General features: G+C 54.6%; 57 protein-coding genes, 4 tRNA genes and 1 pseudogene. 22 read left to right on the forward strand and 40 right to left on the reverse strand.

Going from position 1 to position 55,480, the window contains the following annotated elements:
• Positions 1–193 precede the first annotated feature (193 nt).
• Positions 194–703: pseudogene (locus HMPREF1986_RS13535) on the reverse strand (IS3 family transposase); the annotation flags it as partial.
• A 24-nt stretch (positions 704–727) separates the two neighbouring features.
• Positions 728–1,348, reverse strand: coding sequence for an IS3 family transposase (locus HMPREF1986_RS13540; protein ID WP_021774058.1), 621 nt, complete (start codon positions 1,346–1,348; stop codon positions 728–730).
• A 93-nt stretch (positions 1,349–1,441) separates the two neighbouring features.
• Here HMPREF1986_RS13540 and HMPREF1986_RS06700 point away from each other — a divergent pair, with 93 nt between their 5' ends.
• The 17 genes from HMPREF1986_RS06700 to HMPREF1986_RS06775 all read left to right on the forward strand — a co-directional run bounded on the left by HMPREF1986_RS06700 (position 1,442) and on the right by HMPREF1986_RS06775 (position 12,792).
• Entirely contained in the window at positions 1,442–1,831 is a 390-nt protein-coding gene (locus tag HMPREF1986_RS06700) for a hypothetical protein (RefSeq protein ID WP_021774060.1), read from the forward strand.
• Positions 1,832–1,952: 121 nt separating this feature from the next.
• Positions 1,953–2,420, forward strand: a complete 468-nt coding sequence (locus tag HMPREF1986_RS06705) for a flavodoxin (protein ID WP_021774061.1) — start codon at positions 1,953–1,955, stop codon at positions 2,418–2,420.
• Between the two features lie 34 nt (positions 2,421–2,454).
• Positions 2,455–3,222: an MmcQ/YjbR family DNA-binding protein gene (locus HMPREF1986_RS06710; protein WP_021774062.1), complete on the forward strand. Its 768-nt coding sequence runs from the start codon at positions 2,455–2,457 to the stop codon at positions 3,220–3,222.
• 66 nt (positions 3,223–3,288) lie between these two features.
• Entirely contained in the window at positions 3,289–3,891 is a 603-nt protein-coding gene (locus HMPREF1986_RS06715; RefSeq protein ID WP_021774063.1) for a histidine phosphatase family protein, read from the forward strand.
• Positions 3,892–4,084: 193 nt separating this feature from the next.
• Complete coding sequence (locus tag HMPREF1986_RS06720; RefSeq protein WP_021774064.1) at positions 4,085–4,675, forward strand: LexA family protein; 591 nt, start codon at positions 4,085–4,087, stop codon at positions 4,673–4,675.
• 31 nt (positions 4,676–4,706) lie between these two features.
• Complete coding sequence (locus HMPREF1986_RS06725) at positions 4,707–5,279, forward strand: hypothetical protein (protein WP_021774065.1); 573 nt, start codon at positions 4,707–4,709, stop codon at positions 5,277–5,279.
• A gap of 14 nt (positions 5,280–5,293) precedes the next feature.
• On the forward strand, positions 5,294–5,521 hold the full coding sequence (locus HMPREF1986_RS13155; RefSeq protein WP_155978785.1) for a hypothetical protein: 228 nt from the start codon (positions 5,294–5,296) through the stop codon (positions 5,519–5,521).
• A 1-nt stretch (position 5,522) separates the two neighbouring features.
• Positions 5,523–5,771, forward strand: coding sequence for a hypothetical protein (locus HMPREF1986_RS06730; RefSeq protein WP_021774067.1), 249 nt, complete (start codon positions 5,523–5,525; stop codon positions 5,769–5,771).
• Entirely contained in the window at positions 5,768–6,475 is a 708-nt protein-coding gene (locus HMPREF1986_RS06735) for an ImmA/IrrE family metallo-endopeptidase (RefSeq protein ID WP_021774068.1), read from the forward strand. Before HMPREF1986_RS06730 ends, HMPREF1986_RS06735 begins: the two co-directional genes overlap by 4 nt.
• Positions 6,472–6,771 (forward strand): hypothetical protein, encoded by a 300-nt coding sequence (locus HMPREF1986_RS13545; RefSeq protein ID WP_021774069.1) that lies wholly within the window; start codon positions 6,472–6,474, stop codon positions 6,769–6,771. Before HMPREF1986_RS06735 ends, HMPREF1986_RS13545 begins: the two co-directional genes overlap by 4 nt.
• 241 nt (positions 6,772–7,012) lie before the next feature.
• Entirely contained in the window at positions 7,013–7,321 is a 309-nt protein-coding gene (locus HMPREF1986_RS06745) for a helix-turn-helix domain-containing protein (RefSeq protein ID WP_021774070.1), read from the forward strand.
• Positions 7,322–7,858: 537 nt separating this feature from the next.
• On the forward strand, positions 7,859–8,818 hold the full coding sequence (locus HMPREF1986_RS06750; protein ID WP_021774071.1) for a hypothetical protein: 960 nt from the start codon (positions 7,859–7,861) through the stop codon (positions 8,816–8,818).
• Between the two features lie 3 nt (positions 8,819–8,821).
• Complete coding sequence (locus tag HMPREF1986_RS06755; RefSeq protein ID WP_021774072.1) at positions 8,822–9,631, forward strand: DUF6551 family protein; 810 nt, start codon at positions 8,822–8,824, stop codon at positions 9,629–9,631.
• Between the two features lie 15 nt (positions 9,632–9,646).
• Positions 9,647–10,072 (forward strand): type II toxin-antitoxin system PemK/MazF family toxin, encoded by a 426-nt coding sequence (locus HMPREF1986_RS06760; protein ID WP_021774073.1) that lies wholly within the window; start codon positions 9,647–9,649, stop codon positions 10,070–10,072.
• Between the two features lie 21 nt (positions 10,073–10,093).
• Positions 10,094–10,339: a helix-turn-helix domain-containing protein gene (locus tag HMPREF1986_RS13550; RefSeq protein ID WP_021774074.1), complete on the forward strand. Its 246-nt coding sequence runs from the start codon at positions 10,094–10,096 to the stop codon at positions 10,337–10,339.
• 143 nt (positions 10,340–10,482) lie between these two features.
• Positions 10,483–11,376 carry a helix-turn-helix domain-containing protein gene (locus tag HMPREF1986_RS06770; RefSeq protein WP_051273892.1) on the forward strand — a complete coding sequence of 298 codons (894 nt, stop codon included), beginning with the start codon at positions 10,483–10,485 and terminating at the stop codon, positions 11,374–11,376.
• 3 nt (positions 11,377–11,379) lie between these two features.
• Complete coding sequence (locus HMPREF1986_RS06775) at positions 11,380–12,792, forward strand: site-specific integrase (RefSeq protein ID WP_021774076.1); 1,413 nt, start codon at positions 11,380–11,382, stop codon at positions 12,790–12,792.
• Between the two features lie 380 nt (positions 12,793–13,172).
• Here the strand turns inward: HMPREF1986_RS06775 and HMPREF1986_RS06780 are convergent.
• The 4 genes from HMPREF1986_RS06780 to HMPREF1986_RS06795 all read right to left on the reverse strand — a co-directional run bounded on the left by HMPREF1986_RS06780 (position 13,173) and on the right by HMPREF1986_RS06795 (position 16,657).
• A tRNA-Arg gene (locus tag HMPREF1986_RS06780) sits at positions 13,173–13,246 on the reverse strand.
• Positions 13,247–13,640: 394 nt separating this feature from the next.
• Positions 13,641–14,840: an ATP-binding protein gene (locus HMPREF1986_RS06785; RefSeq protein WP_021774077.1), complete on the reverse strand. Its 1,200-nt coding sequence runs from the start codon at positions 14,838–14,840 to the stop codon at positions 13,641–13,643.
• Between the two features lie 465 nt (positions 14,841–15,305).
• Positions 15,306–16,100, reverse strand: coding sequence for a hypothetical protein (locus tag HMPREF1986_RS12610; protein WP_021774078.1), 795 nt, complete (start codon positions 16,098–16,100; stop codon positions 15,306–15,308).
• Positions 16,097–16,657, reverse strand: coding sequence for an RNA polymerase sigma factor (locus tag HMPREF1986_RS06795; RefSeq protein ID WP_021774079.1), 561 nt, complete (start codon positions 16,655–16,657; stop codon positions 16,097–16,099). Before HMPREF1986_RS06795 ends, HMPREF1986_RS12610 begins: the two co-directional genes overlap by 4 nt.
• 349 nt (positions 16,658–17,006) lie before the next feature.
• Between HMPREF1986_RS06795 and HMPREF1986_RS06805 the strand changes: the two genes are divergently transcribed.
• Complete coding sequence (locus HMPREF1986_RS06805; RefSeq protein ID WP_021774082.1) at positions 17,007–18,119, forward strand: YdcF family protein; 1,113 nt, start codon at positions 17,007–17,009, stop codon at positions 18,117–18,119.
• Between the two features lie 93 nt (positions 18,120–18,212).
• Here HMPREF1986_RS06805 and HMPREF1986_RS06810 read toward each other — a convergent pair whose 3' ends face one another.
• The 13 genes from HMPREF1986_RS06810 to HMPREF1986_RS06870 all read right to left on the reverse strand — a co-directional run bounded on the left by HMPREF1986_RS06810 (position 18,213) and on the right by HMPREF1986_RS06870 (position 36,094).
• The gene (locus HMPREF1986_RS06810) at positions 18,213–19,583 is read right to left on the reverse strand and encodes an MATE family efflux transporter (protein WP_021774083.1); all 1,371 of its coding nucleotides are present in this window, start codon (positions 19,581–19,583) and stop codon (positions 18,213–18,215) included.
• 87 nt (positions 19,584–19,670) lie between these two features.
• On the reverse strand, positions 19,671–21,158 hold the full coding sequence (locus HMPREF1986_RS06815) for a C69 family dipeptidase (RefSeq protein ID WP_021774084.1): 1,488 nt from the start codon (positions 21,156–21,158) through the stop codon (positions 19,671–19,673).
• A gap of 186 nt (positions 21,159–21,344) precedes the next feature.
• Positions 21,345–22,475, reverse strand: a complete 1,131-nt coding sequence (locus HMPREF1986_RS06820) for a cysteine desulfurase family protein (RefSeq protein ID WP_036599688.1) — start codon at positions 22,473–22,475, stop codon at positions 21,345–21,347.
• Positions 22,476–22,578: 103 nt separating this feature from the next.
• The gene (moaC, locus tag HMPREF1986_RS06825; protein WP_021774086.1) at positions 22,579–23,100 is read right to left on the reverse strand and encodes a cyclic pyranopterin monophosphate synthase MoaC; all 522 of its coding nucleotides are present in this window, start codon (positions 23,098–23,100) and stop codon (positions 22,579–22,581) included.
• 127 nt (positions 23,101–23,227) lie between these two features.
• Positions 23,228–24,313, reverse strand: coding sequence for a sulfate/molybdate ABC transporter ATP-binding protein (locus HMPREF1986_RS06830; protein WP_021774087.1), 1,086 nt, complete (start codon positions 24,311–24,313; stop codon positions 23,228–23,230).
• Positions 24,298–25,086 carry a molybdate ABC transporter permease subunit gene (gene modB / locus HMPREF1986_RS06835; RefSeq protein WP_021774088.1) on the reverse strand — a complete coding sequence of 263 codons (789 nt, stop codon included), beginning with the start codon at positions 25,084–25,086 and terminating at the stop codon, positions 24,298–24,300. Before modB ends, HMPREF1986_RS06830 begins: the two co-directional genes overlap by 16 nt.
• Before the next feature lie 45 nt (positions 25,087–25,131).
• Positions 25,132–26,136, reverse strand: coding sequence for a molybdate ABC transporter substrate-binding protein (modA, locus tag HMPREF1986_RS06840; RefSeq protein WP_021774089.1), 1,005 nt, complete (start codon positions 26,134–26,136; stop codon positions 25,132–25,134).
• Positions 26,137–26,485: 349 nt separating this feature from the next.
• Positions 26,486–27,409 (reverse strand): MOSC domain-containing protein, encoded by a 924-nt coding sequence (locus HMPREF1986_RS06845; RefSeq protein ID WP_021774091.1) that lies wholly within the window; start codon positions 27,407–27,409, stop codon positions 26,486–26,488.
• Between the two features lie 62 nt (positions 27,410–27,471).
• Entirely contained in the window at positions 27,472–28,470 is a 999-nt protein-coding gene (gene moaA, locus HMPREF1986_RS06850) for a GTP 3',8-cyclase MoaA (RefSeq protein ID WP_036599726.1), read from the reverse strand.
• Between the two features lie 10 nt (positions 28,471–28,480).
• Positions 28,481–29,512 carry an XdhC family protein gene (locus HMPREF1986_RS06855; protein WP_036599692.1) on the reverse strand — a complete coding sequence of 344 codons (1,032 nt, stop codon included), beginning with the start codon at positions 29,510–29,512 and terminating at the stop codon, positions 28,481–28,483.
• A gap of 49 nt (positions 29,513–29,561) precedes the next feature.
• Complete coding sequence (locus HMPREF1986_RS06860) at positions 29,562–30,581, reverse strand: molybdopterin-binding protein (RefSeq protein WP_021774094.1); 1,020 nt, start codon at positions 30,579–30,581, stop codon at positions 29,562–29,564.
• A 225-nt stretch (positions 30,582–30,806) separates the two neighbouring features.
• Positions 30,807–31,724, reverse strand: coding sequence for an NTP transferase domain-containing protein (locus tag HMPREF1986_RS06865; RefSeq protein ID WP_196806118.1), 918 nt, complete (start codon positions 31,722–31,724; stop codon positions 30,807–30,809).
• A gap of 236 nt (positions 31,725–31,960) precedes the next feature.
• Entirely contained in the window at positions 31,961–36,094 is a 4,134-nt protein-coding gene (locus HMPREF1986_RS06870; RefSeq protein WP_021774097.1) for a hemoblobin-interacting domain-containing protein, read from the reverse strand.
• Between the two features lie 490 nt (positions 36,095–36,584).
• Between HMPREF1986_RS06870 and HMPREF1986_RS06875 the strand changes: the two genes are divergently transcribed.
• A complete protein-coding gene (locus HMPREF1986_RS06875; RefSeq protein ID WP_021774099.1) occupies positions 36,585–37,016 on the forward strand; it encodes a Dps family protein in 432 nt (143 codons plus the stop codon).
• 104 nt (positions 37,017–37,120) lie between these two features.
• Here HMPREF1986_RS06875 and HMPREF1986_RS06880 read toward each other — a convergent pair whose 3' ends face one another.
• Entirely contained in the window at positions 37,121–38,389 is a 1,269-nt protein-coding gene (locus HMPREF1986_RS06880; protein ID WP_330365133.1) for an SLC13 family permease, read from the reverse strand.
• A 140-nt stretch (positions 38,390–38,529) separates the two neighbouring features.
• Here HMPREF1986_RS06880 and HMPREF1986_RS06885 point away from each other — a divergent pair, with 140 nt between their 5' ends.
• Complete coding sequence (locus tag HMPREF1986_RS06885) at positions 38,530–38,811, forward strand: thioredoxin family protein (protein ID WP_036599695.1); 282 nt, start codon at positions 38,530–38,532, stop codon at positions 38,809–38,811.
• Between the two features lie 2 nt (positions 38,812–38,813).
• The gene (locus HMPREF1986_RS06890; protein ID WP_021774102.1) at positions 38,814–39,245 is read left to right on the forward strand and encodes a hypothetical protein; all 432 of its coding nucleotides are present in this window, start codon (positions 38,814–38,816) and stop codon (positions 39,243–39,245) included.
• Between the two features lie 98 nt (positions 39,246–39,343).
• Here HMPREF1986_RS06890 and ybaK read toward each other — a convergent pair whose 3' ends face one another.
• Positions 39,344–39,850 (reverse strand): Cys-tRNA(Pro) deacylase, encoded by a 507-nt coding sequence (gene ybaK, locus HMPREF1986_RS06895; RefSeq protein WP_021774103.1) that lies wholly within the window; start codon positions 39,848–39,850, stop codon positions 39,344–39,346.
• A gap of 163 nt (positions 39,851–40,013) precedes the next feature.
• On the reverse strand, positions 40,014–40,457 hold the full coding sequence (locus tag HMPREF1986_RS06900) for a hypothetical protein (protein WP_051273893.1): 444 nt from the start codon (positions 40,455–40,457) through the stop codon (positions 40,014–40,016).
• A gap of 324 nt (positions 40,458–40,781) precedes the next feature.
• On the opposite strand from HMPREF1986_RS06900, the gene HMPREF1986_RS06905 reads away from it, so the two are divergent.
• Positions 40,782–41,510: a TIGR01906 family membrane protein gene (locus HMPREF1986_RS06905; RefSeq protein WP_036599731.1), complete on the forward strand. Its 729-nt coding sequence runs from the start codon at positions 40,782–40,784 to the stop codon at positions 41,508–41,510.
• 45 nt (positions 41,511–41,555) lie between these two features.
• On the opposite strand, the gene HMPREF1986_RS06910 is transcribed toward HMPREF1986_RS06905, so the two are convergent.
• From HMPREF1986_RS06910 to HMPREF1986_RS07000, 18 genes are all read right to left on the reverse strand, one after another.
• A complete protein-coding gene (locus HMPREF1986_RS06910; protein WP_021774106.1) occupies positions 41,556–42,446 on the reverse strand; it encodes a DUF3881 family protein in 891 nt (296 codons plus the stop codon).
• A gap of 185 nt (positions 42,447–42,631) precedes the next feature.
• The gene (gene metE / locus HMPREF1986_RS06915; protein ID WP_021774107.1) at positions 42,632–44,944 is read right to left on the reverse strand and encodes a 5-methyltetrahydropteroyltriglutamate--homocysteine S-methyltransferase; all 2,313 of its coding nucleotides are present in this window, start codon (positions 44,942–44,944) and stop codon (positions 42,632–42,634) included.
• A gap of 50 nt (positions 44,945–44,994) precedes the next feature.
• A complete protein-coding gene (gene gdhA / locus HMPREF1986_RS06920) occupies positions 44,995–46,329 on the reverse strand; it encodes an NADP-specific glutamate dehydrogenase (protein WP_036599698.1) in 1,335 nt (444 codons plus the stop codon).
• Positions 46,330–46,643: 314 nt separating this feature from the next.
• Positions 46,644–46,913 carry a 30S ribosomal protein S18 gene (gene rpsR, locus HMPREF1986_RS06925; RefSeq protein ID WP_036599733.1) on the reverse strand — a complete coding sequence of 90 codons (270 nt, stop codon included), beginning with the start codon at positions 46,911–46,913 and terminating at the stop codon, positions 46,644–46,646.
• Positions 46,914–46,977: 64 nt separating this feature from the next.
• Positions 46,978–47,445, reverse strand: coding sequence for a single-stranded DNA-binding protein (locus HMPREF1986_RS06930; protein WP_009214327.1), 468 nt, complete (start codon positions 47,443–47,445; stop codon positions 46,978–46,980).
• Between the two features lie 24 nt (positions 47,446–47,469).
• Complete coding sequence (rpsF, locus tag HMPREF1986_RS06935) at positions 47,470–47,817, reverse strand: 30S ribosomal protein S6 (RefSeq protein ID WP_036599702.1); 348 nt, start codon at positions 47,815–47,817, stop codon at positions 47,470–47,472.
• Between the two features lie 101 nt (positions 47,818–47,918).
• Positions 47,919–48,182, reverse strand: coding sequence for a DUF951 domain-containing protein (locus HMPREF1986_RS06940; protein WP_021774109.1), 264 nt, complete (start codon positions 48,180–48,182; stop codon positions 47,919–47,921).
• Positions 48,182–48,847: a GNAT family N-acetyltransferase gene (locus HMPREF1986_RS06945; RefSeq protein ID WP_021774110.1), complete on the reverse strand. Its 666-nt coding sequence runs from the start codon at positions 48,845–48,847 to the stop codon at positions 48,182–48,184. The genes HMPREF1986_RS06940 and HMPREF1986_RS06945 overlap by 1 nt, the downstream gene beginning before the upstream one ends.
• A complete protein-coding gene (locus tag HMPREF1986_RS06950) occupies positions 48,822–49,820 on the reverse strand; it encodes a DUF2156 domain-containing protein (RefSeq protein ID WP_021774111.1) in 999 nt (332 codons plus the stop codon). Before HMPREF1986_RS06950 ends, HMPREF1986_RS06945 begins: the two co-directional genes overlap by 26 nt.
• Positions 49,821–50,114: 294 nt before the next feature.
• On the reverse strand, positions 50,115–50,846 hold the full coding sequence (locus HMPREF1986_RS06960; protein WP_021774113.1) for a tRNA1(Val) (adenine(37)-N6)-methyltransferase: 732 nt from the start codon (positions 50,844–50,846) through the stop codon (positions 50,115–50,117).
• Positions 50,830–51,732, reverse strand: coding sequence for a PSP1 domain-containing protein (locus HMPREF1986_RS06965; RefSeq protein WP_021774114.1), 903 nt, complete (start codon positions 51,730–51,732; stop codon positions 50,830–50,832). Before HMPREF1986_RS06965 ends, HMPREF1986_RS06960 begins: the two co-directional genes overlap by 17 nt.
• Positions 51,726–52,661, reverse strand: a complete 936-nt coding sequence (locus tag HMPREF1986_RS06970) for a DNA polymerase III subunit delta' C-terminal domain-containing protein (RefSeq protein ID WP_021774115.1) — start codon at positions 52,659–52,661, stop codon at positions 51,726–51,728. The genes HMPREF1986_RS06965 and HMPREF1986_RS06970 overlap by 7 nt, the downstream gene beginning before the upstream one ends.
• Positions 52,633–53,208: a hypothetical protein gene (locus HMPREF1986_RS06975; RefSeq protein ID WP_021774116.1), complete on the reverse strand. Its 576-nt coding sequence runs from the start codon at positions 53,206–53,208 to the stop codon at positions 52,633–52,635. Before HMPREF1986_RS06975 ends, HMPREF1986_RS06970 begins: the two co-directional genes overlap by 29 nt.
• Positions 53,209–53,218: 10 nt before the next feature.
• On the reverse strand, positions 53,219–53,875 hold the full coding sequence (locus HMPREF1986_RS06980; RefSeq protein WP_021774117.1) for a hypothetical protein: 657 nt from the start codon (positions 53,873–53,875) through the stop codon (positions 53,219–53,221).
• Positions 53,865–54,857 (reverse strand): biotin--[acetyl-CoA-carboxylase] ligase, encoded by a 993-nt coding sequence (locus tag HMPREF1986_RS06985; RefSeq protein WP_021774118.1) that lies wholly within the window; start codon positions 54,855–54,857, stop codon positions 53,865–53,867. The genes HMPREF1986_RS06980 and HMPREF1986_RS06985 overlap by 11 nt, the downstream gene beginning before the upstream one ends.
• Before the next feature lie 208 nt (positions 54,858–55,065).
• Positions 55,066–55,137: transfer RNA gene (locus HMPREF1986_RS06990), tRNA-Glu, on the reverse strand.
• Positions 55,138–55,234: 97 nt separating this feature from the next.
• A tRNA-Cys gene (locus HMPREF1986_RS06995) sits at positions 55,235–55,305 on the reverse strand.
• 9 nt (positions 55,306–55,314) lie between these two features.
• A tRNA-Asn gene (locus HMPREF1986_RS07000) sits at positions 55,315–55,387 on the reverse strand.
• Between the last annotated feature and the right edge of the window lie 93 nt (positions 55,388–55,480).

The following is a 55,480-nucleotide window of genomic DNA, read 5'->3' on the forward strand; positions in this document are numbered from 1 at the left end:
CTGCCGCACTAATCACTTAGTGCGACAGCCCCTTTTTCTTTCACTTTTACTATTATTAGCTTAAAAAGAGTATAGTTTATAGTGGCTCAGTTGTCAAGACAAAAATCTAAGATTTTTATAATGAACTAATATTGTGGATAAGTTACAAGGGAACACGGGGAGGATAGTGTAACTCTCCCCTGAACCATTTATGCTAAGCTACATATGTCAGCAGCATTGCTGGATAGTAGCATTCAGCCGGTGTCTGATAGTCAAGTGCGGAATGACGCCGCTCAAAGTTGTAAGTATGAATATACTGTCCGATGGCAACTCTGGCTTCCTTGATATTATTATATTGTGTCAGATAGGCTTCCTCATACTTGAAGCTTCGAAACCAGCGCTCAATCATGATATTGTCCGCCCAGCGGCTTTTTCCATCCATGCTTTGGCGGATGCCGTTTTCTTTTACGAAATCAATGTATTGCTGACTGGTAAACTGACATCCCTGGTCAGAATTCAGTATCTGTGGTTTGGCTACCTTAAATGCTTTTTTCAAAGCATTGATGACCATTCTGGTATCAAGTGTATCATCAACTCCCCAGCCGACAATACAGCGGCTGTGCCAGTCGATAACAGCTGTCAGATATAAAAAGCCGCGTTTGATCGGAATATATGTAATATCAATAGACCATGCCTGATTTGGCTTGTCTATGACGGCATTTCTAAGGAGATAAGGACATACCTTAGCCTATTGCATCCGTTTGGAAAGATTCATCTTCGGATAGATTGGATAAATATCCATTTCATTCATGTAACGTCTGGTCTTACGTCGACCGACATGATAACCATGTGCTTTCAATTGTGCGGACATCTGTCTTGCACCCCATGCCGGGTTATCGGTATGAAGATGATCAATAATCTCTTTGCAGGCAAGTTCGACTTCTGATACAGGCGTCCCCTTGTAGTAAATGCTTGTACGGTTGATATCAAGCAGCTTTGCTCCGACAGAAACGGGTAATTCCTTAGTCGTCAAAAGGTTTTGGACTAAATTTACTCTCGTAGTCAGGTCCGCAAATTTCTTCAGATTTTTTTTGAGCCAGTCAACCTGCATGGTTAACTGACCAACCTTTTTGGCATACTCCGATTTTTCCTTGCGCTCTTCGGCAAGCTTTTCTTTAAGGTTTTCCTCACGCTTGTCATCAAACACAACGGACGCATTATCGAGGAACTCTTTCTTCCAATTTCGGAGCAGATTTGGCTGAATATTATTTTCAACTGCCAGGGTATTGAGTTCCTTCTCACCCTTTAACAGTTCGATAACAAGGTCTGATTTGAATTTTGCACTAAAATTTCTTCTTTGTCTGGACATTATTTTGAATCCTCTCTTTCATACTGATTGTAGTATATCAGATTCATTAAAATCTGTCCGAAAAAGTGTCTTAATTTATGAGACCATTATACTGTGATCGGCAGTGAGTTTTGTAATTTCCTTTCAACGCTCCTGACCTTTCGCCTGATCGATGCCTTTGACAAGGCAGGTCTTCTTGAGGATTACACCTACAGAAAGATCTTCTCCGTGCTAATCCGGGCGAAGAAAGCGCGTGTCGGAAGCGAAAACTGGCAGCTTGTACGGAGGAATCCTTCTCACCTGGAGATCCTCCAAAAGCTGGATCTCATTCCGAAGCCGGAAGAACCGCCGAAGAAGAAACCGGGCAGGCCCAGAGGAAGCAAGAATCGTCCGAAGACTGAAGCACCATCCGATCAGGTGGAGCAGCCGGTAAAGTGTAAACGCGGCAGACCGCCGGGCAGCAAAAACAAGCCGAAGTCAGCTCCGCCAGAGCCATCAATGTAACAATAGGTCACGGAAGAGAACATCCACCTGAGACTATGTCATTGTCGATATAGTCTCACCGGTTGGGAAACTACTACTTAATAGATCTTATAGAAGGTCAAATTGTAGGAGGAAATTACAGATGAAATCATTAGTAGCATACTTTTCGGCAAGCGGAGTGACAAAGAAACTGGCACAGAAGCTTGCTGCGGCAACAGGCGGCGATCTGTTTGAGATCAAACCGGTCGTTCCGTATACGAATGCGGATCTGGACTGGATGGATAAAAAGAGCCGCAGTACGATCGAGATGGAGGATAAATCCAGCCGCGTAGAGATCGCGGAGAAGGTCGAGGACATGGATCAGTACGACACGCTCTATGTCGGTTTCCCGATCTGGTGGTATGTGGCGCCGCACATTATTAACAGCTTTCTGGAGCAGTATGATCTGTCCGGCAAGACCATCCACCTCTTTGCAACGTCCGGTTCCAGCGGTATGGGTAATACCGTAAATGAGCTGAAGGCTTCAGCACCGGGTGCCATCTGGGGCAAGGCAGACAGATTGAAGGCTGCTGCCTCTCAGGATGAAGTGGACCGGTGGGTGAATCAGTAAAAAGCGCAGGGGCGGAAAGCACGAGAAATATATCATGGATCCTATAACGGGTGATTCTCTGCGGGAGCAGGTCTTCCGGTATGTCCGGGAGAAATATAAAAGCGAAATCGAATATCTCTGGGCAAGGTACCCGGACTATGCTGTCTTCCGGCATGAGGATAACCGGAAGTGGTATGGCATTATCATGAGCATTCCGCGTGACAGGCTTGGCCTTTCCGGTGACGGCCTCATCGACATTCTGGATGTTAAGCTGGATGATCCGTTGCTGAAGGATATTTTGCTGCAGCAGCCGGGGTATTACCCGGGATATCATATGAACAAGGGGAACTGGATTACGATCCTACTGGATGGAACCGTCCCTTTTGAAGAGATCTGCGGCTGGATCGATGTATGTTATCAGGTGACGGCGTCGAAAGAAAAGAAGCAGAAGCTGCGAAGTCCGAAGGAATGGATCATCCCGGTAAATCCAAAGTATTACGACATTGAGCATGCTTTTGACGATACCGACACAATAGACTGGAAGCAGGGCGCCGGCATCAGAAAGGGCGATACCGTTTACATGTATGTGGCAGCGCCGGTGTCCACGATCCTCTACAAATGCAAGGTCACGGAGACGGACATCCCGTACCGGTATGAAGACGGGAAACTGACGATCAAGGCACTCATGAAGATCAGACTCCAAAAGCGCTATCCGGGGGACAGGTTTACTTTTGAGAATCTGAAGAACGAGTATGGCATCTATGCAGTCAGAGGTCCGAGAGGCATACCGCACCGTTTAAGTGAAGCACTAAAGAACAGATGACATCGGAGGCAACACAATGAAGATTTTGATCACGCATTTCAACGCAGATCTCGCGAAGGATTTGGCATGAAAGTCTGGTTTGTGAGGCACGGGGAAACCGCTAAAAACCGGGAGAAGCTTCTGCAGGGACGGAGCAATGCCCCGTTAAATAAAGCTGGGGAGGCACAGGCGGAAAAAGTCAGGGAATACTTCGTCTCTCAGGGCATCTATTTCGACATAGTGTTTTCCAGTCCTCTGATAAGGGCGGTACAGACGGCGCAGATCATTACAGGAGAGAACAAAGAGATTCAGACGGATGCGCGCTTACTGGAGATGGATTACGGACCGTATGAAGGCATAAGCCTTGAAAATCCGCCGCCAGAGATCATCCGTTTCTTCAGCGATTTCGTCCATAACCCGGCACCGGATGGGATGGAGAGCCTTGCGCAGGTGACGCGGCGGCTGGGAGATTTCCTGGAAGACATCAAAGAGGAGCCGGCAGAGAATATTCTGATCACGACCCATGCCATTGCTATGAAAGGTGCTCTGGAATATCTGACGCCGGGATCGAGTGGATCATACTGGTCGAAATACATCGGTACCTGCGCAGTGTACAGCGCGGATTATGACGGTCAGACATGGAGTGTTCCGGATGAAAAATTCACTCTCGTCCATGAACCCGGAGTCTGAACTGCTCAAAATTTATATGACTTGCCGCATATTTGTGGCAAGTCTTTTAATTTGCGAAAAATTTTTGTGAAAACGCTTGCAAACCGAACGAACGTTTGTTATGATTGCTTCACAGATTGAAAGCAAACTGCTCACGATAGAAATATTACACAGGAAGAGGTGACCTTCTATAAGACATAAAGACCCCGAACTGATGAGGCAGATCAATACATATATCGGCGAGTTCTACGTAGCAAACGACCGCACTCCGTCCACTACGGAGATTGCGAACCGCTTCGGAATCGCCCGAAGTACGGCACAGAACTACCTGGTTGCCATGAACAAGAAAGGCATCCTCTCCTATGAGGGTGGAAAGCTTTCCGTTGATCAGATGAGTAAGATCCGTCTGCAGCGCACGGAAGCGCCTCTGGTCGGCAGTGTTCCCTGCGGAGAACTCACCTATGAAGAAGAAAATGTCGAATGCGTCATGACGCTCCCGACAGAGATTTTCGGCACTGGCCCCTTCTATCTACTGCACGCCTCTGGCGATTCCATGGAGGATGAAGGCATTGAGGACGGTGATCTCGTTGTCGTAAAGTCTAACGCGGATCCGAAGTGCGGAGATCTGGTGATTGCTCTGGACAATGAGAACCGCAATACGCTGAAGAAATACGGCGGTATCAACAGCCGGAACCACAAGGTCATGCTGCTCTACTGCAATAAGGACACGTATGGCGACAAGGTGATTTACGTGGACAGCCTGACCTGCCAGGGCGTTGTCAGCCACGTGATCAAAAAGAAGTGACCGGCTGGAGTCCGGGGATACAGGGGGTGGAATGATGGAGAGAAATATAGTGTCAGCGCTGCACCGCTTTGAGCATCGGATGCTGCGATCTGCCTACATGGATGATCCGAACCGGTTCAATGAAAGGATGCTCACAAACGAAAAAGAGCTGTTCCTGACATACGATGAATTCTGTAATCACAACGGTGAATCCAATCCTTATCAGCCGAAGGACTTTTCTGTTTCGAGGATGTACGGCGAAAATGGAGCGGAAGCTTTAATGTTCACGTTCCCCAAACCGGAAGCGCCTACAGACTGCTACAGGATCTATACGTTCTTTGTTAAAAGTGAGAAAGTACCGGGTTTCTTTACAATTGAACATGTCAGAGGAAAAGGCCCGGATGAACCTTTTATCTGCAGATGGATGATGGGGCAAAACGGCTGGACACATATTGGCGGTATCGAGCCGGAGGGCGATGAATTCACAACCTGTGCCAGATTTTATCAGTCCTTTGATTTCGAAGAGTTCATGAAAATGGTGGAAGCTGCGAAGTCCACTGCAAAGAAGATGACTCCTGCCGAAATGAAGGAATTGTTTGCGGCACAGGGTGGGTGCCTGACATAAAAATGGAGGAATGGATGATGTATAGATATAGTGTGGTGTGCCCTCATTGCAGCACCTGGAATGACAACTTGGATCTGGATGAGACCGACGGCTATTACGAGTGTGAGTCATGCGGGAAGGTAAACCGCATGTATCCGTATAATCCGGATACGCTCCCGATGCTGATCTCGGAGAATGCACGGGAGATGTTTAAGGACTGGCCGACGCTCGCGGACGTCCTGAAGGAGAAGAAGGCGGTCTGATATGGATAAACTCTTTGTGAATGTCAGCTGCGAACACCGCGCTGACGGCACTCTCCGCCCGCAGAAGGTGATCCTTCCGGACGGGAGGGCCTGGGATATCCGCAGGACACTGCATGTCGCAGAGCCTGTGGAAGATGAATTTGAAGGAATTCGCTACACGGTATTGATCGGTAGTGCGGAAAAATATATCTATCGGATGGGCACACAGTGGTATGTTCATCCGGTCCATACGGAGGTGGACACCAGTTGAACTACATTTCAAATCGTGAGCTGGACGAACTGGGCGCCGGCCTTGTAAGGCGCTATCTGGAACGGTCCGGCATGCAGGGCGCTGAGAAATGCATCGATATCGAAGGCCTTGCGAATTCTCTTGGACTTACCGTTGTCTATGAACAGTTTGCCGAGCGGGATCAGGATAAGATCGGATTCCTCGCAGACGGCACCACATCCCTGATGATCAGGAAGAATAAGAAGATCGTCTCATTTCTTTTCCCTTTGGGGACGATCGTCGTGGATTCCTTTCTGCTCCAGGACAGAGAAAGCGGCAGATGCAGGTTTACTATCGCGCATGAGATCGCGCACTATGTGATCAATCAGCACAGACCTGCCCCGCAGTTTCACAGAGTGTTCGATGCTGAAAAGAATTATTCCACGGCATCGCTGCACGAGCATTTCAATTTGATCGAAAGCCAGGCGGACCGGCTGGCGGCGGCGATCCTGATGCCGCCTTTTACCATAGATCGGGTGCTGAAGGATTTTCATAAAGGACAGCACATTGTAGTCTACGGAGACAATGTGTTTGCCGGCCGGGAACAAAAGGTAATCAGCCGCATGGCATCGCAGATCGGTGTGTCTTACACTGCCCTGCTGATCCGGCTCAGGCAGTTTGACCTTCTGGAGCACCACCCCATCGAGGAGTATCTGGATAAGATGATTCCGGGAGGCGCGTTATGAGGTACGCGCGGCCAAATGACCGCAGGACGGGAAGCGGCAGCATTCCTCCGGAGGTTCTGTATCATCTGGAGCTTTCCAGACAGAAGGCTGAAAGCACAAAGACCAGAGAGATGCACTGCCCGATGTGCGGATATCTGGTCCAGATCATCCCGGTAACCCAGACGGAGATCGTCTTTGTAAAATGCCACAAGTGCAAGTTTACCGGCGCACTGGATCCGGCATATTTCCGCCGGGTGAAGAGGTTGTCTGCTTATAACGAGCAGCTGAGGAAATACGCCAGCCGTAAGATCCGGTAACAGTCGGAATAAACAATAACACCAAACAACTGAATATTACCAACACGACTTTTAATCGAGCAAGCGGAGCAGGCTCCCGGTAACTGCCGGGACTGAAAAACTACCAGGCACCGTACGAAGCCGAATCCTTTCAAGGGGCAACTATACCCTTTGTGGATTCGATTCGACGGTGCCTTTTTCGTTTGCTTATTTTTGGAAAATGCCTGTTCTCTTCGTACGGCGAGGGAGTCCTCACTCCGTCATGCGGAAAGGACAGAACATGTATTTTAATCAGGCGGAATTTGGACAGAGAGTAAAAGCACTTCGCAAGGAAAACGGATATACGCTCCAGCAGATGGCGGATGAGCTGAATATCAGCTACGAGCACTACAAGAAGATCGAGAACGGCAGCCACGGCTGTTCAATCGGCCTTCTTCTGGATATCAGCAGCTTCTTTGATGCCAGCACGGATTACCTGCTGACTGGCAGATCCTTTGAGACGCTGCACCTTCAAAAGCAGATTTCCTCCGCCCAGGACATCCTCGAAGGCATCATGAAGAGCCTGAAATGAGTAAGGGGTCGTATAAAGGCCTGTTTTCAGGGAAAACGGGTCGTGCTGCATCCCTGTGGAAACGTCCATTTTTCCATAGAATTCTACTCGTAACAACAAAGTTGTTACGAACTGAGAAATCAGATGCACCATGACAACTGAATAGTGCACATTCAATCAGGTACGAATGTGTGATATGGAGCTGCATCAGCGGTATCTGCCACGACGGCCGAATGGCCCGAGCGGAATGCCGGCCTGTAAGTCCGGAGTTGCTCTCCGAGCCCGGCAAAGAAGTATCACACCATAATGAGACTTCCGTAATTCGCGGCCCGGCCACAATGAAGGCGGGGTGGGGTAACGCCCAATGAGCGCTGCTTAGCAGGCAGACACCTGACTGACTTCCCGGCAGAATATTCATTCTCGCCATCTCGGGGGTGTCTGGGACAAATACGAGAACACCATAACAAAGAGATTACAGCGGGCCCGCAAAGCTCATGCTTCTGCGGCCCCTTTACATAGGTTTTTAAACCTGATCAACCATAAGGAGGGACATAGACGATGGATTTGAAAATCGATCCGGAGTTTGCCGAAAAGATCCCGCCGCTGACAAAGGAAGAATATGAGCAGCTGGAAGCCAACATCCTTTCGGAAGGCGCTGTGCTGAATCCTATCATTGTCTGGAACGGCGTCATCGTCGACGGCCATAACCGCTACAGGATCATTCAGGCGCATCCGGAGATCAGCTATACAACACACCGGAAAGAGTTTTCCGATCGGTATGAAGCGATTGCCTGGATCTGCAGGAATCAGCTGGGGCGGCGGAATCTGACTGAGGCTCAAAAAAAATATCTGGTCGGAAAACAGTATGCAGCAGAAAAGGCCACTATACGAAATCGCCTTGGAGTCAACCAATACACCGATGAGGTTAGTGGACAAAATGTCCACAAACCTCCTGCGGAAAAAACCAGTGAGAGGATTGCCAAAGAGATAGGGAAAAATGAGCGCTACGTTCGCCGCTCCGAAGAATTCGCCAGAGGTCTGGATGCCGCAGAGGCTGCTTTTCCGGGTATCAAACATGAAATATTCTCCGGGACAATAAAGCCTGCGGAAAAGTCGGTAGCAGCCATTGCCCGCGCTTCGCCGGAAGAACGGACGCAACTGGCAGAGGCACTTCGTAAACCGAGACCGTCTCCCGGAAGGAAAAAGACTGAGCCATTGATATCGACAGGCCCGCCGTCTCCAACGGACAATGAAGAGGAACCGAAATCCGAAAGGCCTACCTCCGCGCTCGCCATCTCGGAGAGCATGGCCAGCACGCCGGAAAGGAAAAATCGGGACACACCAGTCGAAACCATTATCGCAGAACTCTCAGACGCCCTGGAAGGCATGATCTTCCGCTGGGACTTCTGCCTGAACGTAAACCAGCCGAACGCGTCGCTGGAGGAATGCCGGACACAGATCCGGTCCCTGGCCGCCAAAGGCATAGATTATCTGCAGCACATCAAGGAGGATAAATAAACGATGGAACACATGAAGAATGAAAACACCATAAAGCCCTACGTAAAGCCCTATAAGGAAATGATGATCGACAGCGACCAGCTGGAGGTCCCCCGCAGCACCTACCAACGCCGACAGGAACCGGAGCAGATTACAAAGATCTCCCGCAACTTTGATGAAAGAGTCGCCAATGAGCCAAAGGTCAGCTATCGCGACGGCCGCTACTTCGTCTTCGACGGCCAGCACACCATCGCGGCCCGGGTACACCGGAACGGCGGCAATCCGCTCCCGATTCTCTGCAAGGTGTATTTCAACATGACCGAACAGGAGGAGGCACTCCTCTTTGCACAGCAGACTGGGTTTTCGCGGATGCTTGGCGCCGGATCCGAGCTCCGGGCAAGAGCCTTCGGTGAAGATCAGGTGGTTTTGAAGTTCATCGCGGCAACGGAAGAAGCCGGCGCCATTCTGGACATGAGCCAGAAACGCGGAAAAAACCGCCTCGCCTGTGTCTCGACGGCATTTAAAGAATTCTCCCGGCTCGGTCCGGAGAAATACAAGGAGGCGATCGGCATCCTGCTGGAAGCCTGGAACGGGGATCCGGACGCGCTCCGCTCCGAAACCGTCACCGCCATGTGTTCCTTTGTTGACCTCTACTGGGAGGAATACGACCGGAAGCGTCTGGTTCGCCGGTGCCGCCAGAAGGACCCGCTTACCATCTACCGTGAAGGCAGGGCGATGGGCGATGCCATGAGCGGCTACAAAAAATATATGTTCCAGGTATTCAAGATTTATAACGGCGCGAGCGTCAAAACAGCGCTTCCGCTGAAGTTTTGAAGGAGGGAACGCCATATGATGATTCATAACGACAGTAAGGCATCCCGCCGGGATCCGTCTTCCGTAAAGAACTGGATCTACCGGCGCGGGGATATCTACCTCGCCGACCTGGATCCCGTTGTCGGGTCGGAGCAGGGCGGCACCCGTCCGGTCCTGGTCCTCCAGAACGATATTGGAAACTTCTTCAGCCCGACCATGATCATTGCGCCGGTCACAACCCAGCTGAAAAGACTGGATCTCCCCGTGCATGTTCTGCTTCGGGGTGTAAAAGGGCTGACAGCTGACTCCATGGCGGAAATCGAGCAATCCAATCGGATCGACAAGTCGAGGATCCGCAGATACCTTGGAAAAGTCAATAAGGAGCAGATGAAAGAAATAGATGCAGCCTTGTGCATCGAGTTTGGCGTGGATCGTGTCCCGGAATGCGTAGAGGCCCCATAAGGAAAGGAAGGATAAAGACTCATGATGGAAACTTGTGAAACATATGATATCCCGGAAGCGGCAGGCACTTCGTTTCCGGACGGCGCGGTGCCGGAGGCTCCGGAAAAGCGCTGCTATACCGTAGAAGACCTCCAGAATATATTGATGTGCGGCAGAACAACGGTTTATGACCTGCTGAAAACGAATCAGTTCCGTTATTTCAAACTCGGACGCACCGGATACAGGATCTCCAGAAAAAGCTTCGACGACTGGCTGGACAAACAGTGATCCGCAAACTTCCGTTTTGTCAAGGATGTCCCTCCCAGACATTAAACGAGGTGACATCCTAAAAATATCAGCGCAGAGCCGCTATGATTCAGCCAGGCCGAGAGGTCTGGCTGAAAACTTACATAAAGAAAGGAAGACGACACATGGAGACGAAAAAAAAGAAGACCATGTCCGTCCGGGAAATGGGGCGGCTCCTGGGGCTTAAGAAAGTGGAATCCTACTGGCTGGTCCATAAGGAATACTTCCGGACGGTCGAGGTGAATGGCATGCTGCGCGTAGACACAGAGAGCTTTGAAGAGTGGTACGCTTCGCAGATCCGCTATCACAAGGTTACGGGAGAGCCGCCGGGTGAAAAGCTCCGGCAGGAATCGTATTCTGCCAGAGATATTGCGGAACTCCTCTCGATTACAGAAGATACCGCCTACGACATCATCCGGCGTTACCAGCTTCCGACAGAGCTTGTTTATCACTGGAAGCGTGTGCCAAAGGCAGCCTTTGACGCATGGTATGCTTCCCAGTCCAAATACAGGACAGTGGAAGACCGAGAGAAAGACAAAGAGTTGGAGATCAACTCCATGACCATGCCGGAGATGGCACGGCTGCTGGATGTTCCCCGAAGCTGCATCTATGAGATCCTCCGAAGCGAGCGCGGCAGGCGCACCCTGCAGGTATTTGAGCTTGCCGGGAAGAAACGGATCCTCAACCGGAGTTTTGAGATCTGGTACGCAGGACAGACGGAATACTTAAAGCCGGAGGACAGGAAAGAACATCCCGAAGCGCGCAATGTTCATTACGCGGACTGCCTGACCGGCAGGATCAATAAAAAGAAGCACATGCCACCCAGGGAATGCAGCTCCAATCCGGAGTATCTTTCCGTGGACGAAGCCGCCTGTCTGGCTGCCTGTCCCCGGGACCGCATCCTCAAATGGATCCGGAAGAACAAATTTCCGGTGATTCGTTCCGGAAAACACCTGATCCGGATACCGAGGATGGATTTTGAAAACTTTCTTTTGACTGTGCTGAAAACGGAGGATTAAACGATGGCATCGATCAGGAAGCGAAATAATAAATACTGCGTCGTATACCGCTATGTCGACGCGGATGGCGTGAAAAAACAGAAATGGGAATCCTATAAGACTCTGACGGAAGCAAAGACCCGCCAGAAAGAGGTTGAATATAAAGAACGGATCGGAACCTTCGTGATCCCGCAGTGCAAGACATTGAACGAGCTCCTGACGGAGTATATCAACCTTTACGGGAAAAATACCTGGGCGTTGTCTACATACAGCAGCAACCTCTCCACGATCGATAACTATATCCGGCCGCTGATCGGAGACATGAAGCTGAAGGACATTACACCGAGAGTGCTGGAGAAGTACTATCAGCAGATCCTGAAAACAAAGGCCGTTCCCAACGTGATGACCGGCAAAGCAAGAAATGAATTCTGCGGCACATCCACTGTCCGTGAGGTCCACAAGATCCTCCGGAACTGCTTCAATCAGGCACTCAAATGGGAGATCCTTGAGAAGAATCCGGCGATGCTGGCGACCGTTCCGAAGCATAAGCAGGAGGAACGGGTCATCTGGACAGCTGAGGACCTTTTTCATGCGCTGGAGGTATGCGAGGATGAACAGTTAAAGCTCTGCATCAATCTGGCCTTCTCCTGCTCCCTCCGGATCGGTGAACTGCTTGGCCTTACCTGGGACTGCGTGGATGTCTCTGAAGAGTCCATGGCATCCGGATATGCCAGCATTACCATCAATAAGGAAATGCAGCGGGTCCGGAAGGATGCCTTAAACGCGCTGGAGCAGAAGGATGTCATCCGCATCTTCCCCTCACAGAATAAGCGGACGGTGACAGTCATGGTTCTGAAGGCTCCGAAGACACAGAGCAGTGTCCGCAAGGTTTTCCTTCCGCATACAGTGGCGCAGATGCTGGTGGACTTTAAACGGGAACAGGATCTGGCAAGGGACGCCCTTGGCGATGAATACGCGGATTACAATCTGGTGATCTGCAACTCCTGCGGAACCCCGCGGGAGTCTTCCGTTATCCAGGATCGCTTTACCAGGCTGATCGAAGCGAATGATCTTCCGAAGGTGGTCTTCCACAGCCTCCGGCACTCCAGCATCACCTACAAGCTGAAGCTGAACGGCGGCGATGTAAAGGCAGTTCAGGGAGACTCCGGTCACGCACAGACCTCTATGGTCACCGAGGTCTACTCGCATATCCTTGATGATGACCGGAGGAACAACGCCCGGCTGTTTGAGGAAAACTTCTATGGCGGCAAAGGCCGCACGCCGGAACCGACGGTGCCTGCAGGCCAGTCCTTAACGCCGGACAGCACGGGGGCTCCTGCGGCCGATATGGCAACGCTCTTAAAGCTCCTTTCCAATCCGGAGACGGCGGCCATGCTGAAGACGCTGAGCAGCATGTTGAATCCTTCAAACGGGTAATGCTCACAATGGGGTCCATGTTTCGGCTGTTAGCAAAATCCGGCCTTCCCGTGAGCACGTTCTGCTAACAGCTGTGAGCAGAAGGACAGTCATAACTCCGGAAACTTCGAGGAACTTCCGAGATCTGGAGCGAATTACACAGGCATTTTCATCCGAAGCCCGTCTGTGAGCAGACCTTCCGCCCCGGTTAGCAGAAAATGTGTTTTTTGGGGCTGTGAGCAAAACACAGGAAACTGTGAGCAGAAACGCGAGTTCTGCTAACAGCTGTGAGCAGACAAAAGAAAAAGCCCCTCGTAAGAAGGGCTTCCTGCTAACAAAAGCGGAATGCTGTTTTGCTAACAGCCAAAGGCCATTTGCTCACAGAATTCCGCGAATAATCCCGTCTCTGATGTGATTCGAACACACGACCTTCCGCTTAGGAGGCGGACGCTCTATCCAGCTGAGCTACAGAGACATATTCAGTTTTTGGCTTATTTACTGGGTTTTCAGGCCCTCCGGTAAGCCGACCGGATCCGGGATCTCTGCTCACAGCTGCTCACTGCGGCAGGCGGTAGAAAATGCAACCGTGCGCCTTCGGGGGCTGCACCTCAAAATGCTTTTTGGTGAAATCCCCTCCGGCATCGAACCTTGCTCCGTTTTATCCCTAACAATCTGTGCCCAGGGCCTCCGCATCCTTAGGAGGCGGTCGCTCTATCCAGCTGAGCTACGCGGACAAATCTGAAATCAGCTTGTATAGCTTAACATATCGGCGCCGGGAAATCAATATATGATTCCAATGCCAAAAAATTCCCATAAATCCCAGTTAATTGCTCTTCGAAGTTCCACCTGGAAATCTGAAGGGTGGAAGTTTAATTCTTATTCAGCAGCCAGTCTGCCAGGTTGTATATCTTAATACCCTCATAATCGTAGGTCTCATGACGGGTATTCGCCAGGATCAGCTTCGGGTAAGCATCCTTAATTTTCAAAAGCGGATCGTACTCGCGCTCAAAGGTCTCCGGTCTGGATATCTCATCACTGACTTGAATATATATTTTCTCGTCACCACGCACAGCTACAAAGTCAACTTCCTTCTGGTAAAGTTTTCCGATATAGACCTCATATCCGCGCCTCATCAGCTCGATGCAGACGATATTCTCATACATCCGTCCGTAATCCAGATTCCTTCTGCTCAGCCTCGCAAAGCGGACCCCCGTATCGCTGAGATAATACTTTACGGAAGTCTTCAGATATTTCTTTCCCCGGATATCATATCGACGGACACCATAAAACACATAGGCATCGCAGAGATATTTGATGTAGTTGCCGACGGTCTTATGATTTGTGGTGACCACATTGGCAGACAGCGTATCGCTGATGTTATTGGGAGAGGTCAGGTTGGAAACATTATCCATCATGAACTCCGCCAGATGCTCCAGTGTCGTAGTATCCGGTAAATGATATTTTGTTACCAGATCACGATTTATGATCGTATCGTAGACATCCCGGATATAGTTTGTCCGGTCCCGGTCAGTACGGTATTCATAAGAGCCCGCCAGGCCGCCCTTAATCACATACTCATCAAAAAGCTTTGCGGTATTTTTCTCATCTGCATAGTATCGGCAGAACTCGGAAAAGCTGAACGGGAAGACATGAATCTCGATATATCTTCCCGTAAATAGCGTGGTCAGATCGGAACTGAGCAGGAAAGCATTTGATCCCGTGATATAGAGATCATATTTACGTGAGGTATGCAGGCTGTTGACAGCCAACTCAAACCCCTCACAAAGCTGCACCTCATCCACGAAAACATAATTCTTTTTGTCGGAAACATAATGGCTTTCGATATAGTCATAGAGCCTATGGTATTCCTTCAAGCTCTCATACTTCAGGTCAAAGAAATCCACAAAAATGATATTGGCATCCGCTTGTGTTTCCGTGATTCTCCGGATATAGGCCTTCATCAGCTCTGACTTGCCGCTTCGCCTGACACCGGTGATAATTTTGATATCCGGTGTCCCCATGAGATCAAGGAGACGCTGCATATATTCAGGTCTGTCAATATAATTCATATGCTTCCACTTCCGAAATTGAAATATATTTAAAGTTTCGCACCTATTCCGATAACTTAGCCCAAAAGAAGGCTTTTGTCAATGGAAAGCTATGCATCGGACAGCATTTCGGCTTCCCGACCAGAGCTTACAGCTCCGATCCGCCCTTTGATTTGCCCCCTGCCGGCTTCTTTTTTTGTGCCTACCGTTACGAGTTCTATCGCTATGACCAGCCGGACATACTTTTCGAGGCGTTTTCCGCGTATCGACCAGTCGGTCTCTTCAAAGGTGAAGTGCTCATAAAAGTGCTTAAAACCAAGGATTTCTACGAGTTCTGTTTTTGCAGCGGCACTATCGTCTCTATGTGTAGAGGAAGGCAGAATACGTCATCCCGCCTTCCTAGAAGCTGGCATGTCCGCCGATCAGCTTATAGGCATTTTTGATCTGATCTTTTCCGGTCATAATAATCTCACAGCGTCAGATCAATCAGTCGATTTCCAAAATGAGCTGAAGCACGTTTTCGCGGTCCAGCTCGGCATCGCTTAGATCAATGGCATAGCTGTAGGCGCCCTTTGTCCAGCTCGCGGCAAAAATCCTCGGCCCATCTCCCCGGAGACGGATCTTTACTCCGTCCTGCTCGACCTCCTCGTCCAGCGTATAGGAATTATAGTCGCCGCTGAGATCTCCTTCTCCCAGGCCCTTCCGGACGCGGAGTCCCTCCTCTCCCGCATCATTTTGATAGAGGACCTGGATCATCTCCCCTTCCATTACGGAAATGCTCTGTCTCTCATAATTTCCAACTTTCTCCGCCGTCTTTAGAGAAAAGCCGGCCAGCTCCTCCGCCTCCTCGAGACTTCCCACCTCGATAAACGGGTTCGGAAGCCGCATGCTCTCATCGCCCGCGGCTTCCTTGTTCTCCCCGGCCATATTTCCCTCCGTCGCTTCCTTCCTCTCTCCGGAGGATACTCCTCCGCTCTTCCTCGCATCCAAAGCTCCCTGCTTCACTCTCTGGAAGCCTCGGATTCCAAAAAAGGCGAGAAGACAGGCCGCAGCGACAGCGACTCCTCCGTAAACTCTCCGGCTCCTATGGATTCGGCTCCTGTCTTCCGGAAGCTTCTCCCCGGATATCCTGTCTTTTCTTTCCTCTTTTCCTTTTTCCTCTTCTCCCTTTTCCTGCTTTCCTTCCTCATCGCCCTCCCGCAGGAGGCTTTCCGGCAGGGCCTCCTCGATATAGCGATCCTCGACTTCGCCGATCTCCTTCAGAAATTTCTCTGCCTTCATAGGAAAAAGCCCTCCTCCATCAAATGCTTCTTCAGTCTTCCGCGGGCCCGCAAAAGACTCATCTTTACCCCGCTCTCTGTCAGAGCATACTCTCCGGCGAGCTCCTTTATAGATCTGAGATACCAGTATCTCCCGACAAAAAGCTTTCGGCTTTCCTCCTTTTCCGACTTCAGAAAGCGGTTCAGACAGGCCGTAAGACTGAGTCTTTCCGGGAGCTCGTCCGGGTTTCCGATAGAGGAAGCAAGATCGGAAATCTCTTCCAGCACCACCGTGATTTCGCCGCCGCCCCTCTTTCCCGCTCTGGCCTTCTCCCAGCGATTGAGGGCGAGATTTCTTGTGATTTTCCCGAGAAAGCTCCGGAGTACGGAGGGGCGGTGCGGAGGGATGCTGTTCCAGCATCGAAGCCAGGTGTCATTCACACATTCTTCGGAGTCCTCCCGGCTGAAGAGGATATTTCTCGCGATGGCATGGCAATAGCTCCCGTATTTCCCGGCACTTTCCGAGATCGCGCTCTCCTCCCTCTGCCAGTATAGATTTACAATCTGTTCGTCTGTCATTTGAACTCCTTTCACCGGAATACACCGGACGAAGGCGATGGGCGTCACAAAGCCCCGAAAATATCAGCATGCTGCAGGGATAGGAAGCGGAAGTGAAGCGTTTATTTCCCCTCGGAATGAAGAGCGCAGGAAGGGCGCTGCGGGAAGGCTGGACTTTTCACGGAAGAATCATTAGAATAGTTCCGATTATATTCGATGGATTCCCGATCGATTCGATATCAAAAAAGATTCCTCTTTCGGCCGGACTGTCTTTTCCGGGGAGCCTCCCGCTCCGATTTCTCGGCTGCGCTGTCGAAGGCCCCGGAGTTTCGCTGTGAAATACCGAAGGAGAGCTTATGACGGAGGATACATGAGTCAGAACTTCCCACTGTTTCTCGCCGCTGTTCCGCTGCTTTTTTCGGCTATGCTCTTTTCCTTCCGGATGATCCGGGAGCCCAGGAGCCTGTGGAGCGGTGCTTTCTTTCTCTTCTTTTTGATGAGTCTCGGCTTTTTTCTCTCCCTGCTCATCTTTCGTTTTTCCCCGCAGATTCAGAATCGGCCCCTGATTCTGATTCCGCTCGTACTGATCCTTGGCATCCTCTCCGTCTTCATCCTCCTCTTTCCCTTCCTCCTGATCCTCGTCTTCTTTGTCCAGGGGATCCGAATCCTGCGAAGGGAGGGCCTCCGTCCGAGGAACCTTCTCTCCCTCCTCTTCTCCCTCCTCCTGATCGTCTACATCTTCCTTTGGCCCCTGAATGGATACCTGCTCCCTTCCTTTCAAAAGCATGCCCTGCTCCGCAGCATCGGGAATGCATGCTTTGGGACTCTCAGCTTTAGCGCGGCCTATCTTCTCTTTTTAATGGCGATGTACTGTCTCTCCGCTCTCCTGAATCTTTTCCATCCGAGGAAACGCCGGGACCTGGACTATATCGTCGTCCTCGGCGCCGGAATCCGCGGAGAAGCCGTGACTCCGCTTCTTGCCTCCCGGATCGAACGCGGTATCCGTCTCCTCTATGAAAACCCGCGCGCTCTCCTCATCCTGTCCGGCGGGCAGGGAGAGGGGGAGGACATTCCGGAGGGGGAGGCAATGAGACGCTATGCTCTCTCCCAGGGTGTCGATCCCGGGCGGATCCTAACGGAGGAGAAGTCCCTGAATACCAGGCAGAATCTCCTCTTCTCCCGCGCACTCATGGAGGGAGAGAAGCCGAAAATCGCGGTCGTCACGACCTCTTATCATGTCTTCCGCGCGCTGCTCCTCGCAAGGAAATGTCATATCCCCTGTAAGGGCTACGGCGCGAGGACCAAGTGGTACTTCACACTGAACGCTCTGATCCGGGAGTTTCTCGCTTATCTAAGCCTGAGCAGGAAGCTGCACCGAAAGCTGATCCTGGCTGCTCTTTTCCTCAATATCCTGGTTAATGCCGCGATATATTTCTTCCGAAGTCCGCTTTTTCTGGAGTTTGTCAGGAGTCTTCGCGCCTGAAGCACCAAGTCATGATAAAAATCCCGCATTTTCGGAGCGCAGTCCCTATGCATCCCCGGAGGCAGGAAGGCGAAGCTTCTCCATCGGTCTCTATCACTTCTTTTCCTTCTCCCCTCGGAGCTCCTGCATAATGCTCCTTGTGATAAAGAAGGAAATGACAGCGGAGAGGAGGTCACTCAGAGGCTGTGAGATGAGGATGCCGAGGAGACCAAAAAGCGGAGGCAGGAGAAGAAGGAAGGGGAGAAGACAGATTCCCTGCCGAAGAAGCGCGATAACGGTCGCGCGCGCATTATAGCCGGTCGTCTGCGAGAACATGTTCGCCATCGTGATCTGCGCCGCAAGCGGGGTGGAGAGCGCCATCAGCCTGAGCCCCAGGCTCCCGATCCGTATCACCTCCGCATCCTCTCTCCGGAAAGCCGAGAGGATGGGCCGCGCAAAGAGAAAGGCCGCAGCGCTGAATATAAGGAGAATGCAAAAGCAGACCTTAAGGCTGAAATCATAGGCGTCTTCCACTCTGCGATAATTCTTCGCGCCGTAGTTAAAGCCGCAGACCGGCTGAAATCCCTGGCCGAAGCCGATAATAGCGGAATTCATAAAGACGACGATCCGCATGACGATCGCGATCGCCGCAATCGCCGCATCTCCGTATGGCTTCGCCGAAAAGTTGAGGACGATCGTAGATACTCCCGCGATACCCTGCCTCGCGAGGCTGGGGATGCCGAAGCGAAGAATCGTCCGGTAGCGCGAAAGGCTCGGTTTAAAATTCTTAAGGCGGATCGAAATGCAGACCGGCATGAAATTGCACTGTCCGCTCAGGATGAGGAAGGCGATGAACTGGCTGAGCGCCGTCGCGATCGCCGCTCCGGAGATCCCAAGATGAAAGCGGTAGATAAAAAGCGGATCTAAAAGCATGTTCAGAATGCCTCCGCTTGAGATCCCGATCATGGAATAGAAGGCATTTCCCTGAAAGCGAAGCATATTGTTCATTCCGAGGGAGCACATGAGAAAGGGGGTCCCGATGAGGATGTAGCGCGCATAGGCCATCGCATAGGGAGCGATCGTCTCCGTGGAACCGAGCAGGAAGACGAGCGGGCGAAGAAAGAGGAGCCCAAGGACACAGAGCGCTCCCCCGGTCAGAAGCTCCGTGAAGTATCCGATCGCCGTATACCTCTCGGCCTCCTCCTCGTCCTTCCTCCCCAGACGGCGGGAGATCTCATTGCCGCAGCCCATGCCGATCATAAAGGCGATGGACTGGACGATGGCCTGCATGGAAAAGATGATTCCCACTGCGGCGGAGGCCGAGGTGTCGATCCGGGAGACGAAAAAGGTATCCGCCATATTATAGACCGCAGTGATCAGCATGGAAATAATGGAGGGCACGGCGAGGCGCGGAATCAGCGTCGAAAGCGGCTCCTCCATCATCTGCCGATACCTCGCCTCCTGGCTGTCCACCGCTTCCCTCATTGCTCTGCCCTCCCTCCGGCTCCCCCCGGGAAAACGCAGCGGCCTGATTCCTCAGGCCGCTGCCGCTGTCAAACTATCCGATATCTTCTATGCGTCAGACCTCGAAAATCCGTTCTTCATCAGGCAGCTGACCTCATAGAGAACCTTTCCGAGGACGTCCGTGGTCTTTTCCTTCGTCATCCCCGCGATTTTTTCATTCGCCTCCTCCAAAAGCTTCACGGCCGCCTCTCCGGAGAGCCCCTCTGCGCGGAGCTTTTCATCGTATTCCCGGAGAACACGATAGCCCGCCACAGCCACTGCGGACTGATAGCGCTCGATATGAGAGCTGCAGTGGTTAAACTGCGAGTCTGCGAGCGCTCCGATCAGGCGGTTCGCCCAGTAGAAATTCTCCGTCGTCACCTCTCCCGCCGTATTGGAAAAGTACTCCGGCGCCCGGTCCACATTGGCATAGAGCGGCACGAAAGCATTAAACACATTGGAGCCGAAGGCGATCCATTCGATCGCCTGAATCTCCCGGGGAAGGTCCGGGCGAAGCTGCGTAAGACTCAGGAAGCTGTTTCTGTTGATGCCGATCGGACGGAATTTCCCCCGTTCCGAGGCATCTCCGTATCTTCCGTAGCAGTCATAGGGCGTGCCCTGGAAGTGGGAGGAAAGCAGATATTTGACGTCCTCTACCGTGAGCTTTTTCTCCGGCACCATGGACCAGGGGATGTCATCGGAATCCGGCCGGTAGTCCGCGTCCTCTCCATCCCATACAAAGCTGTTCGGGTTTAAATAGCGCTCTATGAACCAGGCCCTCGGCGTATTATAGACGTGATCCGCATCGGAATGGCTTCCGAAGGCATCCCGGGGGTTAAATCCCTCCTCAAAGGAAAGCTTCAGATGATTTTCCCGGATGAATTCCCGAAGATCCGAAGAGCAGAGATGGTTCTTCTTCTCTCCGAACGCATCCTCCAGATCAAAGCTGTCGATGCCGAGCTGATTGGGCATCACCACATAGGCCTCATCCGGCACCCTCTTTGCGATCCAGTGATGTCCCCCGATCGTCTCAAGCCACCAGATCTCATGGACATCGGAAAAGGCGATCCCGTTCATCTCATAGGTTCCGTACTGCTCGAGGAGCTTCCCGAGGCGGAGCACCCCCTCCCGGGCGCTGTGAATGTAGGGAAGGGTAATGTAGACCATGTCCTCTTCCCCGATCCCGCCGATCTTCTCCGGCCGATCCACGCCGGCGGGAACATACTCCACCAGCGGGTCCGCGGAGAGCACGCGCTCATTGCTCGTGATCGTCTCCGTCGCCGTCATGGAGACATTTTCAGAATTCACCCCCGCGGCAGCCCAGATCCCATCCTTCAAAAGGCCGTTTGGCATCGCCGTATAGCGAAGAGGGCGCTCCGGAAGCTCAATTTCCACATGGGACAAAACAGAGCGGTAGTGCCTTTCCTGCTCATGCGGCTCTATCACGGTAAACCTTTTCGCCGTGAAAACCCCGGAGCCGGAATCATCATTTCTCGCAATCATCGTCGAGCCGTCATAGCTCGCTCTTCTGCCGACAAGGATCGTCGTACAAGCCATCCTTCTGCCTCCTTATCTATCGCTTCCCAAAGGGAAGAATCATCACAATGGCCTTATTATAGCACGTTCCCGCCGGACTTTGCCAAATAATTCCAAAGCCTTAAGGCCCGGTCCCCGGACAGCTATACTAAAATACCAACTCATACGGGCCGAATAAGAATGAAATTCTAAACGTATCTTTTCGATTTATTCCCTCCGAAGATAGTCCGCAATGCGCTTGATCTCCGATACGACTCGGTCGGCATCCTCCCGGCTCAGCCTTTCATCCAAGCTAAGGCGGAGACTTCCGTAGGCGTCCTCCCGGCTTGCGCCAAGAGCGAGGATCACATGGCTTGGATCCAGGGAACCGCTCGCGCAGGCCGATCCCGCGCTCGCCGCAATTCCCCTTTGGTCCAGGAGAAGGAGAAGAGGCTCTGCCTCCACTCCCCGGATGCAGACATTGACATTGTTCGGAAGGCGCTCTTCGGGATCCCCATTCAGACAGCAGTCCGGGATCTCCGTCGTGAGTCTTCGGATGAGATAGTCCCGCATCCTCCGCTCCTTCTCTCCCCTCTCCCTCATCGTCCGAAAGGCCCTCTCCGCGGCAGCCGCAAATCCCGCAATGGCAGCCACATTCTCCGTTCCCGCCCTCCTTCCGCGTTCCTGCTCTCCGCCGTGAAGATAAGGGGGAAGCTTCACGCCGCGCCTCATATAGAGAAGCCCGACTCCCTTCGGACCGCGGATCTTGTGGGCGCTCGCGGAGAGAAGATCGATGCGGGATTTTCCGAGCGGGAGGGGAAGCTGCCCGAAGGCCTGGACCGCATCCGTATGAAAGAGAATCCCCTTCTCCCCCGCGATTTCCGCGATCTCAGAGATCGGCTCGATCGTCCCGATCTCATTGTTTGCGCTCATGATGCTGATAAGCCCGGTCTCATCCCGTATGGCTTCCAAAACGGCAGCCGGGTCCACCCTCCCCCGCTCATCGACATCCAGATAGCTGACGGAAAAACCCCGCTTTTCGAGATAGGCACAGCTTCGAAGAACGGCGTGATGCTCGATCTTCGAGCTGATGATATGGCTCTTCCCCGTGGATTCGATCCCGGAGATCAGCGCCCAGTTGTCGGACTCCGTGCCGCCTCCCGTAAAATAAAGCTCCATCGGACTCACGCCCATAAGCTCCGAGAGCTTCCTCCGGCTCTCCTCCACAGCCCTTTTCGCCCTCTGCGCAAAAAGATAGATCGAGGAGGGATTCCCGTAGTCCTCCTCCAGATAGGGGCGCATCGCCTCCCGGGCCTCCTCACAGAGCTCCGTAGTCGCCGCATTGTCGAGATAGATCATCCTGCCGCCTCCTTCCACAGGCTCCGTATCCTCCGGCCGCCTGCTCCGGGCAGAGGATTCCCTCCTGTCTGGGAATCGACCGCACAAGCTTCCGTATTCTCCATCATTCTCCATCGGAATGCGGAGAATCCTCCGAAAAGAAAAAGCTGCCGCTCTTTCCGCCCCTTTTCTCAAGAAGGTGGATATTCTCGATGACCATTCGCTTGTCGAGCGCCTTACACATATCATAGATCGTGAGAAGCGCGATGCTGACGCCGCTCAGCGCCTCCATCTCCACCCCGGTCTTTCCCTCGCATCGCACCGTGCAGAGCGCGAGGATGCTGCAGCTCTCGGGCTTTAACTGAAAGCAGAGCTTCGCCTCCGTGAGATTCAGAAGGTGGCACATCGGAATGAGCTCGGAGCAGCGTTTGCAGCCCATGATCCCCGCGACCTGTGAGACAGTGAGCACATCCCCCTTTTTGAGCTTTTTCCCCTCGATGGCATCGAAGACCTCCCGGGAGACTCGGATCGTCCCCTCTGCGACAGCGCTTCGCTCCGTCGGGGACTTCCCGGATACATCGACCATGCGGGCATTGCCCCGACTGTCAAAGTGTGTAAGCTCCCTCTCTTCCTTATCCATCCTCATCCATCCTCCCGCATAGCTAATTACAAAATCCTGCCTCCACTCCCGTGCGGACACGTCGTGGAGGCAGTGCTCTCCTGCTGGAAGTATTATAGCTCAAAATCTCGGAAAGCCCCAGGAAAAAAACGGATCAGCGGAGAAACAGGATCTTCTCCTCCGCGAGCTTAAGGAAGCGGGGGATCCCCCTTTCATCAAACTCCTTCCACCTTTCCCTCTGGAGAAAGCAGCTTAAAAGCACATCCGGAGAGGCGCCCTCCCCCAGAGGGCGGAAATAATAGTTTCTCTCAAAGGGAAGCTCCGCAATATTCTTAAGCCCGACGGGGATCGCGTTTTCGATGCCGCATCCCCCTCCCTCCTGCTCCGGGTCCTCCTCCCAGACGGGGAGAAAGTCGTGCGCCCGATAGCCGATAAAGCGGATATCCTCCGGGATCTCCCGCTCGGTACAAATCATAATCCCCCAGTCCAAAGCCCGGACCGCGTGCTCTCCGCAGCGCTCCGCCCGGGAGAAATTCTTGCACCCCGTGAGCCGGGCCGTGACCTTTCTCCCCGGAGCCTTGAAGAGCTCGCGGGTCCCGCCGTGCTCCTCGATCCTCCCGTTTTCCACGATCAAAAGCTCTGAGCTGAAGCGGTAGATTTCGTCCCGGGAATGAGATACGAGGATCACCATGCCATCGTAATCGGCGAGCTGCTCCGTGAGCTCCGCCTGCATCTGGTCCTTTAAGTAGACATCGAGGGCGGAGAAAGGCTCATCCAAAAGGATCAGCTCCGGCCGGTAGGCCATGATGCGGGCAAGCGCCACCCTCTGCTGCTGCCCTCCGGAGAGCTCCGCCGGATAACGCCGGGAAAGTCCGCTAAGGCGAAAGCGGGAGAGCATTTCGGAGACCCTTTCCTCCCTCTCCGCCCGGCTGCCCCGGACCGCGCAGGCAATGTTTCCCGCGACCGTCATCGTCGGAAAAAGGGCATAGTTTTGGAAAAGATAACCCACATTCCGATCCTGGGGGCGGAGATCGATCCCCGCCGCTCCGTCGTAGAAGGTCCTCTCGTTATAGCATATCCTGCCCTCGTCCGGCCGCAGTATCCCCGCGAGCATCCGAAGGCACATGCTCTTTCCGGAGCCGGAGGCGCCGAGGATGCCGAGCCGCCCGGATCGGGCCGTGAATTCCATATCCAGAGAAAATCCGGGGAATTTCCTCCCTGCCTTTACCGAGAGCTCCACTGTTCCTCCCCCTCCTCATCCTCCCCGCTTCGCTTTTTCCCAAGGGACGGAAGCGGAGACCTTCTCTCCTCCATAAGCCTTCCGCTCCCCCTCCTTCTTCCGCTTCTCTCCGCGATCCGGTTCAGAAGGAAAATCGAGAGAAAGGCAATCAGAAGCACGATCCCCACCCAAAGCCCCGCGCTCTCATAATCCTGATCCTGGATCACCATCGCGATCCTCTGGGAGATCGTGGCCGTCTTTCCGGGGATGTTCCCCGCGAGCATACTAGTCGCCCCGTACTCTCCGAGTGCCCTCGCGAAGGTCAGAACCGTGCCGGATGCGATGCCCGGCCCCGCCGCGGGGAGGAGGACCTTCCAGAAGATCAGCCGGTCCGGCATCCCGAGCGTCTGCGCCGCATAGAGCAGATTTTCATCGATCAGCTCGAAGGCGGCCCTGGCGTTTCGATACATGAGGGGAAAGGAAATGACGGTCGCCGCGATGATGCAGCCGAGCCAGGACTGCACGACCTTGATGCCGAACTGATCGTAGAGAAAAATCCCCAGAGGCCGGCGGCGGCTGAAGAGAAGGAGCAGGAAAAAGCCCGCCACAGTCGGAGGGAGTACCATGGGGAGGGTCAGAAGCCCATCCAGAAAAGACCTCCTTCCCCCCGGCATCCTCATGACCTTCCGCGCCGTATAGATGCCGAGAAAGAAGGAGAGGATCGTCGCGGCGATCCCTGTCTTTAGAGAAATCCAGAGCGGGCTCCAGTCCAGTGATTTTAGAAATTCCAGCATCTCTTCTCCTCTTTCCGAAAGGGCCGCCCGCCCCGTGAATTCCGCTTATTCTCCCGTATTGGTATCGAAGTAATAGCTCTCGAAGACGGGCTTTGCCGCGTCGCTCGTCACAAAGTCGATGAAGTCCTTCGCCGCCTTCTTGTCGGCGTCCGTGGCCTCCTTGTTCTGAACCTGTGCGATCGGATAGATGACCTTTCCCGTGAGCTCATAGGGCACCTTCTCGAGGATGTTCAGCTTATCCTCATAGCCATAGGTGTCGGAATAATACGTCGTCCCCACCTCGCAGGAGCCCTCGACGACTGCCGCGAGCACCTTGGAGACATTGGACTGCTCCGAGATCTCCACCCCGCCGAGCGCCTCGGAGACCTGCTCCGTCGTGATCTTCGAGACATCCTCCGTCTCCGGGAGGATCTTTAAGGCCATCAGAGCCTGCCTCGTATACTTTCCCGCGGGGACGGAGCCGTCCGCAAGCGCGATGGACTTCGCATCCTTCAGATTCTCAAGCCCCGTGACCTTCGTCCCACTGTCCTTTTGCGTGATGACGCAGAGCTGATTGTTCACGACATTCTTCCTCGTTCCTTCGACGAGAAGCTTATCGTCCTTTTCGAGCGTGTTCATCTGCTTCTGCGCCGCGGAGAAGAAGACATCGCAGGAATAGCCCTCCTCGATCTGCGTGAGGAGCTTCCCGGAGGAATCCGCATTCAGGCTGATCTTCACCTTCGGATGAATCTCGTTGTACTGCTTCACAAGATCCGTCACAGCCGTATTGAGAGAGGCCGCGATAAAAACCTGAATCTCCGCGTCCTCATCCTGATAGCCGCTGTCTGAGCTGTAGGAGAGCTTCTCCCCGCCGGATTCCGCCGGGCTCCCGCTCTCTGTCTCCGCCTTTGACTCCTTCCCGCTTTCCGTATCCGCCGAATCCTTGCTCTCCGCCTTTGTCTCACTGCTCCCCGCATCCTTCGGGGCCGCGGAGCCGCAGCCGAATGTGAGAGCCAGCACCATAGCCGAAAGGCCGAGCAGCGAAAGCTTCTTCCAGAAAATCTTTTTCATAATCAAAATCCTCCTTAACTATTATGATTCATGCCGGGATTAGCGGCACTGCTGCAAAAATAAAAAAATAAGCCACACGCGCTGCCTCCGCATCGAGGATCGATATTGTTCCCTCCCGGGATCCGGCTCCGGGGCCGCGGCTCTTTTGATCTTCCGACCCATACGCGGAACATCTTTTGCCCCGCTTTACACGGAGCACGGCAGCTAAAGCGGAAGCATCCGTGCTGAAGCACGGCTTGACAGAAAGGGTGCTGTAGTTTTACTTTTAAAAACCATTCGCTTATGCCCCGTCTCCCCGACGGAAGAGTCTATGGGGAAGCAGCGCTCGGTCTCCCCGGAGGGCACAGGCTCAGTCGCTCTCTGTGCCCCTCAGGATCCCAAGCCCGTGCGAAAGCAGCGGGAGCAGGAAGCCAAGCTCCTCCCGGCAGGCCTTGGGACTTCCCGGGAGATTGATGATGAGGCTTTTCTTCCGGATCCCCGCTGTCTGACGGCTCAGCATCGCCTTCGCTGTGATCTTCATGCTGAAGGCGCGAAGCGCCTCCCCGATTCCGGGCACCTCCCGCTCGGAGACCGCCTTTGTGGCCTCCGGGCTCAGATCCCTCTCGGAAAAGCCGGTTCCGCCTGTCGTCAGAATCAGCTCGATCTGGCGCTGATCCGAAAGTCTCTTAAGCTCTGTCTCCAGCGGCTGCCTCCCATCCGGAAGAAGCAGTCTCTCCCGGACGAGAAAGCCCGCCTCCTCCAGCATTTCCTGAATCAGCGGTCCGGAGCGGTCCTCATACTCCTCCCGCGACGCCCTGTCAGAGAGCGTGATGACGGCCGCGCTGAAGGGCCTGTCCGGGTCCGCGGGGATGAGCTCTACCGAGTCCCCGGGACGGATCTCTCCTCCCCGGAGAACCTCTGTAAAGACCCCCTCCCGCGGCATGATGCAGTCCCCCATCTGCCGATAGATTTCGCAGTGGCTGTGACAGGCCTTTCCGATCTGGCTCAGCTCCAGCAGGCAGTCCCCGATCCGGAAACGGCTTCCGACCGGAACGCTCTTTAAGTCGTAGCCCTCTACGACGAGATTCTCCCCGAAGGCGCCGAAATCGATCTTCGCTCCGCGCTTTCGAAAATCCTCGATCTTTTCAAAGGAGAGGAGACTCACCTGCCTGTGCCATTTCCCGGCGTGCGCATCCCCCACAATGCCGTGCTCCTCCCGGAGAATGGCCGAAGGCACCTCCCTCTTCTGTGTCCCCTTTTTCTCACTGATGCATATTGCCAAAAGCTTCCCCATGCTGTCCCGCCTCCTGCCGCTCTTGTTTTGGCTCTCTCCTCCCGGCCCTTCCGAAAGCCTCCTCAGCCTCCGATCGCCGCCATAATCTTCTCCTCGCTGATCTCGGAGAGCTTCTCAAAGCAGTGACTCTCCGGCTTCTCCGAGATCGCCTGCCGGATTCTCTTTCGAAGCGCCGCGATCCGCTCTCCCTCCCGCTCTCTCCCAAGGTAACGCTCTCCCCGGAGGACCGGCATCAGGTCCACTGCATTTCCGTAGCAAAGACAGGGCTTCAGCTTCCCGGTCGAGGTCAGACGGATCCGGTTGCAGCTTCCGCAGAATTTCCCGTGCATCGCGCTGATAAAGCCGACAGATCCGCGGTATCCCGGTATCCTCCAGTATTCCGCGGGGCCGTTTCCATGCACGCTCTCATCCCTCTCCAGGCCGGGGAAGCGCTCCTTAAGCTCCGAGCGAAGTATCTCATTATAGACCGGACGGGAATCCTTCCCATGGCCGATCGGCATCAGCTCAATGAAGCGGATATCGAGAGGGCGGTCCTTGGCCAGAGAGAGAAGATCCCAGCGCTCCTCCTCATTGACCCCCGGCTGGAGCACTGCGTTCAGCTTCAGCTTAAGGCCGGCCCGAACTGCCTCATCGATTCCGGACAGCACCGCCGGAAGCTCATCCATCCCCGTGATCTCCGAAAAGCGCTCTCTCTTTAAGGTATCGAGGCTGACATTGACCGCGTCCAGTCCGTTTTCGAGAAGTCTCGGAAGAAGCCGGGCGAGAAGCACACCGTTGCTGGTCATCGTCACCTGCTCGACCCCCGGTATCCTCTTGAGCTCCCCGATGAATTCCGGGCAGTCCCTCCTGATAAGCGGCTCCCCGCCTGTCACCTTAAAGCGCGTGATCCCGAGCGCCGCCGCGGCCCTCGCGACATCCAAAAGCTCCTCATAGCTTAGGATATCCCGCATGGGAACCCAGTCCGAAAGGCCGTTCGGCATACAGTAGCGGCAGCGGAGATTGCAGCGGTCTGTGATGGAAAGCCGAATATAGTTTATCTTTCTGTCATAGCGGTCTCTCATCTTTCCTGCCTCACACTCTCTCCAAGAATACATCCAGCACACCGCCGCAGACCATTCCCTCCTGCGCCGCGGCTTCCTCCGTCAGGTCCACGTGGCAGAGAAAGGGCCTCGCCGCGGAATCCGCGAAGAGCTGCCGGGACTGCCGGATCACCTCTGCCTCCGCGCAGCCTCCCCCGATCGTCCCGATCCCCCTCCCGTCCGGGAGGATCAGCATCTTTGTCCCCGTCGCCCTCGGCGCAGAGCCCTTTCGCCGTATGATGGTCGCAAGCACTCTCCGCCTTTCCGGCTCCTCTCCCGCCTCGGAAATGCCGTCCAGAATCTCCTCCGGATAGCCAAAGGAGCCCTTCTCCCTGTTTTTCACGGAAATAATTTCCGCGAGGATGGAGATCGCGATTTCCTCCGGTGTCTCCGAGTGAATATCCAGTCCGATCGGACTGTGAAGGCCGTCCAAAATCTCCTTCGGCGTCCCCTCCGAAAGAAGCTGCTCCTTCACGATGCGCACTCTCCTCCGAAATCCCATCATGCCGATATAGGCATAGCTTTTCTTCGTGATCCTTCGCAGGCAGTCCTGATCATAGCGGTGTCCCCTCGTCACAATAACAAAGTAGCTGTCCCTGTCCCCGGGGATCTCCTCCAGTGCCTTCGAAAAATCCTCACAGATCACGCGGTCCGCCCCGGCGCTCTCGGCTCTTTTGGCAAAGCTCGGCCGATCATCGATGCAGGTGACGGACATGCCGATCATTTTCCCGAGCCGAAGGATCGGCAGGGAGACATGTCCCGCGCCGAGCACGATGAGCTTTTTCCCTCTGGAAAGGAGCTCCGCATAGACCGATTCCCCAAAAAGGCAAAATTCCATGCTCCGCGAAAGAGGCGGAAGATTCGCCCCGTATTTTTCGAAAAAACCGCCTGCCTCGAGGAAAGTATAGCGCCCGGCGGACAGAAGAGCCTTCTCCCCGGCGTATTCTCCGGAGAGGATGGTGAGGATATAGTTCTCCGCATTCGGACTCAGATTCTCGATTTTCTCATAGATTTGACGATCCATCTCTCTGCCCCTCCCAAAGGCCGCCCCGAGTCTTCTCCGCTCTCCTTCCTCATTTGCCAAAGCCGCAGTTTGGAAAGGTACAGACCGGGCAGTTCAGGCAGAGCCCTCCCTCCCCATAGCGATCGATCTCCGCCTTCTCCAAAATCTCTCCCGCCATAAGCCGCGGGAGCACCAGATCAAAGATCGTTCTCTTTGCGTACATCACGCAGCCCGGAAGCCCGAGGATCGGGATCTCATCCTTCGTATAGGCCAGCATAAACATCGCCCCCGGGAGCACGGGCGCCCCGTAGCTCACCACCCGCTCCGCCGCGCAGCGGATCGAATACGGCGTCCTGTCGTCCGGATCGACCGACATCCCCCCGGTGCAAATCACCATCTCCGCCCCCATCGAGAGGAGGTTCCGGATCGCAGAGATCTCCATCTCCGGATCATCGGAGCAGAGCTCCTGCCCGATGATCTCCGTCTCATACTCGGACAGCTTCTCTATGATCACAGGAGTGAAGCTGTCCTCAATCCTGTGATAGAAAACCTCGTTCCCCGTCGTTACAATCCCAACCCGCTTTTTCTGAAAGGGCAGAAGCTGAAGGATCGGCGCCCCCGCGGCCGCCTCCTTCGCCCTCTCCATCTTCTCCCGCTCAATGAGAAGTGGGATAATGCGGGTCCCTGCGAGCTTATCCCCCTTTTTCACGGCGGTATTCCCCTGTCTCGTCGCAATCATCATTTCCCCGAGAGAATTCACCCGGAGAAGCCGCTCTCTGTCCACCTTGAAGAGTCCATCGCAGTCTGCGATCAATTCGATCTTTCCCTCCTTGACCTCAGAGGGACTCATGTATCGATTCCTGCAAAGCTCAAAAAGAATCTGCGCCGCGTCATTCTCGTGGAGCATATTCTCATTGAACTCCCAGATATAGATATGATCCTTTCCCACAGAAAGAAGCACCGGCACATCCTCCTCCCGGATGACATGCCCCTTTCTGAAAACCGGTCCCTTCTTCACACCCCGGATAATCTGCGTGATATCGTGGCAGAGCACCTGCCCGACCGCATCCTCTGTCCTGATACGTTTCATTGCCTCTGTTCCTGACCTCTCTGTCTCCTGATTCCCGCCCGCATAGACCCTCCGCTCCGAATTCCAAAGCCCCGGAGCCTCCGACTCTCCCGGCTTTTCTCGTCCCGAGTCCGCGTCTCTCTCGAATCCTTTTCCAAAATGATTCCGAGAATAAAGCTCAGCCCGTTATCATACTGCTGCCGAACACTTACGCGGCGACAGCCCTCTCCCCGCCGGCAGGTACAGTCAGGCGGGAAAGAAATCTCCGAAGAATTCCTGAAATTTTTCCTCGGAGATCCTGTCCATCTCTCTGGAAAATGCCTCATAGCGGAGAAGAAAGTCCTTCCCTCTCTTACTCAGGGAAGCAGCTCCTCCATATTTTCCCCCGGGGTGACGCTCCACTACCAGAAAGGGAAGCTCTCTCTCGCAGTTATGAATCATGGTCCAGGCTTTGCTGTAGGAAATCCCGGTCCGCTCACAGGCCTCCCGCACACTGCCGAGCGCTTCGATCTGCCGAAGCAAGGTCACCATGCCGGGGCCGAAGATGGGCTTCTCCCTCGAGATTCGAAGGCGAAGCTCCGGGCGGATGAGGCGCGCCTCGCTCTTTCTCTCCAGCTCCTCGAAATCGCCCCCATGGCTGACATGGACCAGGATTCCCTCATCCTCGACCGCTATCCTCTCAATGAGCGACTCCGGGAGCGCCCCGCATGCGTCCCGAAGTCCGCCCCCTCCATGATAGGAAAAAATCTCCTTCATCGCCTCCGAAGAGAAAAGGATAGGATGTCCCGTCCTCCCCCGAAAGCTCGGGAGTATCAGACTTCCCTTCCCCTCCATCATGCGCTCCAGTGTCTCCGTCTTAAAGAAAGGAACCGTCAAAGGGCAGAAAAAAACTCCCGCGCAGCGCTCCCTGAGGTAGCAAAGCCCCTCCCGTACGTCTTCGAGAAGACCAGTCCCCGTCCCCGGAAGGAGGACGAGACCGCGGAATTTAAAGCGATCCGGGAATGCCTCTCCCTCTTTTCTTCCCAGGAGAACAAGATCCCGGATCCCCGCGCGGCGAAGGCTCACGATGATCCGCTCCAGATAGCGAAAGCCCTCATCCTCTCCCCGCTGCTTCAGCTCTTCCCTGTAAGAGGGAGGCACAGCGATCACAGCGCCATAGCTCATCTCTTCCTCCCCAGCTCTCTCCTCTATATCCCTCCCGCTTCCCTGCCCCGGGAAAATCCAAGCTCTGTTTTCAGTATAAGGAATCTTTAAAGCTTTTGCAATATAAACTCGGAAAAAGCCCGCCCAGCGCCCGGATAGACAGCATGCTTGCATGCAGTATTATCCGGGCATTGGACGGGCAAAGCGATATGAGCATGCAGCCCCATCGGGCGGAATGCGAATATCATCCCTCCGCTTCAGGATTCCGCGCTCTCCTCTTCCTCCGCTGTGACGCTGAATTCAAAGCTCCGGTAGCCCTCCGCTTCTACTACGACGCTGTTTTCTCCCTTGTGGAAGGCATTTGCGCTAAGAGCAAGCCCATTTTTCCGGTATTTTTGATCGAAGATAGTAGTGAAGCTGCTGTCCTCATGGTAGAGGTAGCTTCGGCTCTGGGACTTTCGGTACTCCATTCCATTCACCGAAACCTTGAGATCGCGGCTCCTCAGATATTGATCCAGATCCTCGCTCTCAAGACCCGTAAAGCGGACTTCATAGACCGGCTTCGTCCCGGAATCATAGCCCTGCCTCGGGCGAAGCAGCTCTGCCTCCGCTCCTGTCGGAACCTCCTTTTCCACCGCCGGATCCTGCTCTTTATTCTTGTCTTTCTCCTTATCCTTCTCCTTATCCTTCTCCTTATCCTTATCCTTATCCTCATCCCCTTCCGCCTTCTTCTTTTCGAAGCGGACAAGGAAATCCTTCGTTTGGTAGCCCTCCGCCTGAATACGGATGCTGTTTTCGCCGTCCTGAAGAGCGCCGCTCCCCAGGCGGATCGTCTGCTTATAGCCATAGCCGTCCGATTCCGGATAGAACTCATTTTCCTCCATCTGGAGAGCGGAAAAGGCCTTCCGATACTCTGTGCCGTTCAGTTCCAGCTTCTGTATCTTCCCGAGATACTCGTTCAGGCTTTCTCTCTCCGCCCCCGGGAAACTGAGCTGCTGATAGGCTCCGCCGAAGATACCCTTCTTCTCGGAAAGCTCTGCCTTCTCCGGCGCCGCCTTCCCCTCTGTCTCCGGCTCCTCCGTCTTTCCTCCCTCTCCGGGATTTTCTTTTCCTTCCTTCACGCTAAACGGGAAGTGCAGAGGCTTCGGATAGCCCTCGGCATGGAGATAGAGCTCATAATCCCCCGCCTTTCGGAAAAGTCCCGCCTTCAGCGTAATGCTCTGCTTCTCCGAATCCGTCTCATAGTAATCATTTCCGCTCTCCCCGCCGACCGATTTCGTGTAGAGCGTCCTCGTCCCGCTCTGATCCGGGCTCACAAGCTCCACTCGGCTAAGATTCTTAAGGAAATCTCCGTAGCTGCGGTCTCCCGGGCTGGATTGGCTCTTCAGAGAGACTGTGACATCCTTCCCGCTCTCCGCCTCCCCTAAAAGCTCCGGAGAAAGCTCCTCCAGCACCGCCGTGTAGAGAAGCTTCAGCTCCACAGCGCGGTACTTCTCTCCCGCGTCGATCCGAAGCGTATGCTCTCCGACCTCCGGCCTCAGGTTGAAGTTAAAGGCCGTGCGGAAAAGCTTCAATGTCCCCTTTTCCGGATCGATCTCAAAGCGCTTCTGATATTCATTCAGGAGGTTCTGGCTCTGACCATCGACATAGAGCCCCCGGATCGAAGCAAGGTAATCCCTGTTCTCCGTTGAGAGGAGGAAATCCTCCCCCTTCTCCGCCGTCGTACCGGTGAATTCCGCAGCCTTATCGCCCTTATAGAACTTAAACTCCGTGAGGCGGCCAAGGCTTCCGTCCTCCAGAACATTCTGTACCTCAGCGGGACCCGCGTAATCGGCGGCCTCCGCCTGCTCTGTATAGCCCGTAAAGCGCAGAGACCTTCCTCCGGCGATCCTCGCCTTCTTAAAGGCGTCGAGATAGTCCGTGAAGCGGTAGAGCTTTTCCGCCCCGTCCTTATAGATATAATCAGCCTCTGTCGTATCAAACCAGCGCTGTACGACATCATGGGAATCCTGATTCGCGATCTCAAGCTCATTCAGGATGAGGGCATTCGTCAAAAGATCATAGTTAAAGACCATTCTCCCGTCCACACACTGTCCGCTCCCGCCAAGACTCCCGGAGCCGGACTTTCTGCCCCCGGAGATCTTTCCGGAGGTCGCAGCAGACACCGCATCAGCCTGCACTGTCCGCTCCCTCGCGGCGCGCTTTGCACTTTCCTCCGCCTTCTCCGTCTTCGCGAACGACTCCCCGGGATAGACCTCAAACTGCGTCTTCAGCTTCTGATAGCCGGAATACTTAAGCTCCAGAGTATAAACTCCGATCTCATCGGTATTGACCGTCTTTTCCTCATTGCTGCTCGTCCCGTAGAGATTGAAAAGACCTCCGAAGTTAAAGAAATCATCGATATAATGGAGCTCAAGCTTCTTCCCGCTCGGCTTTTTCAGGACGACCCGCATGGAGTCGATCCGGAGCTCATTGCCGAAGCTCTCCCCGTTTTCTCCCACGATCTCAAACTGAATGCGCTCTCCCCGCTTCGGATTCGCCGTCTCCACCCTCTGCTTCATCGAGAAATTCGCTTTTTTCACAAGCTCAAAGGGAACTGTCACCGTCTCATCCGTATAGGAGGAGTGAATGTTCATCTTATAGACACCGTTGCTCCGCATATTGCTCTGCCCGGTCGGGAGCTTGATGATCCCATTCTTCCCATGCTTGGTATCCTTGATCTCCGTCGAAAAGCTCGGGTTCCGATTGATCGGCCAGTTCTGGCTGTTCAGGATCCGAATGCTGTCAATCCCCTTAAACCACTTCTCCTGCTCCTCGTTATCCACCCGGAACTTTGCCGTGACGCCGTCCTTCTCGACGCCCGCGCCGTTCTCATCAATGAGAACCGGCTTCACATAGTATTCCGTTGTGACAGAATCGCTGTTCTCCGCTCTCGTACCGGAGAGATCAAAGGTCGTCCGGGACGGAAGCACCCTGTCCCTGCCTTCCTTATCGTGAGGCGCGGTGTAGCGGTCATATTTTAATACTCTTCCTCTTGCGAGGATATAATCCGGCGCATCCTCCGGGCTGCCGGCCTCCACGCTCTCCCTCTGCTCCCCCCCGGAAAGGAGGATCTCCTCTCTCTTTGAAGCATCCTCTCTACTCGTTACCGTAAGACGCTTCGGGGAGACGACGGTGCTCTCCCATTTTACGATTTTTCCATCGTCATCCACCTTCCGGACGGAATCCGTGATATCTGTCCCATCGACAGACAGGCTGTAGTCGGAAATCGTCCCGCTCCGAAAGGCCGCGGTCACATAATCCGAAAAGCCCAGATGGACGAGGCGGCTCTGCTTTTCGAAAAGGAGGCTCTGCTTCTCCGGCTCCGAAGGCTGCTCCTCTTCTGTCCCCTTATTCTCGGGAGTCTTAGGCTCCGTCTCCGGCTCTGTGCTGCCCGGCTTCTTTACTTCAGGCTTTGTGCCCTCCTCTTTCTTTCCTTCAGGGAGCGGGTTCTCCGATTCTGCGCCGCTCTGTCCCTTCGACTCCGGCTCTGTGCGCCCCGGCTTCTCCGCCTCAGCTCCCGCACTGCCCGACTTCTTCATTTCCGTCCCTGCGCTGCCGGAATTCCTCATTTCCGGCTCTGCGCTTCCCGACTTCTTCGCCTCAGGCTTTGCGCTCTCCTCTTTCTTCCCTTCGGGAAGCGGGCTCTCCGATTTTTTTGCCTCCGGCTCTGCAGTGCTCTGCCCCTTCAACTCGGGCTCTGCGCTGCCCCTCCCGCTCTCTCCGATCTGTTTCTTCTCTGTCTTCTCTTCCCTTAAGGAAGAGCGGCCGGAGGAGCCGCTTCCTCCACCGCTTCCCCCGCGCGTACCTCTTCCCGCGCTCCTCCTTCCCTCAAAAGAGGCCGGAGAGGCGGAGCTCTCCGCAGGATCCGGCGCCTCCGTCCTTCGGAGTCCGCGCCCCTCCTGATACTTTGCTATGCCGCCCTCGGCCCAGCGGCCCTGTCCATCCAGCTCATAGCCATCCTCCGTCTTTCCGGAGAGCTGAAGTGCACCGCTCTTCTCCCCTGTGGGATGGAAATAATAGCAATAGCCCTCGATCCACTGCCAGCCGGAGAGCATCTGCCCGAAGCGGCCGTCGTGAGCGGTATTAAAGAAGTACCAGCTCCCATCCGGACTCTTCTGCCAGCCGGAGCAAAGCTTCCCGCTCTCCGGATCCAGATAATGCCAGGCATTATCCGTGAAGACCCAGCCGCGAAGCTTCTCTCCCTTCTCATTCCGATAGCTCCAGCTCTTTCCCTCTTTTTCCCAGCGGCCCTTCGCATTTCCTCTCTCCGCCGAAAGGGCGGCTGCGGGCTGCAAAACCAGGCTCGCCGCTAAAATCACAGCGGCGGCCCTCCATTTTTCTCGTCTCATCCTTCCTCCTCGATGAATCCTCTCTAAAAGAGCTTCCCTGCCTGTATGGCGTGTCTAAAAGATCCCTGCCGCATTTTGGGCAGCGAGGCTATAAGCCTCACATGCAGAGAAATGTCTTAACTAACTCAAATCCTTATTTCTGCAAAAAATATTCTCTTTACAGCGGCTTTCCTCAGGCTGAAATTAGCACGGACTAACTTATCACCCCGGAGAGAGTCCGTCAATCACAAAAATTGTATTTTTTAAAAAATTGAATCCGGCCTTTCCTGATGCTCCGATATTTCGTTTGCCTTTAAGATGTGCTGATATTTCGTTTGCTTTCACCAGGGAAAGATGCTATGCTCGATCCATAAGAAGCAACCATATCTCATGCCGGAATGACCGGCGTCACGACTCATGCACTGCCCCGTTTTTTCGCGTTGGCGGTATTTGTGTTCTGCGCTGCCGTCCGGCGGAAACTTCTACTCTGCTCTATAAAGGAGGTTATGTAATGGAAGAGAAAATGAACATCTATCTGGCAAACCTCGTTTCCTTTTATCACAAGCTGCAGAGCTACCACTGGTACGTCCAGGGCTGCAGCTTCTTCCAGTCCCACGCAAAGCTGGAGGAGTTCTATAATGCGGTCAACGCTCAGATCGACGAGCTCGCGGAGCTCATGCTCATGAGCGGCAGAAAGCCGGTTTCCACCATGAAGGGCTTCGCCGCTTTGGCGACGGTTTCGGATGCCCCCGGTGACTTCTCAAAGGACATGAGCGCGGTATTCGGGGATGTGCTCAAGGATTTCGAGGCCATGCGAAGAAGTGCCGAGGAAATCAGGGCCGAAGCGGACAAGACGGGGGACAACCTGGTCTCTGTCAAGATGGATGACTTTATCGAAGGCTATGCGAAGACGATCTGGATGCTGAAAAGCATGCTGGCGTAAAGCCTTAATGCAGTGTTTCTACAGCTGAAAAAGGGACTGGAGCAAAACATTTTGCTCCGGCCCTTTTTTATTTTGTTTGATGCGGTCTTCGAAGGCGAAATTTCTCAGCGCCAGAAGAGCCAGAGAAAAAGATAGCCGGACATTACGGCCGTAAGTGTGAACGGAATGCCGATCTTCATAAAATCGGAGAAGCTCGTCTCGTAGCCCTCCCTCTTCAGGATTCCGGTGGCGGCAATATTCGCGCTCGCCCCGATCGGCGTGATATTCCCCCCGAGGGTCGCGCCGGTCAGGAGGCCGAAATAGAGGAGACAGGGGGAGATCCCCAGACTCTGCGTCACGCCCTGGAGGATCGGAAGCAGCGTCGCCACATAGGGAATATTGTCGATAAAGGCCGAGAAAAAGACCGATCCCCAGACGACGATGGTATAGAGCAAAAAGAGATTGCTTCCTCCCAGCTTGACGATGAGAGCCGAGATATCCGAAATGATGCCGACCTCCGTGATGCCGCGGATGACGAGGAAGAGTCCGAAAAGAAGAAGAAGCGTCTCGAAGTCCACGGAGAGAAGCGCCTTCTGAACGCGCTTCGCATTTCCCTGGTGGCGAAGATCATGGATGCAGCAGATCAGGCCGAGGGTGCAGCAGATCAGACCGTTTGTGATATCCGGCTTATTCGGGATAAAGGAGGCGAGGATCAAAAGAACGACGACAGAAATGAGGGCAGCGCTCGGAAAGATATCCTCGACACTGCTGTGCTCCTCCGCCTGCACCGGCTGATTCAGCTTCCGGAAGAGAAAGAGCATGATGGGCACCGTGAGGAGAGCGCCCAGCTCCACGGCAAAGAAGATTCCGGGACGGCCCTTCATGAAAAAAAAGTCCAGGAAATCCATCTTTGCGAAATCTCCCAGCATAATACTGGTGGTATCCCCCACCAATGTCGCCGCCCCCTGCAAATTCGAGGACACCGCGATGGAAAGCACCATCGGAAGCGGAGAGATCTTCAGCTTTTTGCAGATCACAAGCGCTACCGGAGCTACCATCAGTACCGTCGCCACATTGTCGATGAAGGCCGATATCGCGCCGGCAAAAAGCGACATGAAGATGATGACATGGCAGACATTCTTGCATCGGTCCAGAATCAGATCCGCGAGAAGGTTTGGCATCCTGGACTCGATAAAAAAGTAGACGATGACCATGGTTCCGGAGATCATCAGAAGCACATTCCAGTTGATCGAGGGAATGACTGCGGAGAGCGGGAGAATTCCGCTGAGGAGATAGAGAAGCGCCGCTGCCAAAACCGCATGAACCCGGTACTTCTGTTTCAGGATAATAATCGCATACATCAGTATAAAAAGAATTAAAGCAACGCTTTTCAAGACCTCTCCTCCCATTCGCCTCTGTTTTCCTCTTGATTTTTTTGAAAGACTATTATTTAATAGTCGGGGCGAAATGTCAATGCCGCCGAGCGTTCGGTAAGAATATTTTTCGCATTGTCAAAAGAAAGGAGACAAACGGAATGAAAAAGGTTCTTTTTTTCTATGTAAAGGGCTGCCCTTACTGCGCGCAGGCGAGAAAAGCCAGGCAGGAGCTGATCGAGGAGAAACCGGAATACGCGCGCGTCGAATTCAACGAGGTCGATGAGGGCGCAGAGCCGGATCTCGCCGATCAATATGATTACTGGGCGACGCCCGCGATGTTTATCGACGGCGAAAAGATCTACGAATCCCACCTCGGCGAAAAATACGAAGAGGCCAGGGAAAACGTAAAGAGGGTTCTTGACAGAGCCATGGAGGATTGATTATGAAAAAAACAAAGATGATGCTTCTGGGAATGACGGCTGCGGCAGCCATGATGCTTGCCGCCTGCGGCGGCGGACAAAAGGATGCGGCATCCTCTGCTGCCTCTTCTGCGAGCGAGGAGGCGGGAAAGACCGCCGAATCCGCTAAAGATGCGGCGAAGGACGCGGTGGAATCCGCAAGCGCGGATATCTCAAAGGCCGCGGAGACCGCGCAGGGTGATGCGAAGGCTGCCATGGAGTCCGCCAATGCGATGGCAAGCTCCGCGATGGAGTCCGTCAATGCGGAGGTCGCTAAGGCCGGTGAGACCGCAAAGGGAGATGCGAAGGCCGCCATGGAGTCCGCCAATGCGATGGCAAGCTCCGCCGCGGAATCCATCAATGCGGAGATCGCTAAGGCCGGGATGGAATCCGCTCAGGACAAGGCCGGGAAGTAATTTTCCGTCTCTCTGCCACATTTTTTCGATGAGATCGCCCTAAGCTGCGGAAAAATCCGCAGCTTTTTTCGTTCCCGCTCCGATCCGCGCTCACTCGATCACTCTCCCTCGGAGGATTCCGCCTCTATGAGATCGGAAAATTCCGCGTGAATATAGGCGGCGAGACTCTTCGGAGAGAGGAAGATCTGCTCCCCTCTCTGCCCTGCGCTCACGCCGATCCGAGGCAGAGCCTCCGCCGATCTGTGAATATAGCTCGGAAACAGCTTTTTCATCCCGATCGGACTGCAGCCTCCCCGGAGATAGCCTGTCAAAGGCAAAAGCTCCTTCACAGGGACCATCTCAACCTTTTTATTCCCGGAGATCTTCGCGGTCTTTTTCAGGTCAAGCTCCTCATCCACGGGGATGACACAGACAAGATATCCGCTCCGATCCCCCAAGAGGAGCAGCGTCTTAAAAAGCGTCCTGTGATCCACGCCGAGTAAAGACGCCGCGTGGCTGCCCGAGAGATCCTTCTCATCCACCTCATAGCTCATGTGCTCATAAGGGATGCCTGCCCTGTCCAAAAGACGCATCACATTGGTCTTTCCCTCTTTCTGCTTTCCCATCTTTCCCCTGCTTCCTCATCTTCCTCTTAAATGGAAGAGGCTCCCTTCCCGCGCCTGGGAGCCATTCCGCATTTTCGATACCGCCGCATATGACAAATCCTGTGCACCACTTCGCTGCTCCATGGTGCACAGGACTTCTTTGCTTTTTCTGTCTCAGGAATCTTTACTTGCTTTCCGCTGCGGAGCTGCTCTCCCCGGCCATCTTGCTCTCGACCTTATCCTTTGCTCCCTCTGCGGCGTCCTTCATATCCTTCCCGGCATCCTTTGCCGCGTCAGCTGCGTCCTTACCGGCTTCCTTTACCGCACCGGCCGCGTCCTTTCCGGCGTCCTTTGCCGCATCAGCCGCATCCTTCCCGGCGCCCTTTACCGCGTCAGCTGCGTCCTTTCCGGCATCCTTTGCCGCGTCAGCCGCATCCTTTCCGGCGTCCTTTACCGCACCGGCTGCATCCTTTCCGGCGTCCTTTGCCGCACCGGCTGCATCCTTCTTCTCCTCAGCCGCTGTCGTAGCCGCCTTCGTCTCATCCGTCTTCTCCGAGGAGCAAGCCGTCATACTCAGCACTGCCGCTGCCGCTGCTGCTACCAGGATACCCTTGAACATCTTTTTCATAATTGCTTTCCTCCTTTGCCGGATAATGCACAGTCTTCGCAAATACGAAGGAACAAGATTCGCAGAAAGGCGAATCCGCATAAAATCGTAAAGGCTGAAACCTTTACCGTGCAGCGGGACGGCCCCCGCTACAAAGAGCACAATAGAACTATCGCCTCCAAAATGCAAGCTGAGACCGGCTATTTTAAGGAGATTTTAACGACAGTTTAAACATCGTAAGATTCCTATGTCAAAAAATGCGGTTGCCAAAAATGCGGCATGGATGTTTAATAGATGAAAAGGGACCGGAAAAAGAAGCGGGAAATTCATCCGGAAGGCGCCAACATGATGAAGCTGTTTCGTGCCCCTCTCTCGGGGCTTTTTGCCATATTGCTGCTGTTCATCCTCCTGATCACTTCCTTTGAGTTGGTCTGCTACTCGGATCCCGGCTATTACCGGGCGGAATTTGAGAAATACGATGTAGCGGGAGAGATGGAATATTACCGCGGAGAAAGCATCAGCCTGGACAGTCTGTCCCAGGTGATCCGCCAGACCATGCTCTACCTCCGCGGAAGGCGGGGAAACCTGATCGTAGAGACTGAAATCAACGGAAAAATGCAGGAATTCTATCAGCCTGAGGAAAAGAGCCATATGGCGGATGTCCGGCGCCTCTTCCTGCGCGCTCTCGTCCTCCGCGGGATGGCCATTCTGAGCTGCCTCGCGATCCTCGGAACCTTAATCCTTTTCGAGCCGGAGCGGGCGGTCTGGGACCTAAGCCGCTCCTTCACCCTGCTCTGCCTCCTGCTTCTCCTTCTCTCCCTCGCCATCGGAGCTCTCATGCTCTGTGATTTCACAAAGTATTTCACTCTCTTTCACGAGCTTTTCTTTCCGCAGGGGAACTGGAGCTTCGACCCAAGAGAAAGCCGCATGATCGTCATGCTGCCGGAAAATTTCTTTTTGGATACCGCAATCCGGGTGCTCCTTTGCTTTTTCGCCTTCCTCCTCCTTCTGCTCCTTCCCTCTGTCCGCTACCTTCTCTGGAAGCGAAGGAACCATAAGGCCCCGCCATCCTGAGAAGGCCCTCTCTCAGGGGGAGAGCTTCCTTTTGACGGCGGCTCCCTATTCCTCAGCGCCCCTCTCAGAAAGCTCCATCTCTCCCTGCATCCACACCCGGCCCTTGAATCTCCTCCCGATCGCGGGGACGCCCACCAAGTCGGATTCATTGATGCCGACGTGAAAAACGGTGTCGTTGCACTTTAAGCGGAGGTCGACGACATTTTCCTGTGTGTAGACATTCGATTTCACGCGGATTCCCGCGATTTCTCCCAGAATCGAATACTGATCGCACTCCACTCCGGTCGGCATGAAGGCGGACTCCACGACGGTATAGAGATCCTCCGTCTCCATCCGCTTCGTGACCTCGCTCATCAGATTCATATCCGTCTCGGTGAGCGTATCGATCGCGTCCATATCCCCGTTCCGCGCCGCTTCAAAAAGCCTTTTCTGCTCCCGTCTTCTCCGGCGCGCATTCTCATCCTCCTCCTGCTTTTCGAGGGGGAGAAGGATCTTCCCCTCCACCGCAAGTCCCGTGAGGAAGGCCTGCCGCGCTCTGACATCGATTCCGGAGCGCCGGATCCGACGAATCTCCAGAGAATTGCATAGATAAAAAATGAGAGAGATGCCCGCATTGAAGTCGTCCAGTACGCCGGCATAGGTCTCCCTCTCCGCGTGGCGCTCCACGGACCCCTCCTCTGTCAGCGTTCCGTCGTAGCTCTTCATAAAGGGAAAATAATAGTCCCGGACAAAGTCTCCCCCTCCGTCCCGGTGCCCCAGCACGGCAATCCCCATGGAAGGCGCGACCTGCAGCTGATACTGCTCCACGACCCTGCCTCTTCCCAGAGAAAGCTGGTCCGTCCTGTATTTTTCATTGACCGCCCTCTCCAGATAGAATTCCGCATCGATATCATCTCTCAATTCCGAAAATCCGATGGCCCGTAAAAAATTATGCATTCCCTTCCTGACTCCTGCGGACTCGCTCCCGCCTCTCCCCTGTACCTGAAAACAGCATTTTTATCTTACACTAAAGCGGCATGCCCTGCAAGCGGGGAAGGGCGTAAATATAAGGCCTCGGGGGATGCCCGGGGCCTTATACCGATGGGAACTGAATCGGGGTACACCGCTTGTGCGATCTCGCCTTATGTCGATTGGGAGGCCGAAAAATCCGGCACGGGCACGGCAGTGCCCCTTTCTTCTCTCAGCTCCCTCGCCGCCTTCACCATATTCCGAAGGCTTGGGATGGCCTCCTCCGCCCTTCTCGTCTTCAGGCCGCAGTCGGGATTGACCCAGAGCTTCTCCGCATCCAGCCTGGCGAGCATTTTCTCAAGTGCCGCCCGGATCTCTGCGCTCTCCGGAATTCTCGGAGAATGGATATCATAAACGCCCGGTCCCACCTCCGTCCGAAAGTGATTTTCTCTCAGAGAATCCAGAATCTGAAGATCCGAGCGGGAGGCCTCGAAGGAGATAACATCCGCGTCCATGCTGTCGATGGCGGGGATGATATCGCCGAATTCACTATAGCACATATGGGTGTGGATCTGGGTCTCCGCCTTCACCCCGCTGTGCACCAGCCGGAAAACGGGGATCGCCCAGTCCAGATAAGCGGAGTACCAGTCGCTTTTCCGAAGCGGCAGCTTCTCGCGGAGCGCTGCCTCATCCACCTGGATCACGCGAATCCCGTTCTTCTCCAGCTCTAAAACTTCATCCCGGATCGAAAGCGCGATCTGCTTCGCGCTTTCCGCGAGGGGGATGTCCTCTCTCGGAAAGGACCAGTTCAGTATCGTGACCGGTCCCGTCAGCATGCCCTTCACCGGCTTCCTGCAAAGACTCTGCGCATAAACAGACCATTTCACGCTGAGCGGGGAGACGCGGCTCACATCCCCCCAGATGATCGGCGGCTTCACGCAGCGGGTCCCATAGGACTGCACCCAGGCCTTTTCCGTAAAGAGGAAGCCCCGGAGCCGCTCTGCGAAATATTCCACCATATCATTTCGCTCGAATTCACCGTGCACCAGAAGATCGAGACCGAGCTCCTCCTGGATCTGTATCCATTCCGCGATCCTTTGCCTGAGAAAGCCCTCATACTCCTCCGCGCTGAGCTCCCCGCTCCTTCGGCGTCTCCGCATCTCTCTCAGCTCCTCCGTCTGCGGAAAAGAGCCGATCGTCGTCGTCGGAAAAAGCGGAAGTCCGAACTCTGCCTTCTGAAGCTTCTCTCTCTCCGAAAAATCAGGCTTTCTCACATAGTCCTCGGGGCGGATGCCAGCGCATCTCCTCCGGACCTCTCTGTCGACTTTTCCCTCTCCCCCGGAAAAAAGCGCCCGGTTTTGTCTCAGCGCTTCCTGACTTCCCGCCTCTCCCTCCGCGAGCTGTGAAAGCTCCCGGAGCTCCGAGAGCTTCTCCTCCGCAAAGGCAAAATGCTTTTTATAGTCCTCTGAGAGCCGCTCCTCTCCCCGCAGCGTATAGGGAAGATGAAGAAAGGAGCAGGAGCCGGAGAGCACGGTCTCAATCCCCCTATCCCTAAGGCGGAGGAGCAGAGAGAGGCTCTTCTCATACTGATTTCTCCAGATATTCTTCCCATTGATGAGACCGGCAAAAAGAAGCCTGTCCCCCGGGAAAGCATGCTCGAAAACGAGCGCCTCCGTCCTCTCCCCCTCTACAAAGTCGAGCCCGATCCCATCAAAGGGGAGCTCCGGCAGTCTCTCATAGATATCCCTCAGATCCCCGAAATAGGTCTGAAGCAAAATCCGAAGACCTCCCTTTTCGGAGAGGAGCTCCTCATAGACAGAGAAAAAGAGAGCGATATCCTCCTCTGTGAGATCCCGCACGAGGCAGGGCTCATCAAACTGAAGCCACTTCGCCCCGAGCTCCCGGAAGCGCCGGATATAATCCCGGTACGCTTTCACGAGGCTTCCCCGAATCTCGGCGATCCCCTTTTTTCCGGTAAAGCGAAGAAGCTTCAAAAAGCTGAAGGCCCCGATCAGGACCGGCTTTGTTTCGATGCCAAGAGAAAGTGCCTCCGAAAACTCCAAAAAGGGTTTTTCCCCGGAAAGGCGGATCTCTGCATCATCCTCCAGCTCCGGGACGATATAGTGGTAATTGGTGTTAAACCACTTCTTCATGGCGAGCGGCTTCACACTCCCCGCTGCTCCCCCCCGTCCCCTGGCCATGGCAAAGCTGCAGTCCAGCGGGGAGAGATTAAGCTCCCGATATCGGGACGGGATCAGATTAAAAAGGAGTGCCGTATCCAGGATCCGATCATAAAAGGAGAAGTCGTTCGACGGGATAAAATCGATCCCCTCGCTCTTCATCTTCCTCCACTGCCCAGCGCGGATCCTGGCTGCGCTCTCTCTCAGCGCCTCCTCGGAGAGCTCTGCATTGAAATATTTCTCCGCCGCAAACTTGAGCTCCCTCTCCGCTCCCACCCTGGGGAAGGCAATCACCGATGTCTTCATGGCTTCTCCCTCTCGCTCTACCGCTGTATCGCTCCCTTCGCTTCTCTCTTTTAGACCAGACCCTGAGCGAGCATGGCCGCAGCGACCTTCTCAAAGCCCGCCACATTGGCCCCGATCACGAAATTTCCCTTATGAGCATACTTCTCCGAAGCCGCGGACACATTCCTGTAGATATTGACCATGATATCCTTAAGCCTGCTGTCGACCTCCTCAAAGCTCCAGGAGAGCCTCTCGGAATTTTGGCTCATCTCGAGAGCGGAGACCGCCACTCCTCCCGCATTCGCCGCCTTTGCGGGCATATAGAGGATCTTTGCGGCAAGGTAGGCGTCAATCGCCTCCGCATCGCTTGGCATATTTGCGCCCTCCGCGACGACAGTGCATCCGTTTTTGAGGAGCTTCTTCGCATCCTCTCCGTTGATCTCATTCTGCGTAGCGCAGGGAAGCGCGATATCGCATTTTACCGACCAGGGCTTCTCCCCCGCATGATACTCCGCCCCCGGAGCCTTCTCCGCATACTCCCGGATCCTGCCGCGGCGCTTCTGCTTGATCTCAAAGAGAAGATCCAGCTTGATCCCGTCCGGATCATAGATAAAGCCGTCGGAATCAGAGCAGCTCAGCACGAGCGCTCCCCTCTCCTGTGCCTTCTGGATCGCATACTGCGCGACATTTCCGGATCCGGAGACGACGACGGTCTTCCCCTTCAGCTCCTCTCCGGCCGCTCTCAGCATCTCCTCCGTGATGTAGATCAGGCCATAGCCCGTGGCCTCCGGTCTCGCCAGGGATCCCCCGAAGCTCAGTCCCTTTCCGGTCAGAACCCCCTCATAGAGATTCGTGATCCTCTTATACTGCCCGTAGAGATAGGCGACCTCTCTTCCGCCGACTCCGATATCTCCGGCGGGGACGTCGACATCCTTTCCGATGTATTTATAGAGCTCCGTCATGAAGCTCTGGCAGAAGCGCATCACCTCCGCGTCGGATCGGCCATGGGGGTCGAAATCGGCCCCTCCCTTTCCGCCTCCGATCGGAAGCCCTGTCAGGGAGTTCTTCAAAATCTGCTCCATGCCGAGAAACTTCAGGATCGACTGATTCACCGTCGGGTGAAAGCGAAGGCCTCCCTTATAGGGACCGATTGCGGAATTGAACTGAACGCGGTAACCGAGGTTGACATGATTTTTCCCCTGATCATCGGTCCAGGGGACCCGAAAGCTCACAATCCGCTCCGGCTCCACAAATCGCTCAAGGAGGGCATTCCTCCGGTAAAGATCCTCATTGGCGTCCACAATCGGAGTGAGAGAATCCAGGATCCTCTTTGCGGCCTCCAGAAATTCCGCTTCATAGGGATGTTTTTTCTGGAGCATCTCATAGACTTCATTGACATAGGACATGGCTCTTCCTCCTTTTTCTCCCCGGTATCTCCGTCTTTTGCCTGCGCCTGTGATCCCGCACTCAAAGCACTCCTCCCGCTTAGCCTCCGGGAGCGGATACCGGGCCTTATGACACGCTCCTCCGTGAGCGGGAAAGAGGGCAGTACTTCGCGGAATCACTCTTGGCATCAGACCCATACTATAGCACCGCGTTATAGCTGCGGCAACATGAAATAACTGACATTCCAAAAAAACATGCTTTTCCCCGCCTGTCCCTGCCTCCGCCCGTAAAAGAAAAGAGCCGCCATCGGCAGCTCTCTCCGTCCGCATCCGGCTCAGTCAACCTGATACGGAAGCAGTGCGATATGACGCGCGCGCTTGATCGCGGTCGTAATCGCTCTCTGATGCGTCGCGCAGGTACCCGTGATCCTTCTGGGAAGAATCTTTCCTCTCTCGGAGATATACTTCCTCAGCGTGGCGATATCCTTGAAATCCACGGGCTTCGCCTTATCACTGCAAAACACACAGACCTTTCTTCTGCTCCGGAATCCGCCGGCTCTTCTCGGCCTCGCGGAGCCGCTTCTATCTGACTTCTGAAATGCCATATCTTCCTCCTTCATTCCGGGCGGCCAAGCCGCTCCCTTCCCGGTGAAGGCCCCCTCTCCCTTATCAGTTAAAGGGAAGTCCCTCATCCTCTACCCCGTCGGGTATATTCATAAATCCATCGCCGACTCCGCTTCCTCCCTCTCCGGAGGAATCGCTGCGGTAGGAATTCGTGCCGCGGTTCTGATACGTCCCGCCGCCCTGTCCCTTGCTGTCGGCGAACTCCTGATCATCCACAATTACGTCCGTTGTATAGACCGTCTGCCCCTCTTTATTCTGGTAGCTTCCCGTCTGGATACTCCCGGAGATCAGCATCCTCATGCCCTGATGCATATATTTCTCTGCGAATTCCGCTCTCTGCGCGAAAGCTACACAGCGGATGAAATCCGCCGTGGGCTGATTGCCGTCCTGGTTCCGCCGGCCCCGGCGGTCCACTGCGAGCGTATACCTCGCGATCGCCAGACTGTTCTCGCCCTGCGAATACCGGATCTCGGGATCCCTCACCAATCTGCCCATTAGGATGACTCTGTTCATATCTGCTCGCTTTCCGCCCGCGTTTTACTCTGCCTCTGTCTCTGCAGCTGCCTTTTCCTCTTCTGCCTTTGCGGCCACGAGCTTCTCCTCCGGCTTCACAACAAGATAGCGGATGACCGCCTCCATGATGCGGACCTGATTCTCGAGCTCGTTCGGGGTATTCCGATCTCCGGTGAAGGGGATGAAGTAGTAGTAGCCCTCTTTCATATGCTGGATCTCATAGGCCAGCCTCTTCTTGCCCCACTCCTCGATCTTCTCTCCCACGACACCATTGTAGCGGCTGATATATTCCTTGATCTTCTCAATGGCGGCCGCTCGCTCCTCATCGCTGAGCTTCGCGCTCAGGACGACACATAATTCGTATTGGCTCATCTGCCTTTCCTCCTTGTGGTCTCCGGCCTTCACACTCTCTGTGAAAGCAAGGATTTTCGATACAGTCTGATATCTTATCAGTTTTCAGAGCTTTCCGCAAGCTAATTCTTGTCTTCCCCCTGTTCGGGGATGCGTCCTTTCTCCTTCCGCGGCTCTTCCCTCAGCCCCGATCTCTCCCTCCCCTCCGCCTCATTCTCTCTCTGAAGAAGCTTTTTGAGACGGCGCCTGGGCAGTATGAGAAGATGTCCGCAGCCCCGGCAGCGAAGCTTCAACTCCGCGCCGACCCGGATCAGCTCCCAGCTGTTCTCCCCGCAGGGATGCTTCTTCTTCAGGAGAAGGATCTCCCCCGGGAAAAATTCTCTCATCAGATGTCCTCCGAGATATAGATCCTCTGCTTTTTCAGCCAGTCGAGGCAGTCCGCCTCATTTCTCTTTTCCGAAAGACCGCTGAGCTCGCAGAATCGATCCGGATCCGTGATTTTCATCATGATTTTGGGATCCTCGGGAAGTCCCTCCCCGGCCCCGTTTTCCAAGCGCTCCTCCCCGGCGATGAGCCTTTGGTAGGCACTGTTCCGGATGCAGTAAAGGCTGTATTCCCGAAGCCTCTCCTCGCTGATATGCCGCTCCCTTTGAAGTCTCCCGACCGTCCCGTAGCCAAAGGGCGTATAGATCGCCTCCTCCACGGGAATCAGGTAGGAAAGAGGCACCCTCTCCCTTTTCAGAATCCGGAAGGCCTCCTGGAGGAGCATCCGCATCATGCCCTGCCTCCGGAAGCGCTCCTCTGTCGCAACAGCATAGACATAGCTGATCTCTGTCTCCCGGGAAAAAAGCGAGATCCGGTAGGGATTTAAGTGAAGCATGGAGAGGACCTCTCCCTCCTCCTCTATACTCAGGATCCGATTGCCGCGGCAGCGCTCCCGGTAGTAAAAGTCCACGAAGGCCTCGGAGTCCTCCGGAAAGCATCTCCGGTAGAGCGCTGTCGTCCTCCGCTTTTCCTCCTCTGTATTAAGTATCCTGAGCGTCCGAGCCATATTGCCTGACCTCCGCCTCATACTGATCCGTCAGCTCCTTCTCATAGCCCGCAAAGTCCTTCTGCAGCACCATATATTTCCTCTCAAAGCCGATCGGATTATAGCTCTCCTTTGCCTTCCGAAGACCGGGCAGCCCCACATCATCCTCCCGGTTTACGATCTTCGCCTCCGGAAATTCATGGAGCAGAAACTGCTGATTTATAATCTGGTAAATCCCCGGAATCCTCGGGTTTCCCTTTTCGATGTCGATGCAGGCCATCCTCTCCCTCGGATTATAGGCCCCGATGGAGAAGGCCTCGAGTCTCCCGTCGATGAAGATCCCGCCGATCCTGTGCTCGATCAGGAAGCAATTCTGCAAAACCTCATGAATCCCCTTTACCTCGTACTCCAGGCTCACCTCTCCCTCTGTCTCGGTCTCTGCCCTCTCTTCATACCAGCGGTCCAGAAAATCCCAGACCAAAAGCTTGTCCTCACAGCGGATCGTGCGGTATTCCCATCTCCCCTCGTACTCTCTCATGAATTTATTGACGAGGTTCTTTTTCTTATGGAACTTCTTGCCGGGCAGGCTGCGGAGCTCCTCCGCATCATAGAGGTAGTCCTTGAAATCAAATTCCTCCTTTACGATGAAATTCTCATCCTCCATGAGAGAAAGCGCCGTGACAGCCTCCTCATCCGCGAGGTAGATCTTCAAAGGCTTTTTCAAAATCTCGTTGAAATAGCGCTTCGTGAGCTCAAAATACTCCCTCAGATCCTCCTCCCGGCAATAGGGCATCGCCGCAAAATATTCCTCCCCGTTCTGCATTATGGTAAGAAGGGCCCTGTCCTTTATGATGCATATCTTTGTATTGTAATACTCCGCCCAGAGATAGGTGTCCAGCGCGCCGCTGTCACAGCTCTTATTGGGGCGAAGGGAAAAATAAGGCGCAATCTCAGACGACTGTTCGGCCAAGGGCCTCGTAAACGTAAGATCCATAAATCCTCCTGAAGGAATGAAGATAGCCGCCGCTTCTTTCTCCGCAGCCGCTTTTGAAAAGCCGGAGGCAGGACCGAAAATTTCGGGGGAGCCGACGCACTGTGCTTCTGTAGGCTCCGTCCATCCTCTGGCTCCCCCGGCAGACCGCCGATTCCGCGCCGCAAAAGGAGTCGAGTCCCCGCAGCCTCCCAAAAGATCCGGATAACATTCCGGTCCTCCCGAAATCGGCTTTACTCCTTGAGAGTAGCACAATGCTCCCCGCCTGCACAGCCCCCATAAAAAGATAATATCCTTTTAAAGATATGCCTCCCCGCGGTAGAGGGAGAGAAGCTCCTCCGTATAGGCTCCCCCCTCCCCGTAGACGATGAGCGGGGGCTCGACATGAAGCTGCGGCCGCCCGCCCTTCACCGCCTCTAGGAGAAGGAGCTTCGCCTCCCTTCCCGCCCTGGAATGCACCATGCGAAGGCGCTTCGGTTCCAGCCCGCTCTCCCGAAGATCCGAGACGATATCCGTAAGCCTCTCCGCCCTGTGTACCAGGAAGAAGCGGCCGGAGGCCTTCAGAAGATAGGAAGCGGCCTCCGTGACATCGTGAAAGCTACATAAAATCTCATGCCTTGCGATCTGCCGCCCCTCCTCTTTGCTTCGGATCCCGCTCTTTAGATAGGGCGGATTGGAGAGAACGAGATCCATGCGGGAGGCGAGGGGAAAGTCGCGGATCCGCCGGATATCTCCCCGGAGGATCTGAATCCGCCCCTCCTGCCCGTTTAGAGCCACCGAGCGCTCGGCGAGATCCGCGGCGCTCTTCTGAATCTCCAGGCCGTAAAGCCTCTGCGCCTTTGTCTTTGCGGACAGAAGAAGGGGGATGACCCCGGTTCCGGTCCCGAGGTCCAGAAGCTGAGAACCCTCTCTCACCGCGGGAAGCGCATAATTTGCGAGCAGCACCGCATCCATTCCAAAGCAAAAGCCCTCGCTGTCCTGAATGATGCGAAAGCCCCGGCACAAAAGATCATCAATCCTCTCCGCCACTCTCCCTCGCTTCCCGCTCCGCGGCTTCCTCCTTCTTCCCTCCCTTTCGAAGGGAAGACTTCTTCTTTCCGGGTCTGAACTTCAGCTCCGAGAGCGCGTATTCCCGAAGCTCCTTCTCATCCTCCCGCTCCAGATCGACGATCACCTTGACCCTTTGATTCAGGACAGAGAGCGAGCTCACCTCCCCGCGCAGTCCCTCCGGCGTCGTCACATAATCCCCGAGGGAGGGGAGCTTCGAATTCAGGAACTCATAGACCTCCTCCTCATTCTTCAGGCAGCACATGAGCCTCCCGCAGACCCCGGAAATGCTGCTGGGATTTAAGGAGAGCCCCTGCTCCTTCGCCATGCGGATCGAGACCGGGGCGAACTCCGGCAGATAGCTGTGGCAGCAGAGCGGGCGCCCGCAGATGCCGTAGCCCCCGAGGATTTTCGTCTCATCCCGGACTCCGACCTGACGGAGCTCAATCCTCGTCCGGAAGATCGCCGCAAGATCCTTTACGAGGGCTCGGAAGTCGATCCGTCCGTCCGCCGTGAAATAAAAGAGCAGCTTTCCCCGGTCAAAGGTATACTCGACATCGATGAGCTTCATCTCCAGTCCGTGGCGGCGGATCTTCTCCTGGCAGACCTGGAAGGCCGCTCTTTCCTTACGGCTGTTCTCCTCCTTCCTCTCCCGATCCTCTGCGCTGGCCTTTCGTATGACCGCCTTCAGAGGCGGAACGATCTTATCCTCCGGGAGCTCCCGGTTCCCAAGGACGACAAAGGCGTATTCCACCCCCCGGGCCGTCTCAACGATCGCATACTCTCCCCGGCTGAACTCATTCTCTCCCGGCGAAAAATAGTAGACCTTCCCCGCCGTTTGAAATCTCACTCCGATTACCGTCACCATATCGTTCTCCCGGGACTCCCAGGCTGTCCCTCTTCCCGTCTTCCCATCGAAAATAGAAGCTGCTCCAGCTGAAGCTCTCTGTTGACATTCAGGGAGAGCTCCCGGACATCTCTCGCAAGCTCATCCGTAATTTTTCCAAGCTCCGAATAATCAAAGTCCGAGGCCATGCGGATGAGGGTCCCGGAGATTTCTCTCGCATAGAGGAGCTCCCGCCGCTTTGTACTTTTATAGCATAGCACATCCCGCAAAATAATTTCAAGAAAGGAGAAAAGCTCCCGGATCGGCAGCTTTTCCTCCGGATGCTCCTTCAGAAAACGGAGAATTTCCGAGGGAGCTCTCTCTTTGATCCCCGGGAGAAAATCGGAGAACTCCTTCGCCCATTCCTCTTCATAAAAGGACAAAAAGCGCTCTCTCGCGTCCCTCTCCCCCCCGGAGAATTCGATGAGCCGGGAGAGCACCGTCGGAAGGAAGGCCTCCCTCCCGCCGGAAAGAAGCAAAATCACGGCATACTCGGGCGGCTCCTCCAGGGTCTTTAGGAGAGCATTCTGTGCCTGCGCATTCATCTTATCCGCATCCATGATGATATAGATTTTATACTCCGCCTCGTAGGGGCGGATCTCCACGCTGTCCACCAGATTTCTGCGGATGTTATCGACGCTGATCATCTTCGGATGCTCCTCCGGCTTATCCGGCAGAAGGCGAAAGAGATCCGGATGCTCTCCGGCGCGAATCCGCTTTCTGACGCTCTCCCTCCACTCCTCCTTTGAGGGATAGGAGAGTCTCTTCCAAAGCGGCTCTTCTTCTCCTCCCTCCCTCTGAAGGAGCTCCTCCGCAAAGCGAAGAGCAGCCTCATAGAGCTGCTCCCTCTCCTCCCCGATCAAAAGATAGGCGTTTCTGACCTTATGAAGCGGTATCCGCAAGGATTTCATTGACACAAGCCTCCCATTCCAGATTCCGGTAGCGCCTGACAATCCCGGCCTCCCGGAGCTTCTCCTCCGAGAAATCCCGCTCGTCGAGGGAAAAGCGCCGCCAAAACTCAGTCCAGCTCGGCTTCTCCTGCTCCTCCTCCCTCCTTCGGGCCCTCTCCAGGCGAAGCTCCTCCGGAAGCTCAAGATAAAGAGGAAAGAGCTGTCCCTCTCCGAATCTCCCGCGGAGCTTCCGATAGCTTTCCAGGGTCCCGATGAGGAGATAATCTCCTCCGCCCGCTCGCCCGATCCTCCCGTCATCCACACTCGCATAGCGCCAGATGCCAAATTCGGTCTCATAGGAGCGCTCCTCCAGGATCTTCCCCGCCTCCCGCAGTCTCTGAAGCTCCCTCTCCGATACGAAATGGTACTCCGCTCCCTCTTTCTCTCCGCTTCTCATCGGCCTGGTCGTATAGGGAATCAGTCCCTTCCAGTCCGGCCGCGCTTTCCGGAGAGCGCGGCAGATCGTGTCCTTTCCGCTGGCGGATTTTCCCATAAGATAATAGATCATAGCTCCTTCCCTAAGTCCCCTTCGGTCCTTCGCGGACCGCGATCTCAGAGCCGGACTCCTTCGCCGCAGTCGGAGATTCCCCGATCACAGCGCTCTCCTTTGTCTTTCCTCCGCTCTCCTTCGAAGTGCTGCTCTGTGATGACTTTCCCGCATCCGAGGACTTCGTCTTCTGCGGCTCTGAGGACTTTCCGCTCTCTGCCGCCTTACTCGGGTCGCTCGCCTCAATGGCGTCCTTCTTCTCTTCCCCGCTTCCGCTCTTCCGGCTCTCCGAGGCCTTCGGTTTTTCCTCCGCAAGCGTCCCCTTATCCGCATCCTCCTCCGAGTCCGTCTCCCTCGCGGATTCCTCCGCTTTGGTCCGGCTCTCCGCTTCCGAGCTCTTCTCTGTACTCTCTTTGCTGCTTTCCGCCTCCCTTTTCTCCGAGGACTCCGTCTCTCCCCCGCTGCTCTTTGCCTGAATGGTCTCCGGAGTCTTCTCCTCACTGCTCTCCGCCTTACTGAGCTTCAGATCCGGAAAAGCAAAGCCGCTCACATTTTTTACGACAAAAATAACCGCGAAGACGGCGAGCAGCAAAAATACGATTGCTATGCAGACCCGCACAATGTCCCCGAAGGCCATCGTCTCCCGATCCTCCTGCCGTCCCGTCCTTCTCCGTCTCCTACGAGTCATTTCCTCTATCCTCCTCCAGCTTCACAGACAGCTCACCGTAGACAAGCGTACTGCGGCTCCCGTCCTCCTCGAGGATCTCCAGTCTCCCATCCGGAAGAATCGAGAGCGCCCTCGCCTTTCTCCTGCTTTTTCCCTCTGAAAGGATGATCTCCCTCCCCAAAACGATATTTCTCGTCCGATAGTCCTCGGGCAGCTCTCTCTCCTTTCCGAGCTCGATAAGCCCTTCGACAATGCGGGCCGCGAGCAGATTTCTGTCGATCCCCCGCCCCTCGGAGCGCCTTCCCAGAAGAGAGGCCGCCTTTCCGCGGATCTCCCGGGGATAGCCCTCCTCCGGCTCATAGAGATTGAGGCCGATCCCCACAATCGCAAAGTCGAGCTCCCCCGTCTCGAAATTCGCCTGTCCCTCGGAGAGAATGCCGCAGACCTTCCTCCCTCCCAGGTAGAGATCATTGACCCACTTGATGAAAAGGGAGATTCCCGAGACCTCGCGGACGGCCCGATAGACGGCGACAGCCGCCTGTGCCGTCAGAATCAGATTGTCCGAAACAAGGCCTCCCGGTTTCAGATAGAGACTCAGATAAAGGCCGTCTCCCTTCGGAGAAAAAAAGCTTCGCCCAAGCCTTCCCTTCCCCGCACTCTGATAATCGGTGAGAAGCACGGCAGGCGGCTTCAGAGCCCCCGAGAGGATCTGTTGTTTCAAGACATCATTGCTGGAGCTAAGCTCCGGCTCCACCTCTACGGAGACTCTCCCCCCGAGCATCGCGGCGATCAGCTCCTCCGAAAGAGGCTGCCCCTCTCCCGCTTCCAGACGATAGCCCCTGTTTTTCATCCCCTCTATGCGATAGCCCTCCCCGCGGAGCTTCTCGATGCATTTCCAGACCGCGGCCCGGCTGCAGGAAAGCCGCAGAGCGAGTTCCTCCCCGGAAAGATAATCCGGAGCCGCCCGATAAAGAAGCGGCAAAAGCGACTGACGAAGAGACATATAACCTCCGATCGCAGGATATCGGCAAAAAACCCCCAAGGCGGCACGGAAACTCTCCCTTTCGTGAGCGCCTCTGACAGAAGATCTTCCGCAGCGCAAATTTCCGGGCTGAGAGGCCGCGGAAAACGAAACAGCAAAGCAGCAGAGGATACAGCATATAATACAACAAAAGCCCCAAAATGACTATATAGTCATTCTGAGACCTTTCTGACGCCAACGAGGTTCGAACTCGTGATACCACCGTGAAAGGGTGGTGTCTTAACCACTTGACCATGGCGCCTTGCTCTCCTGCCGCATCTCCTGCTCAAGCATATCACAGCGGCTCTGAAGGAGGCAGAGCTCATGGAGACTCAAACAAGGGCATATACAGGAAAAAGAGGCGAAGACCGGATTCGGACCGGTGATCAGGGTGTTGCAGACCCACGCCTTACCACTTGGCTACTTCGCCATAAGATAGCGCCTCCAGATGGACTCGAACCAACGACACCGCGGTTAACAGCCGCGTGCTCTACCGACTGAGCTATAGAGGCATAAACTGAATATCTGAATCATATCATCCGGTAAAATATTTTGTCAAGATCCGATTCATTCCGACTATGGATAAGCCCTCGACCGATTAGTAG

Source organism: Oribacterium sp. oral taxon 078 str. F0263, from assembly GCF_000469565.1.
GTDB lineage: Bacteria > Bacillota > Clostridia > Lachnospirales > Lachnospiraceae > Oribacterium.

Excerpts from the sequence above, each read along its gene's own strand:
- HMPREF1986_RS13540 (WP_021774058.1), bottom strand. The coding sequence starts at position 1,348 with ATGTCCAGACAAAGAAGAAATTTTAGTGCAAAATTCAAATCAGACCTT.
- HMPREF1986_RS06705 (WP_021774061.1), top strand. The coding sequence starts at position 1,953 with ATGAAATCATTAGTAGCATACTTTTCGGCAAGCGGAGTGACAAAGAAA.
- HMPREF1986_RS06710 (WP_021774062.1), top strand. The coding sequence starts at position 2,455 with ATGGATCCTATAACGGGTGATTCTCTGCGGGAGCAGGTCTTCCGGTAT.
- HMPREF1986_RS06715 (WP_021774063.1), top strand. The coding sequence starts at position 3,289 with ATGAAAGTCTGGTTTGTGAGGCACGGGGAAACCGCTAAAAACCGGGAG.
- HMPREF1986_RS06720 (WP_021774064.1), top strand. The coding sequence starts at position 4,085 with ATGAGGCAGATCAATACATATATCGGCGAGTTCTACGTAGCAAACGAC.
- HMPREF1986_RS06725 (WP_021774065.1), top strand. The coding sequence starts at position 4,707 with ATGATGGAGAGAAATATAGTGTCAGCGCTGCACCGCTTTGAGCATCGG.
- HMPREF1986_RS13155 (WP_155978785.1), top strand. The coding sequence starts at position 5,294 with ATGATGTATAGATATAGTGTGGTGTGCCCTCATTGCAGCACCTGGAAT.
- HMPREF1986_RS06730 (WP_021774067.1), top strand. The coding sequence starts at position 5,523 with ATGGATAAACTCTTTGTGAATGTCAGCTGCGAACACCGCGCTGACGGC.
- HMPREF1986_RS13545 (WP_021774069.1), top strand. The coding sequence starts at position 6,472 with ATGAGGTACGCGCGGCCAAATGACCGCAGGACGGGAAGCGGCAGCATT.
- HMPREF1986_RS06745 (WP_021774070.1), top strand. The coding sequence starts at position 7,013 with ATGCGGAAAGGACAGAACATGTATTTTAATCAGGCGGAATTTGGACAG.
- HMPREF1986_RS06750 (WP_021774071.1), top strand. The coding sequence starts at position 7,859 with ATGGATTTGAAAATCGATCCGGAGTTTGCCGAAAAGATCCCGCCGCTG.
- HMPREF1986_RS06755 (WP_021774072.1), top strand. The coding sequence starts at position 8,822 with ATGGAACACATGAAGAATGAAAACACCATAAAGCCCTACGTAAAGCCC.
- HMPREF1986_RS06760 (WP_021774073.1), top strand. The coding sequence starts at position 9,647 with ATGATGATTCATAACGACAGTAAGGCATCCCGCCGGGATCCGTCTTCC.
- HMPREF1986_RS13550 (WP_021774074.1), top strand. The coding sequence starts at position 10,094 with ATGATGGAAACTTGTGAAACATATGATATCCCGGAAGCGGCAGGCACT.
- HMPREF1986_RS06770 (WP_051273892.1), top strand. The coding sequence starts at position 10,483 with ATGGAGACGAAAAAAAAGAAGACCATGTCCGTCCGGGAAATGGGGCGG.
- HMPREF1986_RS06775 (WP_021774076.1), top strand. The coding sequence starts at position 11,380 with ATGGCATCGATCAGGAAGCGAAATAATAAATACTGCGTCGTATACCGC.
- HMPREF1986_RS06785 (WP_021774077.1), bottom strand. The coding sequence starts at position 14,840 with ATGAATTATATTGACAGACCTGAATATATGCAGCGTCTCCTTGATCTC.
- HMPREF1986_RS12610 (WP_021774078.1), bottom strand. The coding sequence starts at position 16,100 with ATGAAGGCAGAGAAATTTCTGAAGGAGATCGGCGAAGTCGAGGATCGC.
- HMPREF1986_RS06795 (WP_021774079.1), bottom strand. The coding sequence starts at position 16,657 with ATGACAGACGAACAGATTGTAAATCTATACTGGCAGAGGGAGGAGAGC.
- HMPREF1986_RS06805 (WP_021774082.1), top strand. The coding sequence starts at position 17,007 with ATGAGTCAGAACTTCCCACTGTTTCTCGCCGCTGTTCCGCTGCTTTTT.
- HMPREF1986_RS06810 (WP_021774083.1), bottom strand. The coding sequence starts at position 19,583 with ATGAGGGAAGCGGTGGACAGCCAGGAGGCGAGGTATCGGCAGATGATG.
- HMPREF1986_RS06815 (WP_021774084.1), bottom strand. The coding sequence starts at position 21,158 with ATGGCTTGTACGACGATCCTTGTCGGCAGAAGAGCGAGCTATGACGGC.
- HMPREF1986_RS06820 (WP_036599688.1), bottom strand. The coding sequence starts at position 22,475 with ATGATCTATCTCGACAATGCGGCGACTACGGAGCTCTGTGAGGAGGCC.
- moaC (WP_021774086.1), bottom strand. The coding sequence starts at position 23,100 with ATGAGGATGGATAAGGAAGAGAGGGAGCTTACACACTTTGACAGTCGG.
- modB (WP_021774088.1), bottom strand. The coding sequence starts at position 25,086 with ATGCTGGAATTTCTAAAATCACTGGACTGGAGCCCGCTCTGGATTTCT.
- modA (WP_021774089.1), bottom strand. The coding sequence starts at position 26,136 with ATGAAAAAGATTTTCTGGAAGAAGCTTTCGCTGCTCGGCCTTTCGGCT.
- HMPREF1986_RS06845 (WP_021774091.1), bottom strand. The coding sequence starts at position 27,409 with ATGGGGAAGCTTTTGGCAATATGCATCAGTGAGAAAAAGGGGACACAG.
- moaA (WP_036599726.1), bottom strand. The coding sequence starts at position 28,470 with ATGAGAGACCGCTATGACAGAAAGATAAACTATATTCGGCTTTCCATC.
- HMPREF1986_RS06855 (WP_036599692.1), bottom strand. The coding sequence starts at position 29,512 with ATGGATCGTCAAATCTATGAGAAAATCGAGAATCTGAGTCCGAATGCG.
- HMPREF1986_RS06860 (WP_021774094.1), bottom strand. The coding sequence starts at position 30,581 with ATGAAACGTATCAGGACAGAGGATGCGGTCGGGCAGGTGCTCTGCCAC.
- HMPREF1986_RS06865 (WP_196806118.1), bottom strand. The coding sequence starts at position 31,724 with ATGAGCTATGGCGCTGTGATCGCTGTGCCTCCCTCTTACAGGGAAGAG.
- HMPREF1986_RS06870 (WP_021774097.1), bottom strand. The coding sequence starts at position 36,094 with ATGAGACGAGAAAAATGGAGGGCCGCCGCTGTGATTTTAGCGGCGAGC.
- HMPREF1986_RS06875 (WP_021774099.1), top strand. The coding sequence starts at position 36,585 with ATGGAAGAGAAAATGAACATCTATCTGGCAAACCTCGTTTCCTTTTAT.
- HMPREF1986_RS06885 (WP_036599695.1), top strand. The coding sequence starts at position 38,530 with ATGAAAAAGGTTCTTTTTTTCTATGTAAAGGGCTGCCCTTACTGCGCG.
- HMPREF1986_RS06890 (WP_021774102.1), top strand. The coding sequence starts at position 38,814 with ATGAAAAAAACAAAGATGATGCTTCTGGGAATGACGGCTGCGGCAGCC.
- ybaK (WP_021774103.1), bottom strand. The coding sequence starts at position 39,850 with ATGGGAAAGCAGAAAGAGGGAAAGACCAATGTGATGCGTCTTTTGGAC.
- HMPREF1986_RS06900 (WP_051273893.1), bottom strand. The coding sequence starts at position 40,457 with ATGAAAAAGATGTTCAAGGGTATCCTGGTAGCAGCAGCGGCAGCGGCA.
- HMPREF1986_RS06905 (WP_036599731.1), top strand. The coding sequence starts at position 40,782 with ATGATGAAGCTGTTTCGTGCCCCTCTCTCGGGGCTTTTTGCCATATTG.
- HMPREF1986_RS06910 (WP_021774106.1), bottom strand. The coding sequence starts at position 42,446 with ATGCATAATTTTTTACGGGCCATCGGATTTTCGGAATTGAGAGATGAT.
- metE (WP_021774107.1), bottom strand. The coding sequence starts at position 44,944 with ATGAAGACATCGGTGATTGCCTTCCCCAGGGTGGGAGCGGAGAGGGAG.
- gdhA (WP_036599698.1), bottom strand. The coding sequence starts at position 46,329 with ATGTCCTATGTCAATGAAGTCTATGAGATGCTCCAGAAAAAACATCCC.
- rpsR (WP_036599733.1), bottom strand. The coding sequence starts at position 46,913 with ATGGCATTTCAGAAGTCAGATAGAAGCGGCTCCGCGAGGCCGAGAAGA.
- HMPREF1986_RS06930 (WP_009214327.1), bottom strand. The coding sequence starts at position 47,445 with ATGAACAGAGTCATCCTAATGGGCAGATTGGTGAGGGATCCCGAGATC.
- rpsF (WP_036599702.1), bottom strand. The coding sequence starts at position 47,817 with ATGAGCCAATACGAATTATGTGTCGTCCTGAGCGCGAAGCTCAGCGAT.
- HMPREF1986_RS06940 (WP_021774109.1), bottom strand. The coding sequence starts at position 48,182 with ATGAGAGAATTTTTCCCGGGGGAGATCCTTCTCCTGAAGAAGAAGCAT.
- HMPREF1986_RS06945 (WP_021774110.1), bottom strand. The coding sequence starts at position 48,847 with ATGGCTCGGACGCTCAGGATACTTAATACAGAGGAGGAAAAGCGGAGG.
- HMPREF1986_RS06950 (WP_021774111.1), bottom strand. The coding sequence starts at position 49,820 with ATGGATCTTACGTTTACGAGGCCCTTGGCCGAACAGTCGTCTGAGATT.
- HMPREF1986_RS06965 (WP_021774114.1), bottom strand. The coding sequence starts at position 51,732 with ATGGTGACGGTAATCGGAGTGAGATTTCAAACGGCGGGGAAGGTCTAC.
- HMPREF1986_RS06970 (WP_021774115.1), bottom strand. The coding sequence starts at position 52,661 with ATGAAATCCTTGCGGATACCGCTTCATAAGGTCAGAAACGCCTATCTT.
- HMPREF1986_RS06975 (WP_021774116.1), bottom strand. The coding sequence starts at position 53,208 with ATGATCTATTATCTTATGGGAAAATCCGCCAGCGGAAAGGACACGATC.
- HMPREF1986_RS06980 (WP_021774117.1), bottom strand. The coding sequence starts at position 53,875 with ATGACTCGTAGGAGACGGAGAAGGACGGGACGGCAGGAGGATCGGGAG.
- HMPREF1986_RS06985 (WP_021774118.1), bottom strand. The coding sequence starts at position 54,857 with ATGTCTCTTCGTCAGTCGCTTTTGCCGCTTCTTTATCGGGCGGCTCCG.